We start from the raw sequence: 57,671 nt of genomic DNA on the forward strand, positions 1-57,671 counted from the left end.
GTTTTAGGAGTTCGTTTTTCTGCATCAGTTCCGCAACATTTTGTCCAATTACCTTATCTTCATCCAGGTTCATTAATTTTGCAGCCAGGTGGTTTAAAAATAACACTTCGCCTTTTTCATTTAAACCGATAATAGCATCCTGCATTTGCGCAATAATGGCTTCAATACGCGATTTCTCAGACTTGATTTTTGATAAATTGCTGTTTTCCCATTCGTTTAATTTAACCACCATGCCGTTAAACGAGTCAGCCAGTTCGGTAAATTCATCACCATTTTCAAAATGCAGGCGTTGTTTATAATTCTTCCGGCTGATTTGTTTAATGGCAGCGCTGAATTCGGCCAGTGGATTGGCCACAAAACCCGGAAAGTTGACAATAAAAGTAAACAGGATGATAAAGCTCAGGGTGGCAGCAATCATAATGTACAGGTTTGCCCTCGATGAAGCCTGATTGGCCAGTTCGTTTTTATCGTAAATGGCCTTCATATTTACCTGTTCGATATTTTGAAGGGCTATGCGTAAATCCTTAATGTTATTTTCTTTGATGAATGCAGATTGCGGCTTGTTTAGCATGTTAAATGCCGATTCCAGTTTTTGAAAGGCCGCTTTTTCACCCGGTTCGGTGATATTTTTGCTCTCGTTATTTAAGTTTTCGGTAAATATAGTCTGTTGCTGACTTTTTAACGGAAACTGGTTCTGGTCAATGATATTGCGCATCGCTGCAACATATTTCAGCGATTTGTAGTTGTCTTTAAGAATCACTTTCGATTTATCGGATAGCTCGTTCAGATAGAATAGCGCAATTAACCCGAAGGATAAAACGATTATAAAGAGAAACCCGAATCCGAGGCGGAGTTTGGTTTTAATTTTCATGGTTGTATATTTTTTTCTCCCCTTTTTGTGGTAAAAATAGGTTTTAATTAAATCTTTCCTGATGAACTAATTTACATAACAAAGGTTAAATAAATTAGCGTCACATCAGGTTGTTGCCAAATGTGATGCCAATGAATGATATTGTATTTTAAATTATTGTTTTTGAATTAGATACGATTTTTTGCTGCTTTTTGGTACAAATAAACCTTTTCATTTTGGAAGGGTTTTTCCCATTTTGAAATATTGCTTTTGGAGGTTTAATTAATGTTTTCCTTTAATAAAGGGGGGGCGTAGCGTCTGGCTTCATGCCTGACGCAAGAAGTAGTCTCGTCTTTTTGAAAGCAGATCTTGTAGCGTTTGAATGTTTAAATCACCAAACGTTCCTACGGAACGAAAACGCCAATTTTACAATTGGCTACCCATGAATCGTTCCTACGGAACGACCTTGGGCGTCAGGCTTCACGCCGGACTAATAAAGGTTTTTTTCTTTTTTGGAAAGCAGGTTCGGTGCATTTGGGTTGGAGCATTCCCGCTGTACGCTTTATCCCGATGAATCCCAATGTGAAATCGGGAGGGACCGCTGCCATCGGGTTTATGTGGCGCGGCCAGTAGATATATGAACGTTTAAAATACCAAACGTTCCTACGGAACGAAAACGCCAATTTTGCAATTGGCTACCCATGAATCGTTCCTACGGAACGGCATTGGGCGTCAGGCATTGATAAACACTATTTACCGACTGCTAGTCCATATTCTCAAGAAACGAAAAGTCTGTCTGGCCATTTAGGCAGGGATGCACATAGATATAAATCTGTGTTTATCTGTGCGCATCTGTGGTTAAAATTTTTAACCCATGAATCGTTCCTACGGAACGGCATGCGACCTTTAAAATGCAAAAAAAGTATTTGTTAAAAACTGATAAACTTTTCGATCTGTTCGCTGGTAAATTTTATCGTATCGGGATGGGTAAAATTGCCTTCGGCATCTAGTTCGCTCTTGATATTAGGAATATGAAGGCGCAGTGGTAAAATATTGAGGTGAATGTAGTGGCAAACACCCGTAAAATGATCAACGCCACGGATATTACCATATTTACCCGAAGAAATGCCCACCAAAGCGGCTTTTTTATCATAAAAGCTATCGGGAAAATTACAGGCATCTATCAATACTTTTAAAACGCCGGGGTAACTGCCATTGTATTCGGGCATGATGAATAAAAACTTTTCGGTTTTGTAAATCATATCCTGGATTTCCTGAAAAGCCTCCGATCTTTTGCCGTACATATCAGTATTCAGCACATCAACAGGCAGGTGTTCCAAACTGAACAGATGGGTATCAATACTTTTATCTTTTAACTGCCTTTGGTAATATTTGGCAACTTTTAGCGTATTGCTATTGGGCCTGTTGGTTGCGGCTATAATTGTGATCATGTACAAATTGTTAATAAGATGTGTAAAACCCAAATGCGCTTCTTGCTAAAATTGCCATATAGTTTGTATCTTAGCTGATTGTGAAAAAGGCCGTAAACAAGGCAAAAATAGAACTTTTTAACAATTTTAACGCATAAATAACACAGCCCAAATAAACGTTTAGTAAATTTCGGATACATACGATGAGCAAAATTATTGCATTAGCAAATCAAAAAGGTGGTGTTGGTAAAACAACTTCATCTATAAACCTGGCTGCGAGTTTGGCCGTACTAGAATACAAAACTTTACTGGTAGATGCTGATCCTCAGGCAAATTCGACTTCAGGTATCGGTTTCGATCCCCGGAATATTAAAGATAGTATTTACGAGTGTATCATTAATGATATTGATCCATTACAGGCGATACAAAAAACGGATACACCTAATTTAGATTTACTGCCTGCCCACATTGATCTGGTTGGTGCGGAGATTGAGATGATTAACCTGAACAACCGCGAGTATAAAATGAAAGCGGTTTTGGAGAAAATAAAAGATCAGTACGATTTTATCATTATCGATTGTTCTCCATCACTGGGTTTAATTACCATCAATGCTTTAACCGCTGCCGATTCGGTTATTATCCCGGTACAATGCGAGTATTTCGCTTTAGAAGGTTTAGGTAAGTTATTGAATACCATTAAAATTGTACAGAACCGTTTAAATCCCGATCTGGAAATTGAAGGCATTTTGTTAACCATGTACGATGTTCGTTTACGTTTATCTAACCAGGTGGTAGAAGAAGTGAAAACACACTTTAACGAACTGGTTTTTGATACCATTATACAGCGTAATACCCGTTTAAGTGAAGCACCCAGCTACGGCGTTTCGGTAATTATGCACGATGCCAACTGTAAAGGGGCCATAAACTACCTTAACCTTGCCCGCGAAATTGTAAAGAAAAATGGCCTGTTAAAGGAGGAAGAAAACATTGGAACAGCAACTTTATAAATTATAAATGACATCTTTTCAGCGAAAAACAGGTTTAGGAAGAGGGTTAAGTGCGCTTTTAGATGATAGCGAGTCTTCTCATCCGCCGAAACAGCAGGGTAATGCTGTAAGCGAAACCGAGCAGATTGGCAATATCAGTCACGTAAGTTTAACTGAAGTTGAAACCAATCCATACCAGCCACGTACCGAGTTTGATCAGGTAGCCTTAAATGAGCTGGCCGATTCGATAAAAGTGCAGGGCCTGATCCAGCCGATTACGGTTAGGAAACTGGGAGCCAATAAATACCAGCTGATTTCGGGCGAACGCAGATTCAGGGCTTCGAAACTGGCCGGTTTAACGCAGATTCCTGCTTATATCCGCAGTGCCAACGATCAGCAAATGCTCGAAATGGCATTGATCGAGAACATTCAGCGCGAAAATTTAAATGCCATTGAGGTAGCCTTGAGTTTTCAGCGGATGATTGATGAAGTAGGTTTAAAACAGGAGCAGTTGGGCGAACGGGTAGGTAAAAACCGTACTACCGTTACCAATTACCTACGTTTGTTAAAACTTCCGCCAGCTATACAGGCTTCTATCCGCGACCAAAAAATCAGTATGGGCCATGCAAGGGCTTTGATCAATGTTGATGGTGTAGATAAGCAGTTATACATTCACCAGGAAATTCTTGATAAAAACCTTTCGGTACGTAAAGTAGAAGAAATTGTGCGCAACCTGCAGCATGTTCCGGTACCTGCAAGCGAGAAACAAAAAGAAAGAGCGGTATCTTTCCAATATCAGAAACTACAGGACGATCTGGCCTCTAAATTTGCCACCCGTGTAAAGTTAAAGGTAGCACAGAATGGTAAAGGGGCAATCGAAATCCCTTTTATGAGCGATGACGACCTAAACAGGATTTTAGAGTTATTAGACTGGTAATGCGGAGGACTAAACTTTTAATACTGGTTGCTGCATTTACATTTTTTATTGTAAACCTTGCCTCGGCGCAGGTTAAGGATTCGGTATTAAAAAAAGTCACCGATACCTCGAAAATTAAACTGGATAAGCCTTTAGATACGGCCGCCAAAAAACCTTTAACCAGAAAGGATTCTTTAAAAGCTAAATACGTAAATCCGGGTAAGGTTGCCGGCAGAAAAGCCGTTTTCAGATCGATGCTTATTCCCGGTTGGGGCCAATTGTATAATATCCAGCTATTGAGTGATGGTTATGGAACAAGGGCCGGCAAGAGCCAGGTTTTCCAGAAGTTATACACCGGAGGTAAAATTGCCGCCATTTATGGTGGCGCCACAGCGCTTACCCTATCCCTTATGGATAGCCGAAAAAATTATAAACGCTTTTTGGCGGAGGCACAGTATCGTGAAGCGAATCCGTCGGGCAAAGATGGGGATCCGGGTTTAAAGCAATATACCAACCAGGGGATATTGGATGGAAAAAGTTTATACAAGCGGAATTCGCAGATTGTATATTTTTCTTACGGTTTGCTTTATGCTGCCAACATTATCGATGCGTATGTGGCTGCACGGCTGCATTTTTTCAATATCGACGATAATCTTTCTTTTAAGGTAACACCATCGGTAATCGGTTCAGATACCATGTACGGTTTCAACGCTACACCTGCATTAAAATTCTCCCTTACTTTTTAATGTAACGATTTATAAATGATTTTTCCTGATGAATATGAAATCTTAATCGTTTTATTACCTTTAAAGCATTAAAAGTATTTGTATACAATCAATCAGTAATAAAAAGAAAATAAATATAAAAAAATGAAAATTGCGCTTTTAGGTTATGGCAAAATGGGGCAGATTATTGAAAAATTTGCACTTGAACGCGGTCACGAAATCGTTTTAAAAATCACAATCGATAATCAGGAAGATTTAACCAGGCAAAATTTAAAATCGGCAGATGTCGCCATCGATTTCAGTACACCGGATTCGGTAATGAAAAATATCGATGCCTGTTTCGATGCCAATGTTCCGGTTGTAGTGGGTACCACCGGTTGGTATGGCAAACTGCAGGAAGTTAAAGACGATTGTAATAACAGTAACAATACCTTACTTTATGGGTCTAACTTCAGTATCGGCGTTAATTTATTCTTCAAACTCAACCAGACTTTGGCCAAACTGATGAATAATTACCCGGCTTACGAAGTCCAGGTAGAAGAAATACACCATACCCAAAAGCTTGATGCGCCAAGTGGTACAGCCATTACGCTGGCCGAAGGTATTGTAGATAATCTGGAAAGAAAAAATGAGTGGTTAAATGAGGTGGTTGGAACCGATGTTGAATTGTTTCCGAAAGCCGAACAGTTGCTGATCGAATCGCACAGGATCGAAAACATCCCGGGTACACATACTGTGATTTACAGCAGTGAGGTAGACGAAATTGAAATTAAACACACCGCACACAACAGGGCAGGTTTTGCCTTGGGTGCAGTTGTAGCAGCAGAATGGGTGAAAGATAAAAAAGGATTTTTCAGTATTACTGATATTTTTGAGTAGTGAACAGTTTTCAGTGGGCAGTTAACCGATTAACCCCCTGAGTGGAGTCGAAGGGTAAACAATTAACCAATTAGCAAACAGAAGGGGTAACCGATTAAGTTGATCGCGGACCAAAATTAAGATATATGAATTACAAATTCTGGCAGAGAAAAAAGGATGCCACCAAAAAGAAAAAATCAAAAACCCGCGAGTGGGTAGATGCTATTGTTTTCGCAGTTGTTGCCGCAACCATTATCCGCGTTTTCTTTATAGAGGCGTATACCATTCCATCTGGTTCGATGGAAAGATCGTTGTTGATTGGCGATTTTCTTTTTGTAAGCAAGGTAAACTATGGCGCACGTATCCCGATGACGCCTGTTGCTTTTCCGTTTGCACACCACACCATGCCCTTAACTACTTCTACAAAGGCTTACTGGGATGGCGTACAATGGAAATATCACCGTTTACCGGGTTTATCTAAAATCAAAAGAAATGATGTAGTGGTGTTCAACTTTCCTGAAGGAGATACCGTTGCGGTAGAAAACCAGGCAGAAAGTTATTATGCACTGGAGCGCAGCCTTGGCCGTGAGCAGGTGAGGAGTACCTTTACCATTGTCGACCGTCCGGTTGATAAACGCGAAAACTTTATCAAACGCTGTATTGGTATCCCGGGAGATGTAATTTCGATGAGTAATGGTGTTGCCAATGTGAACGGTAAAAACGAGCCTTTAAAAAACACAGGTATGATGCCTTACCGCATTGTGTTTAAAACCATGGATTTTAACTATGCTGCGCTTGATGAATTTAAGCTAAACCTGGGTACGAATCCGCCAGTTGCAGCAAACACCTATGATGTAGATGCTTCGCCAGAAATTGCAGAAAAGCTAAAAACCTTCGATTTTGTTAAATCGGTTACCTTAAGTCCGGATGCACCAGGGGCGGTACCTGGAGGGGTTTTTCCTAACGATCCGAACAGGGTATGGAACAGGGATAACTTTGGACCAATCAAAATTCCTTCTAAAGGATGGACAGTTAAGATTGACAGTACCACTATGCCACTTTATTACAGGGCTATAAGAACCTACGAAGGAAACAAAGTAGAACAAAAAGCTGGTGTTTGGTATATTAATGATAAAGTAGCTACCACTTACACTTTTAAAATGGACTATTACTGGATGATGGGTGATAACCGCCATAACTCTGCCGATTCGCGCTATTGGGGCTTTGTACCCGAAGACCATATCGTGGGTAAAGCCTTATTTGTTTGGATGAGCTGGGACAGTACGGCCTCTTTCTTACATAAAATAAGATGGAGCAGATTGTTTATGGGGATACATTAATCTGTATAAAAATATTATTTATCCAGGCCTGCGTTTATGCAGGCCTTTTTTTGTGCAAAAAACACCTTTTTAAAAAAATTAAAAAGATTTGCAAAGTTTATATTTATTTTTCATAAGTTTGTTATGTCAGCAGTAGGTAAAAAAAATGTAAAAATCTAACCGTACAACTTTTATCCCTGTAGGCAAAATGGTTTCAGTTTTTCCATGGCCGTATAATCCTCATGCAAAATCCGGATTGATGATCAAATAATACTGGTAAAGTAACTAATCAATTATCTAACCATTACCAAACAAATTATGAAAAAAAATTACTTAACCAGCTTAAGTATCTTGTTGTTATGTATGGCAACAATTTCTGCTTTTGCACAAAAAACCGTTTCTGGTACGGTAAAGGATCCAGATGGTAATCCTATTCCCAGTGTGAGTGTCAGGGAAAAAGGAACACAAAATGGAACTTCAACCAGCCCAGACGGTTCTTTCCGTTTAACGGTAAAAAATGGTGCTATTATTATTCTGCAATCGGTAGGCTTTAAAACTCAGGAAATTTCGTCTGATAGAAACCTTACAACCATTGTATTGTTGGAAGATCAACAGGCACTAAAAGAAGTTGTGGTAACGGGACTTGGGGTTAAACAAGAAAAGAGATCGTTGGGATATTCGGTATCAAGTATTAAAACTGAAGACTTAGCTAACGATGGATCTCCATTAAACAGTTTGAGTGCTCTTTATGGTCAGGCACCAGGTTTACGTTTAAATGCAACTGCATTAGGCCCATCAGGCGGAATGAACGTGAATATCCGTAATACTGTTGCGCTTTTTTCAGGCTCCAATATCAGACCCCTTTTTGTTATCGATGGTGTGCCGATGTTAGATGGTCCAACAGATATTAATAGAAGCACCGGAAATGGACTTAACGATTTGAACATGAATGATGTAGAGTCGTTTGAGGTATTAAAGGGTGCAAAAGCTGCTTTGCTTTATGGTTCGGATGGCGCGAACGGTGTAATTTTAATCACCACTAAATCCGGAAGCAAGAAAAAGGGATTGGGTATTGAGGCTAACTACAGTCGCTCTATTGACAACCCATGGGTGATGCAAAAATTTCAGAACGAATTTGGTTCTGGTTTTCCAGCGGCTTGGAGCAATCCAGGTGTGGTAGATGCCCAGGGCTTTTATTTAAGAAACGGCCAACAGGCATATTATCCCACAAATTACAACTTCGGACCACGGTTAGATGGGCGTGAAATTCTTTGGTATGATAATGTTAAAAGACCATATGTTGCTCAGCCTGATAATATCAAGGCATTATATCAGGATGGTTTTACCGGTAATACCAATGTATCTGTTCAGGGAGGCGGCCCTCAAGGTGGTTTTAGGGTTTCTTATACGAATAACGATTATAAAGGTATTTTTAAGGGATACACTCTTCAGGAAAACAAATTCCTTTTTAACGGTAATATGAATATTACAGATCAGGTTAAATTCAAATTAACAAGTACTTATGTTAATAGTTTTAGTCATAATTCGCCGGCAACCAACCAGGATGCATTTGTAACTTATGGAATTCCGAGACAATTGGATGTTGCAAGGTTAGAGCAGGAGCAGATTGTTGACCCAGAAACTGGCTATTTTTGGTGGTATGTTCAAAACAGGCAGGCTCAGAACCCAACCGGAGGTATCGTGAGAGACGGTCTAGCCAGAAATTATTTCTGGAATCAAACCCAAAATAGCTATAACAATACACGCGATCATTACATTAACTCAGCTACACTTACGGTAAATTTCTTACCCAACCTGTATCTGGAAACACTTGGAGGTTTCGATTTAATTACTAATAGGGGCGAAACAGGCGAAAAGCTCACCCGTCCGCTAACCGATGGAACAGGTGGTTATTATGGTCTTTCAAACTCAAGGGAAGTAAGATATAACGGTCAGTCGTTATTGCACTTCGACAATAAAATCGGTAAAGATTTTCAATTGAACACCTTTGTGGGTGGTATTATCCAACGTTATACATTTGACAATATGTCGAGAAATACTAACGGTGGATTTATTACACGCGATTGGTTCTCATTAAATAACTCTGTAAATAATCAGTTAATTAGCAACTCCTCAAGAAACTCAACCCGGTTGTACGCGGTTGTAGGTTCGGCACAGTTGGCTTATAAAAATTGGCTATATTTTGATGTGCAGGCCCGAAACGACTGGGCATCGCAATTGCCTCCAAAAAACAACTCTTATTTTTATCCAGGTGCAAGTACATCTTTTATTTATACAGATGCCTTTAAATTACCTAAATGGATATCGTACGGAAAGTTTAGGGTTTCTTTGGCTGATGTGGGTAGACCAGGAACCGCTTATTTTGCCAATACTACTTATGGTATAGGTAATTATGGTTCGGTTATTTATTACACACCACCATCTGATCTGCCACCTTTGGATTTAAAAAATGAGCGTAAACGCGAACTGGAGTTTGGTTTAGAAAACAGATTTTTAAACAACAGACTAGGTTTTGAATTTAACGTATTTTTTGCAAAAATGTACGATCAGATTATGCCACTTACCGTTGCGCCATCATCAGGTGTAAACTCGATACGTGTAAATGCAGGTCAGATCAACAATACTGGTTTTGAGTTAAACGTTTATGGAACACCTATTCAAACCGAAAACTTTAAATGGAATGTGGTATTTAATGCATCGCAATCTAAACCAAAAATAATTAAACTGGCAGGTGGAGTTAAACAGCAGGATGTTGGCGGCGGTTCTGGCGCCTTGGTTACGGCAAGAGAAGGAGAGCCTTATGGACAAATTGTGGTTAGCGATTATGTACGTGATGCAAACGGTAATTTAGTTGTGGGGGCTGATGGATTTTATACAACAGATGCAACCAAACCTGTTGTTGTAGGTAATGTAATTCCAAAGGCAGTGGGTGGTTTAAACAACAGTTTAAATTATAAAGGCTTGATCTTGGATTTCAATATCGATTTTTCATTCGGAAGCAAATTGATCTCGCAAACCAATATGTACATGATCGGTAACGGATCGGCAGAAAGTACTGTATTTGGAAGGGATGAGAAAAGTGGTGGCTTACCATATTATATCAATAATAATGGTGATTTTGTTGGCTTACCTAGTCACAGTTCAGGTGTACCTGCTGATTCACGCTATCCATTTATTATGCATAACGGTCTTGTACTTCCAGGTGTTAAGGCCAACGGGCAACCAAATGATGTAATTATTACGGCAGAAGATAAGTATTCATATTACTGGAGAAGTTTTATGGATATTCAACCGGATGTAGTATATAAAAATGATTACATCAAATTAAGGAATGTAAGTATTGCCTATACATTGCCTACCAAGTGGGTGAATAAAATGAAACTTCAACGGATCACCTTATCTGCATTTGCAAATAACCTGGCTTATCTATATAAAACAATGCCTAACGTAGATGCCGAAGCATTAAACGGAACAAATGTTTACTTTGAAAATAACGCTTGGCCAGCTATCAGAAGCTACGGTATGAGCATAAAAGCGGTATTTTAATCAATTATGATCATGAAAAGATATTTTAATTCAATAAATAAAGTTGCTGCTCTTCTGTTTATGGTAGCAATAACAGGAACCTCATGCCAAAAAAGGCTGGAAAAAGATTTCTACAATCCTGATGGTTTTACCGATCCAACCATCGAAGGTTTTTATGCCGGAGCCCAGCAACAACTGGGGATTTTCCGTTATTCTTATGGTGAGTTTTATCATACCTTCAGAGCTTTTAATCCAATGCTAGGCAGTGGTGGTTTTGTTAATGATGGTGTAGCAAACACCTTTGGCTGGGGACATAGTCCGTATGGAGATATTTATGGTAAACTCAGGCCTATTAAATCACTCCAGGATCTGTATGTTACACTTCCCGAAAATCAGAAAACCGAATATCAGGTTTATCTGCAAACAAGTAATGTAATTAAAGATTACCTGTTCGCACAACTTACTGATGCCTGCGATGATGTTCCATATACAGATGCCATGATGGCATCAACAGGTGGATATTTTCCAAAGTTTGATAAGCAACAAACAATTTATTCGAGCCTGCTGGCCGACCTTAAATCAGTATCAGGGTTCCTTAAAACTTATACATTAAGCTCAAGCGCCATTCAGCAGAACTTTAAAAAGTTTGATATTTATTTCGCTGGGGATATCAATATGTGGAGGATATTTACAAATAGTTTGAGGATTAGATTGGCAATGAGGCTTACAAATGTTGATCCAGCTTTCGCGAAATCAGTTATCCAGGAAGTATTGGCAGATGGAGCTTACAGTAAGGATAGGGCATCATCAATTACTTTGGTAGATAAACAACAGGACAGAGCATTCGAATTTTTAATTAACCGTTCGATCCAGGAAACGCGTGATTTATTGTGGGCACCCGAAAATATGTTTAAGGTTTTACGTAAAACCGGACAGCCGGATGATCCACGATTACAAGTACTGTTTCAGCCAGACAAAGATGGTAATTATACCCCGATGCCAACCGAAGCTACTGCTGTTTCGGCTATCCGGTCTAGCATAACATCTACCGATCTGTCAAAAACGTTTCCATCTATGTACAATAGATCTTCTTTTGAACGTAATTTAGGGATGTTGTATATGGTGCTTACCTCAACAGAAGTTCATTTGTTGTTGGCCGAAGCAGGTTTACGTTGGCCAGATTTGGGCATTGATGTTGCCACTGAATATCAAACGGCTATCAGGCAATCGATAGATATTTATTATGAAAATAATGCATTGAATAAAGATGTTACTTATTCTGGTTTTATTGCTGCCTCAATGCCTGCTAAGCCATCAAGTGCTATTATTGATGCATTCATACTGGCGAAAACAGCTGAATTTACAACTGCTAATGATACAGAGAAGAAAGGTTTGATTTTTGATCAAAGGTATGTACACTTTAATATGCTAAAGCCGTACGAATTATGGTCGGATGTAAGAAGGTTGAAAAAGGAATTGGGCGATAGGGTAAATAAAGCACCAAGCAATGTGAAATTAATGGAGCGAACCATTTATCCAAGTAGCGAGGAAGTAAATAACAACGCAAACTTTCTACAGGTAAAAGCAAAAAACAATTATACAACCCCGGTTTGGTGGAGTGGAAGATAACCATAACCAGGACAATTGTAGCTTTTACAAACAATTTTAAATTGTAATTAAAATAAAAGCAAATGGCGAAAGCCATTTGCTTTTATTTTATAGATAAAATTTTGTGCGTGGTTTAGAGGCTAATATTTATTGCTTCCGATTAAATTCAGGATTAATAATCTTTTTAAAAAAAATAAAATAGATTTCCTTTCCTTTACGTTTTTAATAGAATTATAAAAATCATCCCATAATGTCAGCAACAATTAAGAAAGCGCAACGATTACGGGCCGACATCATTAAGTTACTTTACTACAAAAAACAATCATCACTTACTGATTTAAGTCAATATACTAAAAAAAGCCTGCCACTGGTTACCTCAACAGTAAATGGATTGATAGAGGATGGACTAATTATAGAACAAGGCTTGGCTCCGTCTACCGGGGGGCGCAGACCCCTAAACTTTCTTTTAAATCCTGATTATAAAAGATACATTATAGCCGTTGCCATGGATCAGTTAACTACACAGTTAACGATCTACGATTTATCCAATCACCAGGTATTGCCAACCCAGGTTATCGATTTGGATATGACAGAAAATAACAGTGCCGATATGCTGATCTCATTCATAAACGAGTGCATAAAAAAATCAACTATCAGCAAGGTTCAGTTACTTGGTATCGGTATTGGCATGCCTGGTTTTGTAAATGCGGAAAAAGGGATGAATTACTCTTTTATGCCTGTGGAAGATGGTATAAGCTTACAGGATTATTTGTCTAAGAAATTAGGTTTACCAGTTTTTGTAGATAATGATTCCAGTTTAATTGCCCTGGCTGAGTTGAATTTTGGCGAAGCACGGAATTTAGAGGATGTGCTTGTTGTTAATATTGGTTGGGGAACAGGACTAGGAATGATTGTTAATGGTAAATTATACCGTGGCAGTAGTGGTTATGCAGGGGAATTTAGCCATATACCTTTGTCTAACTCAAATACTTTATGCTCTTGTGGTAAACGGGGCTGTTTGGAGGTTGAAACATCTCTCTTAGTGATGGTTCAAAAAGCCGAAGCGGCAGTTAAAAACGGAGAAGAAACCATTTTAAAAACTTTTTTTGAAGATGAAAGTAAAAGCAAGGTCGATCATTTCTTAAATGCCGTAATTAAACGTGATCAGGTTGCTATCACTATCTTATCTGATGCAGCCTTTCAGATTGGAAAAGGTTTGGCTACATTGATCCATATTATGAATCCCGAGCGGATTGTATTAAGCGGACGTGGTGCCAAGGCCGGAAAAATGCTTCTCCCACCAATACAACAAGCTATTAATGAGTTTTGTATTCCCCGGATAGCCGAGCAAACAGAAATTAAATTTTCTACCCTGATTGATAAGGCCGAATTACTCGCTGCAGCAAGTTTAATGGTCGAAAATAGCTTGTTCGATTAATACCAGGATAAAAAATATTCTGATCAGAGCTTATTTTCATTAGATCAGGATCGTTTCATCATGATTAAAAGAAAAACAAATGAAAAACAGCTACTCAAAGTGTTTTACTTTATTGCTATGTATGTCGTTATCAGTGGCGCATGCCCAGCGTAACGACATTTTAAAAGAATCTACCGCATACGAATGGCCTGCTGATGTTGCGGTTAAACAAAAGCTGGAAACCTGGCAGGATAAGAAGTTCGGAATGATTATTCACTGGGGGCTTTACGCCGTTCCGGGTATTATCGAATCATGGTCGATATGTTCAGAAGACTGGATCGAAAGAGATAGCACCATCAAATACGAAGATTACAAAAAATGGTACTGGGGCCAGAGCGAAAAATTTAACCCTACAAAATTCAATCCTGAACAATGGGCAAAAGCCGGTAAAGATGCCGGTATGAAATACCTGGTATTTACCACCAAACACCACGATGGTTTTGCCATGTTCGATACCAAACAATCAGATTTTAGCATCGCTAAAGGTCCATTTTCGACTAATGCCAGAAAAGACGTAGCAAAATATGTGTTTGATGCCTTCAGGAAGGAAAATTTTATGATTGGTGCTTATTTTTCGAAACCCGATTGGCATTCACAATATTATTGGTGGGATAAATATGCTACCGCTAACCGGAATAACAATTACGACATCAGGAAATATCCATGGCGCTGGAATATGTTTAAAAACTACACCCAGAACCAGATTGCTGAACTGATGACCAATTATGGCAGCATCGATATTTTGTGGCTTGATGGTGGCTGGGTACGTCCGTTGGCGAGTGTAAATCAGGAAGTGCTATCGTGGGGAGCACCAATACCGGAATGGAGCCAGGATATTGATATGCCTAAGATTGCAACAATGGCACGAAAGGCACAGCCCGGCTTGATCATGGTTGACAGAACCGTACACGGTCAGTTCGAGAACTACCAGACCCCTGAACAGAAAATACCCGAAAAACAACTGGATTATCCCTGGGAAAGCTGTATGACTTTAGGTGGTGCCTGGGGATTTGTTCCAAATGATCAGTATAAATCTGCAGGCGAAGTGGTACATAAATTAGTCGAAATTGTGGCCAAAGGTGGAAGTTTACTTTTAGGCATCGGCCCTAAAGCAGATGGTACACTGCCTGATGATGTAGTGAACAAATTAGAAGAAATTGGTAAATGGACCAGTAAAAACGGTGTTGCCATTTATGGAACAAGGATAACCAAAAACTATCACGACGGACAAAACTGGTTCACGCAGAGTAAAGATGGAAAGACGATTTATGGCATCAGTTTACTAGGTCAAAATCCGGTTAAAGAAATTGTATGGCAGGGAAGCGTTCCCAAAAAAGGAACTTTGATTACACTTCTAAGCAATAACCAAAAGTTAAAATGGACATTGAAAGATGGGAAAATACATTTCGATCTTCCTGAAACAGACGAGAAAATAGCCCTAACCTTTTCCTTTACGCCAGAAAATAATCCATAATGCCAAAATTAAAAACCTATAGCTGTTTATTGGTGGCACTTTTTTGCTCCTGCAGCCTTTTTGCGCAGGTAAAAAAGGGATTATTGCCCTATAAAAATCCTAAACTGAGCATCGATGTAAGGGTGAAAGATTTGATTTCGCGGATGACGCCCGAAGAAAAATTCTGGCAGTTGTTCATGACTCCAGGTGATGTTACCGAACAGAATAAAGAGCAGTTTAAACAAGGTATTTTTGGTCTTCAGGTAAGCGCAGCTGCGCAGGGCAGTGGCAATGCCCAGCAGATGTTAACCTACAATACTACTGAAGACGGACTTTCGCTGGCCAAAAAAATCAATAAAATTCAAAAGTATTTTGTAACCGAAACTCGCTTAGGCATTCCGATTATTCCATTTGATGAAGCTTTGCATGGTTTAGTGAGGCAGGGCGCAACTGCTTTCCCGCAGTCAATCGGTTTGGCAGCCAGTTTCGATACCACATTGGTAGCTAAAGTAGGTACAGCCATTGCCGCCGAGGCCAGAGCACGCGGTTTAAGGGATCTTTTGGCACCGGTAATCAATATGGCTACCGATGTAAGATGGGGAAGAACAGAAGAAACTTATGGCGAAGATCCTTACTTAACCACTGTAATGGGACACGCTTTTATGAATGCCATCGAAAGGCAGAACATTATCGTTACTCCAAAACATTTTATTGCCAATGTTGGTGATGGCGGTCGCGATAGTTATCCTATAGAAATGGATAAACATTTTTTGGAAGAAATCCATTTTCCGGCTTTTAAAGATGGTGTTAAAAATGTGGGAATCCGTTCATTAATGACTTCTTACAACAGTGTGTTTGGTTCGCCGGCTACTTCAAATAAATGGGTACTCACTACAAAACTGAAAACCGAATGGGGATTTAAAGGTTTCGTTATTTCTGATGCTGGCGCTGTGGGTGGCGCTAATGTTTTACATTTTACAGCTAAAGATTATAAAGATGCCACGGCGCAATCAATCAATGCCGGTTTGGATGTGATTTTCCAGGTTGATTATAACCATTACAAAATTTTTCTGCCTGCATTTTTGGATGGCAGTATCCCGAAATCACGGATTGATGATGCCCTTGCGAGGGTATTGAGAGCAAAATTTGAGTTGGGTTTATTTGAGCATCCTTACGTTGACGAAAGCATTGCCGAAAAGATGCTAAACGATCAGAGCAATCATATTTTAGCTAAAGAAGCTGCTTTAAAATCCTTCGTTCTCCTTAAAAACGACAACAATATCCTTCCCTTAAAACATGCAAAACATATCCTTTTATTGGGCGAGGATGCCGTTGAAGCCAGATTAGGCGGTTATAGCGGTACAGGGAATAAAAAAATAAGTATTCTCGAAGGTTTGAAAAGTGCTGTTCCCGGTGATATTGAAATTAATTATTTAAAAGGAAGCAGTCGCGAGGTTCAGTCTTATGTTCCGGTTGACAGCCAGTTTCTTTCGTCAGGTCAAAAAACCGGATTGACGGCTAATTATTATAAAGGTTTAGATTTAAGCGGACAGCCAGTTAAAAAAGAACAGGATAAGGCCATTAATTTCAGCTGGACATTATATCCGCCTGATGAAAAACTTCAGTTGGATGATTATTCGGTGCGCTGGGAAGGTAATCTTAAAGTACCTCAAAATAGCGACCTTAATATCGGATTGGAAGGAAACGACGGTTACCGATTATATCTCGACAATCAATTGCTTATTGATAATTGGGACAAGAAATCTTTCAGCACGAAAACAGTTCCGTTTCACTTTGAGAAAAACAAGGAATATGCCATTAAAGTAGAATTTTTCGAGTCTAAAGGCAATGGCAGGATCAAACTTATCTGGGATCATAACATCAAGCCGTCAACAGAAATAGCCGATGCGGTAAAAGCAGCGAAAAATAACGATGTGGTAGTTTATGTCGCAGGGATAAAAGAAGGCGAATTTCTGGACAGGGCAATGCTAAATTTACCAGGCAATCAGGAAATATTGCTGGATGAACTCGCCAAAACCGGCAAACCCATCGTGGTATTGTTAACAGGAGGTAGCGCCATCAACATGCAGCCCTGGTTAAGTAAGGTAAATGCTGTTTTAAATATATGGTATCCGGGCGAAGCCGGTGGCAGTGCCGTTGCAGATGTTTTATTGGGTAACGCAAATCCATCAGGAAAACTCCCCATTACCTACCCGATAAACGAGGCGCAATTGCCGTTGGTATATAACCATAAACCTACCGGTAGGGGCGACGATTACAATAATTTAAGTGGCGAACCGCTTTTTCCTTTCGGCTATGGATTAAGTTATACCAGCTTTACCTACTCCAATTTAAAATTCAGCAAAAAAAGCATTGCTAAAAATGAAACGGCTACCGTAAGTTTCGAACTTAAAAATGCAGGAAATTATGATGGGGAAGAAATAGTGCAGTTATATATGCGGCCGTTGTTGAGCAAACTGGCACAGCCTGTCCTTTCGCTAAGAGCGTTTCAACGGGTGCATTTAAAAGCGGGGGAGACGAAAACTGTTTCTTTTAAACTGGGTAAAACAGAACTTCAAACACTTGACATTAATAATGCTTGGGACGTTGCTCCCGGCGAGTATCGCATTATGATCGGTTCATCTAGCAAGGCGCTTTATTTAAAAGATAATTTAATGGTAAAACCTTAAAAATACCCCCTATGGTTGGGTATAAACCATAATCGAGTAATAGTTGCCGCAGATTCTGGTTAAATCTGCGGCTTTTTTGTTTCGTCATTTCGAGTTTGAATTCATTGTATAAAAATCAATATAATTGACAGAACCGCTTAAGAAGACCATTATTCAGGTTATCGTCATCTCGAGCGGAGTGCAACGTAGCCGAGAGATCTATCGAAGCAGATCTCTCCATTTCGCTACGCTTCAGTCGAGATGACGAATTTAATTGAGGTTAAAATGCAAAATTGGTGGTGGAATTACACTTTGCTCTATGCCCTCTGCTCTTTACATTTAACCAATTAACCCCTGAACGTAGTCGAAGGGTAAACAATTAACCAATTATGTAAAATGTAAAACGGATGATGGAATTACACTTGTAGTCCATAATTAACCGATTAACCTATTTAAACAGGTAACCAAAATAAAAAACAACTCCAAACCCTATCCCCTGATCATAGTTTAAAGCCCTGCCATCATCCATTTTCCATCCCCCATTTTCCATTATCTGTTACTTCCTTATTTTCAAATATTTAGCTTTATAAACTATTTGTCTGGTAATCTGTAAAATACGGAATATTAACCGTACCTTTGCGGCTCAATTAAAAAATAAAAAGACGAATGACAAACCCATTTCAATTATTGGGGATAAGTGATGACGTCGTTAATGCCGTAAAGGACCTTGGATTCGAAAATCCAACGCCGATTCAGGAGCAAAGTATTCCTGTACTGTTAGAAGGCACTAATGATTTTGTTGGTTTGGCCCAAACAGGAACAGGAAAAACAGCCGCATTTGGTTTGCCGCTGTTAGAACTAATCGATTTTAAAGTTAACAAACCACAGGCATTGATTTTATGCCCTACCCGTGAGTTATGCTTACAAATCGCTAACGACCTTAAAAACTTTTCTAAAAACATTGCTAATGCCCACGTAGTTGCCGTTTACGGTGGTGCGAACATTATGCAACAACTACGCGAAATCCGTCAGGGAATTCAGATCGTAGTGGCCACGCCCGGCCGTATGTTGGATATCATTGGCCGTAAGGCGATTGATTTTTCAAACGTTAAATATGTTGTGCTTGATGAAGCTGACGAGATGTTGAACATGGGTTTCCAGGACGACATCAACGACATTTTATCAACTACTCCTGATGACAAAAAAACCTGGTTATTCTCGGCTACCATGCCTTCAGAAGTTCGCCGTATAGCTAAAAACTATATGGATAACCCTGTAGAATTAACCATGGGCACAAAAAATACAGGTAACGTAAACATCGAACACGAATATTATATCGTTCGTGCCCGTGATAAATACGCTGCCCTAAAACGTATTGTAGATTTCAACCCTGAAATTTTTGCCGTAGTATTCTGTAAAACCAAATTGGATACACAGGATGTTGCCGAGCATTTAATTAAAGATGGCTACAATGCTGATGCTTTACACGGCGATTTATCGCAACAACAACGTGATAAGGTAATGCAACGTTTCCGTGAGCGTAACATGCAGTTGTTAATTGCTACTGATGTTGCTGCACGTGGTATCGATGTAAACAACGTAACACACGTAATCAACTATTCTTTACCCGATGAGATCGAAAGTTATACCCACCGTTCTGGCCGTACCGGCCGTGCTGGTAAAACCGGTATTTCTATCTGTATCATCAACTCTAAAGAATTAGGTAAAATCCGTCAGTTAGAACGTATCATTGGTAAACAATTTACCAAAGCCGAACTACCTACAGGATTTGATGTTTGCGAAAAACAATTATTCTCTCTGGTACATAAAGTACACAATGTAGAAGTGAATAACGAACAGATCGATCAGTATATTCCTCGTATCATGGATGAATTTGCTGATTTAACCAAAGAAGATGTAATCAAACGTTTTGCTTCATTAGAGTTTAACCGTTTCCTTGATTACTATTCTAAAGCACCTGATTTAAATGCTGCAGTTGGCGACGACCGTGGTGCAGACAGGGGCGAAAGAGGTGCACGCGGACGTGGTAGCGAAGGTTACACCCGTTTGTTCATCAACTTAGGTTCTGTAGATGAATTTACACGCGGCGATATGTTATCTTTTATCTGTAACAATGGTAAAATTGGTGGCAAAAGCGTGGGTAAAATCGATTTAAAAGGTGTTTTCTCTTTCTTTGAAGTAGAAGATGCTGTTGCCGACAAAGTTTTTGAAGGCTTTAAATCAGTTGAATTCAACGGTCGTCAGGTACGTATCGAGAAAAGCGGCGACGGTGGTCGTGGTGAAGGCGCTGGCGAAAGACGCGGTGGCGGAGAAAGACGTAGCGGTGGTTTCGGCGGTGAACGCAGAGGCGGCGGTGGCGGTGGTTACCGTGGCGGCGACAGAAAATCTGGTGGTAGCGGAAGACGTGAAGGTGGAAACAGTGGTGGTGGTTTCAGAGATTTCTCTGGACGTAGCCGTGATGACAAAGGTGGTAACACCGGAGGACGCAGAGAGGGTGGAAACCGTGAAGGTGGAAGCGGCGAGCGCCGTAAAAAATGGTAAATCACTAAACCAAATATTTTTACAAGCCGTCCCGATTATTCGGGGCGGCTTTTTTGTTTAAGAGGTATTATTTATGGAAATAATTTATTTGCCGCGAAAAGTCGTCATTGTTAGTGGAGCTTTCCCCGTATCGTCCTCTCGAGCGAAGTGCAACGTAGTCGAGAGATTTATCTCGAGGCAGATCTCTCCATTACACTGCGTTTCAGTCGAGATGACGCCGCCTTATTGATATTCGTGGCGTGGATATTACTATCCGACACAAAATCAAAAAATATTATCATTAACAGTAGGTGAAATATTATATTTAACGTTTATATATACTAAACAATATCATGCGTTATTTAAGATTCCTAACCATATTATTTCCATTCTTAATAAGCAATCCACTTTCTGCCCAACAAGCAGCCTCCAACCAAAAAATGCAATGGTTTGCCGATGCCAAACTGGGTATTTTTATTCACTGGGGTATTTATTCGGTTAATGGTATTTCCGAATCGTGGTCGTTTTTTAACAATTACATTAATCACGATGCTTACATGAAACAGCTTAATGGTTTTACCGCTGCAAAATATAAACCTGCAGAATGGGTAAACCTGATTAAAGAAAGTGGTGCTAAATACGCAGTAATCACCACCAAACACCATGATGGTGTAGCCCTTTGGGACAGTAAAGCTCCTTTAGCCACCACAACCTTAAAAAATAGTGCAGCTAAAAAAGATTTGATCACGCCGTTCGTGACTGAACTCAAAAAGTCTGGATTAAAGACAGGTTTGTACTTTTCTTTACCCGATTGGAGTTATCCGGATTATGATGTTTTTACCCGTGACAGAAAACGTTACGATTATAAAAAGGATCAGGCCCGTTTTAAAAAATTCCAGAACTATTTTCAGGGGCAGTTAAACGAACTTTCTGCTCAATACAATCCTGACCTTGTGTGGTTTGATGGCGATTGGGAACACAGTGGAGAAGAATGGCAGGCCAAAAATATATTGGAGAACCTGAGGAAGGTAAACAAAAACGTCATCATCAATTCGCGTTTAAACGGTCACGGCGATTACGATACCCCTGAGCAGGGTGTACCTGTAGTAAAACCGAATTCGCCCGAATGGGAACTCTGTTATACCATGAACGATTCGTGGGGTTACCAGCCTTACGATAATCACTATAAATCGTCGAACATGATCATCCGTACCCTGGTTGATTGTATCAGTATGGGAGGGAATTTATTATTGGATATCGGTCCAAAAGCAGATGGAACCATAGCGCCCGAACAGGTACAGATTTTAAAAGATCTGGGCCGTTGGACCAAAAAACATAGCGAAGCGATTTATGGCACGCTAGCAGGTATTTCTCCAAAACATTTCAACGGAAAAACTACGCTATCCAAAGACAGAAAAACCTTATTCCTCTATCTGGATTATAAAACTGATGAAGGTATTGTATTAAAAGGTATAAAACCAAGGGTAAAGAATATGCAGCTTGTTGGCGGCAGTCAGGTAAAATTCGCCAACATTAATGCTTCAGATTATATATTCAATATCCCTTCAACTGATTTTGATCAGGATGTAACCGTGGTAAAGGTAAATTTAGAGGATCCAATTGATCTTATTGAAACCGAAAATGAAGCCATTTCATTAAAAGATTTATTAACGGAGAATAAAAAATTGGATCTAACTTCTTATAAGCTAAAGCAATTGGCCAATAGTTTAGATAAAGGCTCCAACATTTTTAACGACACTAATTTAGTAGCTGATGGAATGGATTTCAACGCTAATATTAAACCTTTGGATCAAACTGTGAACAATTGGGTAATCAAAAATGCTGAAGCACTATCCAAAACAACAGGAGGAATTCCTGCGGGGCATTACCAGGGTAATACAGTTCTTTCTGCCGATAAACAAACGCTTTATTTATTTGTAGAAGGTAAACCGACCGGCCCAATCGCCATTAAAGGTTTAAAAAACAACATCAGCAGGATCAGGGTGGTTGGCGAAGGGACCATGCTGCAGCACGAAATTTATAACAAACTCTATTGGAGCAAGATACCCGGTATCGTGTACATTCCGGTGCCCGAGGATAAACTGGATCCTGAATTGACAGTAATTGCGGTGCTTTTAGACAGCCCGATTGAGTTATACCGCGAAAAAGTAGGTGCGATTGAGAGTAACCTCTAATTATTTAACAATTGTAAAATAGTAACGCAACTTTATAATTATCCTTAAATTGCATTACTTTCGCACATCATGCAGGCAAAATATATCTCATATCAGGAAACCGGGTCTTTTTCAAAACTGGTTTTGGATTATATTAATAACGAAGAACAGCTCAAGGCGTTTTACAGTTACCGCCCTGATATGGAGGGTTTAGCCAAAGCCATTGAAGAAAGGAATTTTCTCGGCAATCGTGCTACTTTAGTAAAAGTACTGCAAGATCAATACCAACATCTTCAACCTAATAAATCGGTTACCAAAAATATTGAGCTTTTAAGTCTTGATAACACTTTTACCGTAACAACAGGTCACCAGTTAAACCTTTTTACCGGTCCGCTTTATTTTATTTACAAAATTGTAACCACCATTAACCTCGCCATTGAGTTGAAAATGGCACATCCCGACAAAAACTTTGTTCCGGTGTATTGGATGGCTACAGAGGATCACGATTTTGACGAAATTAACCATGTAAGTGTTGATGAAAAAAACATCAGCTGGATACAGCAAACCAATGGTGCAACCGGAAGATTGAGTACCAAAACTGTTGAAGCTGCCGTAACTGCCTATAAAGGTTATCTCGGTATTTCGAAAAACGGAAAAAGGATTGCCAAATTGGTAGAACAGGCTTATTTACAGCATGATAACTTAGCCGATGCTACTCGCTTTTTGGTGAATAACCTGTTCGAAAAATATGGTTTGGTGATTGTAAATGCCGATGATGCCCAATTAAAAAAGCAATTTGCCAATATCATTACCGAAGATATCATAAAGCACAACAGTGCCAAAAACATCGATAACAGTTCTAAAAATCTCGAAGATCTGGGCTATAAAACCCAGGTGAACGGTCGTGATATTAACTTTTTCTATCTGATCGATAACCTGCGTGAACGCTTGATTTTCGAAAAAGGTAAATATGTGGTAAACCATACCGATATCAGTTTTACTGAATCAGAGCTGAGGACAGAAATTGATTCACATCCCGAACGGTTCAGTCCGAATGTGGTAATGAGACCCATGTACCAGGAAGTGATTTTACCAAACATTGCCTACATCGGCGGTGGGGCAGAAGTAGCGTATTGGATGCAGTTAAAAGACAATTTCGATTTTTATAATGTCGATTTTCCGGTACTTTTACTACGTAACTCTGCGATACTGATTGATAAACGCAGCGCGCAGAATTTATACAACCTGGGTTTCTCACTAGAAGATATTTTCTTACCTGTTGAGGAGTTAAAAAACATCTGGGTAAAGCGTAATACAACTGTCCAACTAAGTTTAGCCGACGAAACAAGGGCCATTAACAGTATTTTCGATCAGATTAAGTTAAATGCCTATAAGATTGATAAAACGCTTTCTGTTTCAACTGATACCGCGAAACAGAAAACCAATCATTTACTGGCCAATCTTGAAAAAAAACTGTTCCGTGCAGAAAAACGAAAACATGAAACGGCACTTGTACAAATTGATAATGTAAAGAAAAGACTTTTCCCCAATGGAACCTTGCAGGAAAGGATATTGAACATTGCGCCGATGTATGTGAATTACGGCGAAGATTTTCTTTCTTCCTGTATCGAAAATTTCGAACCATTAGGCGGCGATTTTACGGTTTTATTGCCTTAATATTAGTCCAGAGTCAATCTTGATACCTGATACTTCATACTTGCTACCTGATACTTGCTACCTGATACTTGCTACTCAATACTTGCTTCTCAATACTTGCTACTAACACCCCCTGCTAACATGAACTCCATCACCTTTACCGAAACCAATCTCCGGACCTTCACCTACAACGTTTTTAAAAAAATGGGCTGCTCTGATGAACACGCTGAGCTGGCAACCGATGTTTTGATCCGTTCGGATTTACGTGGTATCGATTCGCACGGTGTGGCCCGTTTAAGTGGTTATGTGCGCTTGTGGGAAAAGAAAAGGATCAATGCTACACCTAACATTAAAATTGTGCACGAAACCCCAACTACTGCAACTGTAGATGGCGATGCTGGTTTAGGTTTGGTGGTTGCGCCATTTGCGATGAAAATTGCCATAGAAAAAGCCGAAAAGTATGGCAGTGGCTGGGTATCAGTTAAAAACTCCAATCACTTTGGGATTGCTGGTTACCATGCTTTAATGGCGGTAGAAAAAGATATGATCGGTATCAGCATGACGAATGCAAGCCCGCTGGTTGCCCCAACTTATGCCAACGAACGTTTATTGGGTACAAACCCGATGTGTTATGCATTCCCTGCCGGCAAATATCCGCCGGTAATTGTTGATATGGCTACTGCTGCTGCGGCAAACGGTAAGCTCGAAATTGCACAACGCGCCAATAAAAGTATTCCTGATGGATGGGTTCAGGATAAAAATGGTGAAAACTCCACCGACCCAAACGAGCTGAAAAACGGTGGTTCATTATTACCGCTGGGCAGTGATAAAGATCATGGAAGCCATAAAGGTTATGGGCTAAGCGCTACGGTTGATATTTTATCGGCTGTGCTTTCTGGTGCCAATTACGGTCCCTGGGTGCCACCTTTCGTCGCATTTTTAGAACCTTCTGCAAACCCGGTTGGCGAAGGATTAGGCCACTTTTTAGGCGCGATGCGGGTTGATGGTTTCAGGCCGGCTACCGAATTCAAAGATCATTTAGATAATTGGGTAGAGCGCTTTAAAAGTGCAAAAACAATCGATCCCGATAAAAAAGTGATCATTCCCGGCGAACCTGAACACGAATTTGAACAGGAAAGAAAAATAAGCGGCATCCCATTGATCGATGTGGTGGTAAAAGACCTGAATGAACTTGCTGTGAAGTTAGGGATAGCAGAGCTGAAATAGGCTTATGTTAACCGGTTAATTGTTTAAATCGGTTAACTGGAAAAGACTTTATAAAAAGCATCGTCATCTCGACCGGAACGCGACCTGTACCGATTCTTCATCGGTAGTGGAGCGGAGAGATCTATCTCGAGACAGATTTCTCGACTACGTTACACTCTGCTCGAAATGACGATAACTGAAAAGATATATTCGCTACTACCTCAATCTCTCAGCCGAACGGATCAATCTTTCATCTTTATTGATGCCGAAAATGGCCAAAACAATAAATAAGATAGCAAGTGCTGGTAAATAAGCGCCAATGCCAAAACTGGCACCTTCAATGCCACCAGGTAGTTTTTTTGCATAAATACTGCACCAAAACGCAAATCCACCGATTAATACAATAGAAAGGATGGCAAAACGTTTCTGGAAAGCTCTTTTTCTGTAGGTAAAAATATTGATGAAGCAAAGGATAGCAATAGCAATATTAGTGATCAATAATGGTAAAAAGGATTGTATTTTAAATGGCGAACCGGCTTTTCCCTCAATAATCTGAAATAAACCACTGGAATATACTTCAGATTGAGTGCCAGCTATTTCCTTGCTTGCAATGGGTAAAAACAACATTAAAACCAGGGTTAATGCCGCCAAAAAAAACCAGATCGATTGTATTCTTTGTATCATGTTAATTTAATATTTAAGGCAAACTTAACTGTTTTTGGTAAAAGAATAAAGGATAAAAAAGTTGATGACATAGCTCAAATAGTTTAGGTACAGTTTTAGGAAATATAAAGAGCCTTTTTAAGGTGATTCAGCATTTAAGAAATGAAAACGCCCGGCGTCAGGCGCTTTGCGCTTTGGTCGTCAAATTGTATTTTTGCATCGCTTTGAGTAAAAAAAGGTATTTCATCCAGTTGGCTTATGATGGCAGTTTGTACCATGGCTGGCAAATTCAACCCAATGCAATCACCGTTCAGGAATTGCTGGATAAAGCTATGTCTGTTTTTTTTCGTCAGCCGATAGAAACGCTGGGCTGTGGCAGAACAGATGCAGGCGTACATGCAACTGATTTTTATGCCCATTTTGATGTTGAAAACGTTGAGGAAGCAAAGGTTTTAAATGCCATTGCCGGTATTAACGCCATGTTGCCCTATCAAATTGCAGCCAAACGCATCATTCCGGTACATGATGAAGCCCATGCCCGTTTTGATGCCACTGCACGTGCCTATAAATATTATGTGCACTTCGAAAAAGATCCTTTTAAAGTTAACCGCTCATGGTTGCTTAAAGATAAACTAGATGTAGAGGCGATGAACCAGGCAGCAGCGCTTTTGTTAAATTATACCGATTTCTCCTGTTTCAGCAAATCAAATACCCAAACCTTTACCAATAACTGCAAGGTTACAAAAGCTGTTTTTGAAGCGCAGGGAGACGGATTGGTTTTCACCATAGGTGCCGACCGCTTTTTAAGGAATATGGTACGGGCAATTATGGGTACATTGGTGCAGATTGGCAAAAAAGAAATAAATTTAGACGATTTTAAAGCAATAATAGAAAGTAAAAACCGCAGTAAAGCCGGACAATCAGTACCTGCATGCGGTTTGTATTTAGTGAAGATTGAGTATCCATACTTGGGTTAACTGTATAAACTGGTTAATCGGTTAATTGCAACCTTAACAATTTAAACAATTACCAGTCATCCCAAGCGGCAGTTAACCAATTTAGACGATTAAACAGTTAACCATAACATGGCAGTTACAGGCGACGTATACAACACAGGATTACTGAAACGTATTTTTAAATATGTAAAGCCTTACCGTGCCGTTTTTGTGTGGTCGGTGGTTTTAACTATCCTGTTGGCGGCTATTTCTCCTGTTCGTCCGTTTTTGATAAAATATACCCTCGATCATTATATTCTGACCGGAAATTACCCTGGTTTGGTAAACATGACGATGTTGATGATCTTTATGCTGATCTTGCAAACGCTGATCCAGTATAACCACACACTTTTAACCAATACATTGGGGCAGTCGGTTATCCGCGACTTAAGGATCAATGTTTTTAACCACATTACTCAACTTCGGTTAAAATTTTTCGATAAAACACCCATCGGACAATTAATTACCCGTACCGTTTCCGATCTCGAAACCATTGCCGATATCTTTTCAGAGGGTTTAATTTCCATGATAGGCGATAGTTTGCAGGTTGTGGTAATTGTGGGGGTGATGCTCTATACCGATTGGGAATTGAGTTTAGTGGTGCTTTTGCCTATTCCGCTGTTGATTATGGCTACCCGTAAATTCCAGAAAGCCATAAAAGTGGCTTTTCAGGAAATCAGGAATGAAGTATCCAACCTCAATACTTTTTTACAGGAACACATTACAGGCGTTTCTATTGTGCAGTATTTTGCGAGGGAAAAACAGGAATACAGAAAGTTTTATGCCATTAACAAACGCTACCGTGATGCCAATATCCGTTCGAACTGGTATTATTCTATATTTTTTCCTGTAGTAGAACTTATTTCGGCCATGTCGCTGGGCTTATTGGTCTGGTATGGCGCAAAAAGTATCCTTTCCAAACCTTTGGATGTAACTCCGGGTACCATTACACAGTTTATCATTTACCTGGGCATGGTTTTTACACCAATCCGTCAGCTGGCCGATAAATTTAATACTTTACAAATGGGCATGGTGGGTGCCGAAAGGGTATTTAAAGTTTTGGATACTGATGAAACCACGCCGAATGAGGGAACACAGAAACCTGCAAAACTGGAAGGAAACATCAAATTTGAAAATGTTTGGTTTGCCTATAATGATGAAAATTACGTGTTGAAGGATTTATCTTTTGAGGTAAAATCGGGGCAAACTGTGGCCTTGGTTGGCGCAACAGGAGCGGGTAAATCATCAACCATTAATATTCTTAACCGTTTTTACGAAGTTAAAAAAGGAGAAATTACCGTTGATGGCATCCATATTGAAGATTTTGACCTGAATTACCTCAGAAGTAACATTGCAACCGTACTTCAGGATGTTTTTCTATTTTCAGATACGATTTTAAATAACATTACCCTTAATAATCCTGAAATTACCATTGAAGAAGTGATAAACGCGGCCAAAAAGGTTGGTGCACACGAGTTTATCGAACGTTTACCAGGTGGTTATCAATATAATGTGATGGAAAGAGGGGCAACACTTTCGGCCGGTCAGGCGCAGCTGATTTCCTTTATTCGTGCACTGGTGCATAATCCCGCCATTTTGGTCCTTGATGAAGCTACTTCATCGGTTGATACCGAAACTGAATTACTGATCCAGAAAGCCATCGATAATTTAATGGAAGGCCGTACCTCAATCGTAATCGCCCACCGTTTATCAACCATCCAGAAAGCCGATCAGATTATTGTACTTGATAAGGGCGAGATTAAAGAAAAGGGTACACACCAGCAATTATTAAAACTAAACGGTTACTACAAAAAACTTTACGATCTGCAGTTCTCTTCCAAAGGAATTGCTAAAGTGTAACAATTGCAATCCATTTCCTGAAATTAATTTGACCCGGCAGTTCATTATGGCTATTTTGCATGGAATCAACCATATCCCTGCCTGATGAATTTAAAATCTACCTTTAAAAACTGCTTGTTTTTAACATTGGCCCTGTTGCTTTCAGTAGCGCTGCGTGCCCAGGTTGCCAAACTGCCTACCAAATGGACAGCACCTGCGGCGACGGCCAAAATACCTTTTCCTGATTACCCGCGGCCACAGCTCCAGCGCAAAAACTGGCTCAACCTGAATGGGAACTGGGAATATAAGGGTGGCAAAAATGCACCATCGGCCTTAGAACGAACGCAGGCGATTGATTTTACGGGCAAGAATGAAAAAATACTTGTGCCTTACTGCCCCGAATCTTTTCTTTCTGGTATTGAGCGTAAGCAGGAAATCAATATGTGGTACAAAAGAACGTTCGAAGTTCCTGCAGATTGGAAAGGCAAAAAAGTTATCGCACATTTTGATGGTGTAGATCATAACGCAACAATATTTGTTAACGGTAAGCTTGCTGGTCGCCATTCTGGTGCTTACGATGCTTTTGGTTTTGATATTACTACTTTTTTAAAAGCGGGCTCCAATATATTGGTTGTAGCAGCCTACGATCCCAACGATGGAAAAGCCCCTTCCGGGAAAAATGGTCCGCGGGGTGATTATACTTTCAGTTCAGGTATTTGGCAGAGCGTATGGCTGGAGCCCGTTGGCAGCACTTATATCGAGCAGATCCGCATTACACCTGATGTAACAAACAATCGCCTCATTCTTACTGCTAAAGCAGCTAATGGGCAGATTGAGGCAACTGCACTCGAGGGGAACAAAACTGTTTCGCAGGTAACGGGTGCAGCAGGTAGCCAGTTATTTCTCCCGATAAACCAACCAAAACTATGGTCGCCGGGTGATCCTTTTCTATATGACCTAAAAATCGTGCTCAAAGATAAAAACGGAAAGATAACAGATGAGGTCATGAGTTACTTTGGGATGCGCGATATTAAGCTGGGTAAAGTAAATGGTGTGGTAAGGCCACTCCTGAACGGAAAGTTCGAAATGCAGGTGGGTTTACTCGACCAGGGTTACTGGCCAGACGGAATTTTAACCGCACCAACTGAAGAAGCACTAAAATCTGATCTTGAATTTACAAAGAATGCAGGTTTTAACCTCATCCGGAAGCACATGAAAACCGAATCGAAGCGGTTTTATTACTGGGCTGATAAAATGGAAATTCTGGTTTGGCAGGATATGCCTGCTATGTGGTATCAGAATGAAGATACACTGAAAAACCGCAGCGTTTTCAGAAAAGAGCTTAAAGCCGTGATGGACGATCTTCACAACTCGCCGTCAATTGTCAGTTGGGTGCCCTTTAACGAAAACTGGGGTGCATTTGATGTTAAGGAAATCACGGCATGGGTAAAAAAGTACGATCCATCCAGATTGGTTAATGGTAACTCCGGGTTTAATAATAATCCTGGCTATCAGAAACCATTGGGCGACCCCGGGAATGGTGATTTTGTAGATACACATATTTATATTGGTCCGAACGGGGCCTCTAAACCTGATGAAAGGCGAGCCGCTTCACTTGGCGAATATGGCGGTATCGGGCTTTTTGTAAGGGGGCACATGTGGCCTGTTGAAAATAATGCTTATGGATACGAGCCTACCGTTAATGCGCTTACTGATCGCTATGTGCTGCTGATGCAGCAGGTTGAACAGCTGATGCTTTATAAAGGACTCAGTACAGCGGTTTATACCCAAACTACGGATGTTGAACATGAAATAAATGGTTTACTCACCTACGATCGTGAAGTGGAAAAAATGGATATCAAACGTGTAAGGGAAATTAACAGGGCAATTATCGAATCGGGCAGGACCCTGGGTTCAGCCGAAAACAAATGATAACCGGAAAAATGTTTCCGAATTCATTGTAGAAGCATGAACTCTTGTATGAAAGCATTTACGTAATTCCTTAAAAATGATTATGTTTGAGTTCGCAACCAGCCTAATCATTTGAATATCGAGAGAAATAGTGAGCACGACCATGCCCTTTTTGACTTACTAAAGCAAGGAGATGAGGCTGCGTTTGGCAAAATTTATAATCTCTATTGGGTAGAACTTTACAATGCTGCCTACAAACGCCTGCCCGAAAAAGAGAAATGCCAGGATATCATCCAGAATATTTTTACCGACCTCTGGAACAGAAAAGCTGAACTCGATATAGAAAAGCCATTGGCTTATCTGCACACTGCGGTACGTTTTCAGGTATTAAAGCATATTGCCCGAAACCCTAAGAATAGTTTTTTTGCCGAATCTTTCGAAAACGAATTGATTTCACCATTACAGGCTGATGGGATCTTGCTCGAGAGAGAAGTTGCCGAATTAATCGAATTATTTATCAAAGCCCTTCCCGAAAAGCGCAGGAAAATATTTGTTTTGCATTATTTTGAAGGTTTATCTTCTGCACAGATTGCCGTTGAACTCGATATTTCCCAAAAAACAGTTCAAAATCAGTTAACAACTGCCACTCAGGCCCTGCGTTTAAGGTTAACGCATCTCTTTTTAGTGGTTTCTGTGGTAATTTCAGCGGTTTCAAAATAAGTTTATTCTTCTTTTTAATTTTATTTAAAATATTTTCAGATTCTTTTGGGATATTTTCTGCTTTCTGGTACATCTATATAAAAGCCAGCAAAAATGACCCCTTTTAATCATCAAAAAGAACTGCAAAAAATCATCCAGCGTTATGTGGCTGGTACAGCAACAGCAGAAGAAATCCTTTTTGTAGAAAAATATTACCAGTATCTGGATAAAAATGCCAATGTTCTCGACGGGCAAAATGCAGATGAACTGAAGGAAATGGCAGAAGCCAATTTTATGGCCATCAAGTCTAAAATTGATTTGCCTCAAAGAAAAAAGATTGTTCCGCTTTATAAATATATTTCGGCAGCAGCGGTACTGCTGCTCATGTCGGGCATCGCCTTTGTTTTTCTGAATAAATCAAAGCCTGTTATTAAAAGTGAAATTGCGGTAAACAAAAAACTGGATGTGCTACCCGGAACAGATAAAGCCATTTTAACGCTCGCCGATGGATCGAAAGTGGTGCTGGATGAACATACTTCAACAGATATCAGCGATAAAGATGGTTTAAAAATCTCAAGAACGGAAGATGGGCAATTGGTGTACACCATTCTTGATCAGGGCGATTTAAAAACAAAGTCGACTGTTTCATACAATACCATTCAAACACCGAAAGGCGGGCAGTACCAGGTCATTCTGCCTGATGGAACGAAAGTTTGGCTAAATGCCGCTTCCTCTTTAAAATATCCCGAAGTATTTACAGGTAACGAACGCAGGGTAGAGCTTACCGGCGAGGCTTATTTTGAAGTGGCTAAGAATAAAGCAAAACCTTTCCATGTTAAAAACCATAACCAGGACGTAGAGGTGTTGGGCACACATTTCAACATCAATAGCTATATGGACGATAATACCATTAAAACCACATTGTTGGAAGGAAGTGTGCGGGTAAGCAATGGCAAATCAGTAAGGATATTGAAACCGGGTGAACAATCTGTCGCTGATGGAAATGGCATCATCAGGTTGGCTGCAGAAGTTGACACAGACGATGAAACGGCCTGGAAAAACGGTCTTTTCCAGTTTAACAATGCCAACCTGAAAAGCATTTTAAGTCAGTTGGAAAGATGGTACGATATCAATATCGATTATAGCTCGGTTCCGGATAAAAAATATAATGGTATGGTTCCGCGGAAGGCCAAACTATCTGAAGTATTAAAAATGTTGGAAAAAACCGGGAATATCAGGTTCGAAATTGTAGAAGGAAGAAATTTAAAAGTATTACCGGAAAAATAAGGGCCTATGGTAAAAACAGATCAATAATTTAAAAACGCTCACAAACCAACAACTAATCAATTCACACCTAAACCAGACTGAATGTATGAACTTTTACACTCAAGGTAATCAATCCGATGCCCCAAAGGCTGCGGGCTGTATTACAAACTATTTTAACCAACCATTTATTAGGACTATGAAACTTTTTATTATTCTAATGACGGTTTTATGCGTGCAGGTAAGTGCTTCGGCATTTTCACAAAACATTAGCATAAACCAAAAAAACGTACCACTTGTGCGTGTTTTAAAAGAAATTAAGCGCCAGAGCGGATATTTCTTCCTGTATGATGCTGATTTAATCGAAAAACAATCGAAACCGGTAACTATCGACCTTAAAAATGCAGAAATTAAGGATGTACTCACGCAGGTACTGAAATCGCAGCCTTTTAGCTGGGAAATAAAGGAAAATACCATTTTAATTATGCCATTTTCCAAAAACAACAATGCAAAAGCCATTGATGTAAGCGGGAAAATCGTTGATGAAAATGGTAATCCAATGCCAGGGGCAACGGTAAAGGTTAAAGGCCAATCGGCTGTTGCGGTTACTGATAACAACGGAAATTTTATCCTAAAAAATGTAGACGAAAACGCCGTTTTGGTTGTTTCTTATATTGGTTATGCTGACCGCGAAATATTGGCCAAAAGCCAGTTGGGTACTTTAAAATTAAGTCCTTCGGCAGGTAATTTGAGCGATATTGTGGTAACCGGCTATACCAATTATACCAAAACACAATCTGCAAATGCCACATCGTTGGTTACGGCCGATAAAATAAACGATGTACCAGGTTTAACTGTTGATCAGATTTTACAGGGTCGCGTTCCGGGCATGAGTGTAATCTCTACTTCTGGTCAGCCGGGGCAGAGCGCCGCTGTCGTAATTCGTGGTATCGGTAGTGTAAACGGATCTTCAACGCCACTTTTTGTACTGGATGGCGTACCGATTGAAGCCGGTTATTTCCAGACGATCAATCCTGAAGATATCGAATCGGCAACGGTTTTAAAAGATGCATCTGCTAAAGCTTTATATGGCTCTAGGGGGTCAAACGGGGTAATCGTACTCACCACCAAAAAAGGTAAAGCGGGTAAAATTGCGGTAAATTATACCTCTCAATATGGTTTCTCAAACCTTAGCCGGCCAAATTTTGAGATGATGAATACTGCTCAACGTTTGCAGTTTGAAGAAGAAATTGGTGCAAGTTTTGGCCGTACTTTAGGTCCGGGCTGGACTTACTCTCCAAAAAACCCGGCATATGCTGCCGGAACAGCTGCATCGCGTAGCCGTGCCGATTTTATTTTAGACAGTTTAAAACAGATCAATACCGATTGGAGGGACATTTTCTTCCAGAGGGGCAAATTTCAGGAGCATCAGGTAAGCATTAGCGGAGGAAATGAAAACCTGCGTTTTTACAATTCACTAAATTACTATAGCCAGGAAGGAGTTGCCAAACGTACCGGTTTAGACCGTTATTCGTTAAGGAGTAACGTTGATTTTAAAGATGACAAATTTAGTGGTAGTGTGAATTTATCTTTAGGCTACTCAGAATCGAGTTTTACCGAAGGTGAGGGATCAACAGGTGCAGGTACAGCCATGGCTGCCGTTTATTATGCGCTGCCTTACGAAAAGCCTTATGCATCTGATGGTACTTTGGTACATCCGGGCAACAAATCATCGTATTTTATCCTCGATCAGCGCGAAGGTAGTCAGGCTTTAGAACGTTTGCTCAACTCTTCTGATAAAACCGATCAGTTAAAATCGATTATCAGTACTTCCTTTGCTTATCAGATTTTGCCTGAATTAAAAATTACCACCCGTGCAGGTATCGACTACCGCCAATCAACCGATCAGCAGTTTATAAACCCCGATTCTTATTACGGATCGAGAAGTGTGGCCAATACCTTGGGTGGTAAAGGAAGGCTGACTGATGCAAGCAGGAGAAATTTTAATATTATTTCGACTACAGGTTTAACCTATGCGAAAAAGTTTAACGAAGTACACGATTTTGAAGCATCAGCTTTTTACGAGTATGTGTACAACAATTATAATTCTTTCGGTTTTAGCGCTTATGGGATTGATGGCCGTTTGCCAGAAACACCTGCAGGCGTTACCAACAGTGCAACCTATTTGCCAAGCACAACCGGAGGTAAAACAAAAAGTGCACTGGCATCGATTATGGGTGTAGCCAGATATACATACGATAGTAAATATACCATATCGGGAAGTTACCGTTATGATGGATCAACAAAGGTAGCTCCCGAGAACAAATGGCACGGCTTTTATTCAATCGGTGCAAACTGGAATGTAAAAGGCGAAGACTTTTTAAAATCTTCTCAATTGATTTCCGATTTAAGGGTCCGTGGAAGTTACGGTATTACCGCCAGTCCATTTGGTGGCGATTTCCTTTACCTGCCTACCTATGCTGTTAGTTCTTCTTATGGTAACGCTCCGGCGATAAAACCTACAACACCGGGTAATGCACAATTTGATTGGGAATATGTAAAGGAATTTAACACCGGCTTCGATTTGGCGATGTTTAGTAACAGATTACGCGTTACCGTAGATTATTACAATAGAAAAACAACCAACATGTTTATTAATCAACCGCTTTCTGCAACCTCGGGTTTTAGCGAATTAAACCTAAGTGCAGGGGTGATGCGTAACAGAGGGGTTGAATTTGAAGTGAGTGGCGATGTAATCAGAAGCAAAGATTTTACCTGGTCGTTAGGTGTTAATGCAGGTTACAACAAAAACAAAATTCTCCATGTTACCGACTTAGTTGATTCGTATCCTGACGGTGATACCCGTATTTTAAAGGTTGGTTTGCCTTATGGCACGTATTATGCACCAGATTGGGCGGGGGTAAACCCACAAACAGGAGAAGCGCAATATTATAACCTTGATGGATCGGTTACTGCCACTTATAATGTAAATACCCAGAGCACAACCAATTCGGGTAGTCTTTATCCAACGTTTACCGGTGGTTTTAATACTTCATTAAGTTATAAAGGCATTACGGCTTCCGCATTGTTCGCTTTCGTATCAAACGTGATGCGCTGGAACAACGAAGATTTTTATAACGAAAATCAGCGTTATGCAACCAGTAACCAAACAGTGAGGATGTTGGAAAACAGGTGGCAAACCCCTGGCGATACCGGAGATGATGCCATTCTGCAAAAATTTGATGTACCAAGAAACTTTACCTCTAAGGATATTCAGGATGCATCTTTCTTAAGGCTAAGAAATTTAACAATTGGCTATTCACTGCCTAAAAACATACTCGAAAAAACCAAAATCATTAAAGGTGTTAAAATCTTTGTTCAGGGACAGAATTTATTCACCTGGACCAAATGGAGAGGTTTAGATCCTGAAAATAATGCCGTTTATGGCCGTTTCCAGTATCCAAATACCAGAACTTATACTGCAGGTCTTAATGTTAACTTTTAATATTTACAGCAATGATCAATAAGATATTTCAACAATACACACTTATATTTTCGCTACTCATCCTAACTGCATCTTGTACCAAACTGGATTTAGTTCCAACCGATACCATTTCGCCCGATAAGGCATTCAGGAATATCAGCGATATCAATTTAGGTTTGTTGGGGGGCTATGCCCTGGTAGATGGATCAACCATGACTGTGGTTTCTACTGTTTCGGACGAGGCTACTTATCCAACCGAAAATACGGTAGGGAACAGCGATGCCTTCAGGTGGATTTATACAGCTGCAAATGGCTCGGTAACATCAAATTATGCTACCTACTATACCGCAATCGACCGTATAAATAGAACCTTGGCAGGCTTAGATGCTTTAACACTAACTGGTGCAGATGCAACCTTGGGTGCCCGCTACCGTGGAGAATTATTGGCCTTACGTGCTTACTTCCATTTCGAACTTTTACGCAATTATGCCTCTTCGTACCAAACAGGTGCTTTAGGTGTGCCTTATATGAAGATTTCGACTATTTCTTATCCTGCAAGAGATAATTTCGAAACCGTGGTAGCCAATGCAAAAGCTGATTTAGTAGCTGCCAAAGCATTAATTCCAACTACTTTTACCGATAAAACACGGATTACAAAAGCTGCCGTTTCGGCCATTCAGGCCAGACTGGCACTTTATGAGAAAAACTGGAGCGAAGCCATTACCTATGCCAATGAAGCCATTGCAGCATATCCTTTGGCCACCAAGGCACAGTTTCCTGGAATCTGGACGGATGCAAATGACAATGAAGTAATCTGGAAAGCAAAACGTATAGGAACAAATGATTCGCGCATTGGCGAATTTTATTTCCGCCAAACCGGTGAGATTGTGCTGTATGCACCAGCTTTTAAATTGATCAATACCTTTGATAAAGTTAATGATTTACGATACCCTGCATACATTAAGTTCGATGCCACGCGTACCGGTACCAAATCGCAATACCTGGTAAAGAAATATGCCGGATCTACTGCGGTTCCTGGCTTGGCAGATATTAAACTGTTCCGTACAGGCGAAATGTACCTGATTAAAGCAGAGGCCGAAGCCGAATCAACTGGTGATGCCGCTGGCGATTTAAATGCTTTGCGTGCTGCCCGTATTAATGGCTATACCGATGCTGCTTTTGCCGATAAGGCAACTTTAATTACCGCAATTTTGGATGAAAGATATAAAGAACTGGCTTTTGAAGGTCACCGTTTCTTCGATCTGAAAAGGAGGAATTTACCTGTAGAACGACTTGCTGCTGATGCTGTAAACGCATCAGGTGCAGTAACGCTTCCGGTAACACGGGCACAGTATGCTTTTCCGCTTCCAGCTTTAGAAATCTCGGTAAATAAAAATACCGTTCAAAATCCGGGTTACTAATTAAAAACATATCCCGGTAAATGCAATGTATTTGCCGGGATGATCAATTATAGATATGAAACATTCATTTTTCATTCTGTTTATGGCCTTATGTATTTCCGTAATGGGCTGTAGCAAATCAGCCGATAATCCGGGATCACCAACTGGTGGAGGTGGTGGCGGTACACCTGCTGTAAAGCGGAGGCCAGCCTCGATCGGGATTGTTGGCGATAGCGCCAATGTAACCAAAATGGTTAATGGTGGTATGGTTTTAATGGGCGGTGGTACCGACGTAGATGCCGCTTTTAAATGGATGATCGAAAGAAGCGGAGGTGGCGATGTAGTGGTATTGCGTGCAACCGGAACCGATGCTTATAATCCCTATATCAATGGTTTAGGCAGCGTTAACTCTGTTGAAACCCTTTTGATCAATTCTAAAGAACTGGCCAATAACGATACCGTCGCCAACATTATCCGTAATGCCGAAATGGTTTTTATTGCCGGAGGAGATCAGTCTGATTATATGAAATACTGGAAAGGTACCAAAACCGAGCAGGCCTTAAATTACCTGTTAAATGATAAAAAAGCGCCGGTTGGCGGCACCAGTGCAGGTTGTGCCATTCTGGGTGGTTTTTATTACAGTGGCGAAACCGGCGGCGTAACCTCGGCGCAGGCACTGGCAAATCCTTACGATACCAACATTACCTTGTATAACAACGATTTTTTAAGAGCACCTTATCTGCAGAATGTGATTACCGATCAGCATTATTTAACACGTGATCGCGACGGAAGATCAGTAGTATTTTTGGGTAGGATTAATAAAGATTGGAAAACACCTGCAAAATGCATTGCTTCTGACGAAAGAACGGCTGTTTGCATTGATAAAGACGGAAAAGCAAAGGTTTTTGGTGATTATTCTGCCACCAGACCATATAGTTATGCTTATTTTATCGTTTCGGATGCGGCAAAACAGCCAGAACAGTTCGAAGCTTATAAAAAAGTAAACTGGAACAATGGCGAACAGGCCGTATCGGTTTATGAAATTCCGGCTTCAGTTAATGGTGGCGGAAACTTTAATGTTGCTAACTTTAAAGCAAATGAAGCCACCGGCGGAAAATGGTATTGGTGGTGGATCGATAATGGTGTTTTAAACAAAAAAGATCAATAAAATAATATGAAAGCATTAAAATTAATAGTGGTACTGCTTATTTCGGTATTTACCTTAAATGTTGCCGCACAACAGAAAAAATATGTAATGGTGATCCACGGCGGTGCAGGTACCATATTGAAAAAAAACATGACGCCTGAAAAAGAAGCCGCGTATGTAGCCGCTTTAACAAAAGCTTTACAGGCAGGTTATGCCGAAATTAAAGCAGGAAAGTCGAGTCTGGATGCCGTTGAAGCAACGATTCATATTTTAGAGAACGATCCGCATTTTAATGCCGGTAAAGGTGCTGTTTTTACACACGATGGCAGAAATGAGCTTGATGCGGCTATTATGGACGGAAAAACCTTAATGGCAGGTGCTGTTGCAGGCGTTACTACCGTTAAAAACCCGATTTCGGCTGCAAGGGCTGTGATGGAAAAATCGGAACACGTAATGATGTTTGGCGATGGAGCAGACAAATTTGCAAAAGAAGCCGGATTGGAAATCGTAGATCCTAAATATTTCTGGACAAAAGAACGCTGGGATGGTTTGCAGGAAGCCCTTAAAGAAGATTCTACAAAAGCTGTATTAGATCACGGCAGCAAAAAATCAGGATTGCTTGGCATTAAAAACCACGATTATAAATTCGGTACCGTTGGCTGTGTGGCTCTGGATAAAGCAGGTAACCTGGCTGCCGGTACATCAACAGGTGGTATGACGAACAAAAAATATGGCAGGGTGGGCGATTCGCCGATCATTGGATCAGGAACTTATTGTAATAACGAAACTGCAGGTATTTCGTGCACAGGCTGGGGCGAATTTTACATCCGTAATGTAGTAGCCAAAACCATTTCCGATTTAATGGAATATAAAGGCATTTCGGTAACCGAAGCTTCGAAAATTGTATTGGATAAAGTGGGCAAAATGGGTGGTGATGGTGGTTTAATTGCTTTAGATAAAAAAGGTAATGTTGCTATGCCGTTTAATACCGAAGGCATGTACCGTGGCACCATAACCGCCGATGGCAAAATTGAGGTAAACATTTATAAATAATGAAGAAACTATTTTTTATAGTATGGCTTGTCAGTCTTTCCGTATTGGCAAGCGCTCAGGGAAACCCAAAAGGTAATCTGTATATTATCGGTGGTGGCGACCGCTCGGATGCTTTGATGAAAGAAATGCTGAATACCGCCTCATTAAAAGCCAGCGATTATATTATTGTATTGCCAATGGCCAGCGAGGTACCCGATGTTGGTTTCGGAACCATTTCTGCACAATTAAAAAAACTGGATAACAGAACAATCAGGAATTTTAACTTTAGCAAACATGATGTAAACGATCAAAAATGGATCGATTCTCTTGCGGGAGCTAAACTGATCTATATTTTAGGTGGCGACCAAAACCGTTTTATGAAATCGGTACTCAATACCCCGGTTTATACTGCTATCCATAAGGCCTATCAAAATGGCGCTACCATTGCCGGAACAAGCGCCGGCGCTGCGGTAATGAGTAAGTATATGATTACCGGTAAACAGCTTTTGGATACGGTTTATAAAGAAACGTTTAACAAATTATGGGATAAAAATATTGAATTTGCAGAAGGAATGGGTTTGCTGCAAAACACCATCATCGATCAGCACTTTTTAAAACGTAACCGGTATAACCGTTTAATTTCTGCTTTGGCAGCCCACCCCGATCTGGTTTGTGTTGGTATTGATGAAAGTACTGCAATCATTGTGCACGGCAATAAAGCTACCGTTGCCGGCGAAAGCCAGGTAATCCGTTTGGCTAACCCGAAAAATCTTAAAAAAACAGATAAAGGCCTGCTGAAATTTAAACAAGCAGACTTTGGGATTTTTACAGCAGGTGATGTAATTGATATTAAACCTTAAATGTACATCCCTTTTAAGGCATTGTGCTAGCTTGCTTTGAAAGATAAACGGATTTTACCGAAGTACGCCCGTCAATCCCAAGTGCTGGGGGATCAAAAAAACAGTTGCAAAACAGAACAATTGGCATTAACAAACCTAAACGCAGTGGTTTTGTGCAGTTTAGCAAAGACTTTAACGATCTCTAACACTTACTGCACAAAACAAAGTGCCGCTGTTTTTTTGATGTGAGATGGATTTGTGTGGAAGCACATTGCTGGATTGACGAAGCGCTTTGGGTACTTTGGCGCTCCAAAGTACCATGCCCCGTGGCATAGGAGCGAAAGAAAAAAAGCCTATCTGGAGAAATCTGGATAGGCTTTTGCTTTTCCACGATATTTTAAATCCATTATTTAAACGGAAAGAAAAATTACCCTATCTTTCATTTTTCCTAAGCATAAATGAAAAAGATTTTTTCCAATTTAACATTTCAGGTTTTAGTTGCCATTACCATAGGTATTATCGTTGGGGCATATTTTCCGGGTTTTGCGCCAACCGCCAAACTGATCAGTCAGGGTTTTATTAACCTCATCAGCATGTTAATTGCGCCCATTATATTTTTTACCATTGTTTTGGGTATTGCGCACATGGGCGATATGAAAAAAGTAGGCAGAGTAGGAGGAAAGGCCTTATTATATTTCGAAATTGTAAGTACCGTTGCCATTGCCATCGGTTTGCTCGTGGCGAATATCTTAAAACCGGGAGTCGAAATGGTGGCCAAAGCTGGCGATGCTACAAAAATTGCCGGTTATGCCGAACAGGCCAAGGATATGAACTGGGCCGAATTTTTTCTACATATCATTCCACACAATGTAATGGCTGCTTTTGCAGAAGGGAATATCCTGCAGATTTTACTTTTTGCCATTCTTTTTGGTTATGGCCTCAATAAACTGGGCGGCGACGGAACAAGTGTTTTAAATGCCTTTGATAAAATATCGAAAGTGCTTTTCAAAATTATGAAGGTAATTATGCGGCTGGCGCCAATCGGGGCTTTCGGTGGAATGGCATTTAGCATCGGTACACATGGGTTGCAAAGTATTGTGGGCATGGCAAAATTGATGGGATCGGTATATTTAACTTGCATTCTTTTCATTTTTATTGTGCTCAATGGAATCTGCAGATATTACAAGTTCAGTTTATGGGCTTACCTCAAATACATCCGTCAGGAAATTTTAATCGTATTAGGTACTTCATCTTCCGAATCGGCTTTACCCAGTATGATGCAGAAAATGGAAGCAATTGGTTGCGATAAATCGGTTGTAGGTTTGGTGATCCCAACGGGTTATTCATTCAACCTCGATGGTACTGCAATTTACCTGGCCATGTCGGTCATATTTTTATGCCAGGTTTTTAACGTCGATTTATCCCTCGGGCAGCAGATTACAGTTTTAGGCGTACTTATGGTAACCTCTAAAGGTGCCGCAGGCGTAACGGGAAGCGGTTTCATAGTGCTCGTATCCACCTTAACCGCTTTAAAAATTATGCCGATAGAACATATTTCGATATTAATTGGGGTTGACCGTTTTATGAGTGAGGCAAGGGCTATCACCAACGTAATTGGCAACGGTATAGCCACAATCGTAATTGCCAAAAGTGAAAACCAGTTTGATGAAGAGAAGTATTTGAAAGCCATTCAGGCGGAAAAGGAGTAGTTAGTTTTGAGTTTTCCACTCCACTCGTCACCCTGTCCCGAAATTTCGGGTTCAGGGTATTAATAACCAGAAAGATGCTGAAATAAATTCAGCATGACGAACACCTTAAAAGCCTTCTACCATCAACCTTCACGCCTTCAACCTTTTTTCCGTATCTTTGCATCAGAAACATGCACACAGCTTGTTTAATTAATCCATAGCACAGTGGCTCAAGAAGAACAAAATAACCGCAAAGAAAAGAGCGAGTTACACCCACGCAACAAACACCGTTCGCGTTACAATTTCAAACAACTTACCGCAACCTCTAAAGAATTAAAACGTTTCGTATTTAAAAACGAGCATAACGACGATTCTATTGATTTTGCAGATCAGAACGCTGTGAAAGCACTTAACAGGGCTTTGTTGAAATATTTTTACGATATCCAGCAATGGGATATCCCTCAGGATTTTCTTTGTCCGCCTATTCCCGGCAGGGCCGATTATATCCACTATGTTGCAGATTTATTAGGATCGAGCAATAAAGGCAAAAATCCAAAAGGAGCCAAAATTAATGTACTCGATATCGGTGTTGGTGCCAACTGTATTTACCCGATTATCGGTCACCAGGAGTACGGCTGGAACTTTGTAGGTTCAGAAATTGATCCACTTTCGGTTGAATCGGCAAAACGCATCATCGAAGCCAATAAACCATTACAAGGCGCTATAGAAATCCGTCAGCAATCTTCAAAAATGGGAATTTTTAGGGGTATTGTGGGCAGAACAGAACGTTTTGATGCTGTAGTTTGTAATCCACCATTTCATTCTTCGTTAAAAGAGGCTGAGCAGGGTACCCGTCAGAAATGGCGTAACCTTGGTGGAAACGAAAAAGAAGTAAAACACGTATTAAACTTTGGAGGTAACAAGGCTGAACTTTGGTGTCCGGGTGGCGAACGTGCTTTCGTAGAACAGATGATTATCCAGAGTGCACAGATTAAAAACCAGGTTTTATGGTTCAGTTCACTGGTTTCTAAAAGCGCAAACCTGAAAAGTATCTATAACGCTTTGGTTAAAGCAAATGCTTTTGAAGTACGTACTGTTATCATGAGCCAGGGACAAAAAATAAGCCGTTTCGTAGCCTGGACTTTTCAGGATGAAAAAGCGCAGGACGAATGGGTAAAAGGATGGAAGGCTTAGGTTTGGAGTCCTGAGTCTGTAGTCCTGAGTCTTTAGTCGACGGCTCTCAAGGTACTGTCATTTTGAGTGGAGCGAAGCCGAGAATCTGTCTCGAGGTAGATTTCTCCGTTCCGTTCGAGATGATGGTTTTTTATAGGACGCTCTCTTTGAAAATTAGAATTTGCTATTTGATCATTGTAATTGGTGATTAAAAATCATCATTTCTTTTTGCGTTAGTCGGGATTTGCAATCCCGATTCCAGAGCTAAGGATTTCCAATCCTTTTGAGTAGATTACAAATCCAAAGATAAACATTGCCTGACCAATCTTAATCCGTTCTCGCTCCAAAAATATATCCGGCTAAGGCCGTTACCACCATTGCAACTGTTCCCCAGAAACAGATTCTGATTACAGCTTTAATCACGTTCGAACCGCCCGCCTTTGCCGCAATTGCACCCGATAAAGCTAAAAATACTATGGCAAAACCATATTGATAAAAAACCATCGATTTTATCGGGGCAAAAAAAGCAACCAGAAAAGGTAAAATACCCCCGCTGATAAAAGATGCACCAGATGCAAAAGCTGCCTGGAGAGGTTTTGGCTGTGTAATTTCATTAATGCCCAGTTCTTCCCGTGCATGTGCAGCTAAAGCATCTTTCCGGGTAAGCTGTACCGCTACCTGCATGGCCAGATCTTTATCCAGGCCCTGGGCCACATATATTTTAGCGAGCTCTTTCAGCTCTACCTCGGGCATGGTTTGGAGCTCAATTTTTTCACGTGCCAGGTCTGCTTTTTCAATGTCGGCCTGTGAGCTTACCGAAACATATTCGCCTGCAGCCATAGATAATGAGCCAGCTACTAAACCGGCCAAAGCTGCCAATACTATAGGACTTCTCGTATCGCTCGCAGCAGCAATACCAATTACCAAACTGGTTGTAGAAATAATACCATCGTTAGCACCAAGTACAGCGGCCCTTAGCCAGCCTGTTCTATTGGTATAATGCTTTTCTAGTTCCATTTTGGTTATGTATTCTCTATCTTTTGTTAGTATGGGCAGAGTCGGAGATTTTTATCCTCCTAATATCATCATTTCTTTTCATAAACAATCATAATCACCAGATCATTGCCTGCATCTGGTGCAATACCATGCGAGCTGCCCGGGCGGGTTAAAATCGCATCACCAGGTTTAACGGCGAATGTTTTTCCATTCATTTGCATGGTTCCGTTTCCACTGATCACATAGTAAATTTCATCTTCTTTTTGCAAGTGATAACCGATTGATGAGCCTGGTTTCAAAATCCGTTTCCTAAAGGCTGTTTTCAGGTTTTTAGCGTTGGCGAAAAAATTAAAACCAATCGTTTTACCTCCCCCATTGTGTGTTCCACCCTCTTCTTTGGCTACTTCAACATCGTTTTGAAGCATGTATTTACTCGTGTCCGAGCTTTGAGCACTGGCCTTTACAGAAATAAAAGCACTTGCAATAATGGTTGCTATTAATAAATTTTTTTTCATCGTGATGGTTCATTTAACTTTTATTAGTCTTTAGTCTGTCCGTTTTGGTCTTAGTAATTTAATGTTGCATCTCGATACTCTAGTCTTAATACTCCAATCTCGATACTCTAATCTTGATACTCCAGTCTTACATCTTGCTACTCCAATCTCGATACTCCAGTCTTGATACTCCAATCTTACATCTTGATACTCCAGTCTTGATACTCCAATCCTTTCCACACTAAAGTAACAAATCCTTACATTTTCGTGAAAAAAGGCGCTAAATAATATGCTTTTGGGTTTGACTTTACACTCAATAATATTAGCTTTGCACAAAAAAATATTGATACATGAGCGTTTTAGTAAATAAAGATTCTAAGGTTATCGTTCAGGGTTTTACCGGAAACGAAGGAACTTACCACGCTGAGCAGATGCTGGCCTATGGTACAAACGTAGTAGGTGGTGTAACGCCTGGCAAAGGTGGGCAATTGCATTTAGAAAAGCCTGTTTTTAACACTGTTAAAGATGCTGTTGATCAAACAGGTGCAAATGTATCTATCATTTTTGTGCCACCTGCTTTTGCTGCTGATGCAATTATGGAAGCTGCAGAAGGTGGTATTAAAGTTATTGTTTGTATTACCGAAGGTATCCCTACAAAGGATATGATTCAGGTTAAAGAATATATTGCTGATCGTGATGTTACGCTTATCGGCCCTAACTGCCCTGGTGTAATTACTGCTGATGAAGCTAAAATTGGTATCATGCCAGGTTTTATCTTCAAAAAAGGTCATGTAGGTGTAGTTTCTAAATCAGGAACTTTAACTTATGAGGCTGTTGATCAGGTAGTTAAAGCTGGCTTGGGTATTACTACTGCTATCGGTATCGGTGGCGACCCGATTATCGGAACACCTACTGTAGAAGCGGTTAAATTATTAATGAACGACCCTGAAACCCACGGTATCATCATGATTGGTGAAATTGGTGGTGGCATGGAAGCTGAAGCAGCGCGCTGGATCAAAGAACACGGTACTAAACCTGTTGTTGGTTTCATCGCTGGTCAAACTGCGCCTCCGGGACGTAGAATGGGCCACGCTGGTGCTATTGTTGGTGGTGCTGATGATACCGCTGCTGCTAAAATGAAAATCATGCGCGAGTGTGGTATCCGTGTAGTAGAAAGCCCTGCTGAAATCGGTGCTGCAATGGCAGAAGAATTAGCAAAATAAGATTTTTAAAATCTCTTTATAGAAAAGCGTTTCGATTAAGTTCGAAGCGCTTTTTTTTGTGGTCTGCTTTTTAATCGCAAGACGCAAAGAATCCAAAGATTTTGTTTTGGCCTACGCTGATTAACCACAAAGACACAAAGGCACAAAGGTTTGTTTTTGATTACTTTCAAAGATTTCCTAGTCGTATTTTTCACCATAGCCGTCACCCTGAATTTATTTCAGGGTCTATTATGCCGAGGCAATGGGTTAAAACCATCCCGCGTTGTTTCTCTCTCCTCTGGATGAGGAACAGCACAAAGTCAGATGCCCATAGTCGTCACCCTGAATTTATTTCAGGGTCTATTATGCCGAGGCAATGGGTTAAAACCACTCCACATTGTTTCCCTCTCCTCCAGGAGAGGGATAGCAAAAAAGAACAAAAACCGCAACCTTTNCTCCACATTGTTTCCCTCTCCTCCAGGAGAGGGATAGCAAAAAAGAACAAAAACCGCAACCTTTGTCAGGGTGAGGTAAAACCCCTAAACCAGCGAACCAAAACCTAATCTAAACCGTATATTGATATATGAAAACGATGTTAAATAAACTATTTTTGATTTCTGCTGTTGTTTTAATTACAGGGCTTTCCGCCTGCGCTCAAAAGCAGGATAAAGAAGCTGCAAAACAACCGAAGGAAACAGAACAAATCATACCAAAGAAGAAAATGAACTGGAATCCATTAACACCCGAAGAAGAAAGAGTAATTGTAAATAAAGGTACCGAATATCCGGGTACAGGTAAATACGAACATACAACAGATAAGGGTACTTATACCTGCAAACGTTGTAATGCTGCACTATACCGTTCCGAAAGTAAGTTTGATGCACATTGCGGATGGCCTGCTTTCGACGACGAAATCAAAGGTGCGGTAAAACGTATTCCTGATGCCGATGGATCGCGTACAGAAATTGTTTGCGCCAACTGTGGCGCGCATCTTGGTCACGTATTTTTAGGCGAAGGATTTACCAATAAAGACACCCGTCATTGTGTAAATTCAATCTCTATGAATTTCGTGCCGGATCAAAAATAAGGTGGGTATAGTAGGGTTAGGTAGAGGCGTACGGCGGAAAGCTGTACGCCTTTTTTAATTCACAAAATTGAGCTGTTTTTCCACAAATTATTGATTATAAACTAAATGCTTATATTTGCAGGCTCGATAAAGAAAATTTAGCCTATGAAGTATCTTCTGTTATTAAGTTTTTGTTTTCTGTTTCTGCAGGTCAAAGCACAAAATCCCGATCAGTCAAATGAGCCGGATAGTATCAAAAAAACAGTTCTCGCTACTTATTATCACAGAAAATTCGAAGGCCGCCGCACCACCAGCGGCGCCAAATACCGGGCAAAAAAACTCACTGCAGCCCACCGCTCTTTACCAATGGGCACCCTGGTTACCGTAACTAATCCCGACAACGGAAAATCGGTTGTGGTAAAGGTGAACGACCGGGGTCCGTATTCCAAAAAACTCGCTATTGATTTATCAGAACGTGCCGCAAAACAGATTGGTATTTTCCGTAAAGGAATAGCTAAAGTTAACCTGAGTTACACCGTCGAGTAGTACTCCTTTTGGCTCTATTTCAGGCCTGTTACACCCCTAAAATTTAAGTTATTAACACTCATTTTTGTTTGTTAAACCCTTGAAAAGAAACGATTAGCTTTTTTTTCGCTCGAAAATGATATTTGGCTGATCGTTTTTACCCAGCAAACGGGCCGGGTGTTAACAACTTTGGTACACTAAAAAGGGCCACCGTATATATATTTGTTATAACAAAGTTCTTTAACTTCTTGCGACTGGAAACAAATATAAAAGCTTAATTTTTAGTAGTTTATACATACAACATCCCGATTGTAATTTTAAATTTTCCTAACTAAAAATTCAGTTGTTCGTCAGGCAAAAGGGTTAGCACTTTCACAACAGGTTTTGATAAAAGACATTACAATCATCATATAAAATTGATGGATGCGTGTCTTCGTCGGCTCTGTTAAAAAAAATAGAATTAAAAATATCAGCGTATGGAACAGGAATTATTACTACAAGAAAACAAAGACAGATTTGTGCTTTTGCCGATTAAGTACCCGGCAATCTGGGAAATGTATAAAAAGACCGAAGCTAGTTTTTGGACGGCAGAAGAAATCGATCTTTCTGACGACCAGAAGCACTGGGATAATTTAAATGATGGCGAAAGACATTTTATTTCGCACATCCTTGCTTTCTTTTCTGCTAGTGATGGTATTGTGAACGAAAACCTTGCCGTAAACTTCATGAGTGAGGTGCAGTTGCCTGAGGCACGTTGTTTTTATGGTTTCCAGATTATGATGGAAAACATCCATGCCGAAACCTACGCTTTATTAATCGATACTTATATTAAAGATCCTGAAGAAAAAGACCGTTTGTTCCACGCTATCGATACTGTACCTGCAGTAAAAAGAAAAGCAGAATGGGCTTTACGCTGGATCGAAAACGGAACTTTTGCAGAGCGTTTAGTGGCATTTGCTGCGGTTGAAGGTATTTTCTTCAGCGGAAGTTTCTGTTCTATCTTCTGGTTAAAGAAACGCGGTTTAATGCCGGGATTAACCTTCAGTAACGAGCTGATTTCGAGGGATGAAGGCTCACACTGCGAATTTGCCTGCCTGTTATACAGCATGTTAAGCAATAAATTAAGCGAAGAACAGGTACATTCAATCATCAGCGATGCTGTAGAAATCGAAAAAGAATTTATTACCGATGCATTACCGGTTGCTTTAATTGGTATGAATGCAAAATTAATGAGCCAGTATATCGAATTCGTGGCCGACAGGTGGTTACAGGAACTGGGTTACAAAAAAATATACAATGCAACCAATCCATTCGATTTTATGGAAATGATTTCATTACAGGGTAAAACCAATTTCTTCGAAAAACGTGTTGGCGATTATCAAAAAAGCGGTGTATTAACCTCTGCAGATAATAACAAACAGGCGTTCTCTTTAGATGAAGACTTTTAAGGTAGAAAGATAAGAGGTAGAGGGCAGAAGGTTTAATCTAGTTACTTGCTACTCAAGTCTTGATACTCATTAAATAAATAACAAAAACTACAAAAGTGATGATTAAGTCTTGATACTTGATACTCACGACTTAATATAAAACTTAAATCTCATAAAATATGTTCGTACTAAAAAGAGATGGCCGCAAAGAAGCGGTGCAATTTGACAAAATCACAGCCCGTATTCAGAAGTTGTGCTATAGTTTAAATTCAGACCTTGTAGACCCGATTGATGTGGCCAAGAAGGTAATCGAAGGTTTATATGATGGGGTAACTACATCAGAGCTGGATAACCTTGCGGCAGAAACGGCGGCATCGTTAACAACCAAGCACCCTGATTATGCTTTGCTTGCATCGCGTATCGCGGTTTCCAACCTGCATAAAAACACCACTAAATCATTCTCGGGTACGATGAAAATGTTGTACGAATATTTCGACCCGAAAGCGCAGAAAGCAGCTCCGCTTATCGCTGATGATGTTTATGAGATCATAGAAAAAAATAAGGATATTTTAGATAGCTCTATCATTTACGACCGCGATTTCGGTTTCGATTATTTCGGTTTTAAAACTTTAGAAAAATCTTACCTTTTAAAAGTTAACGGTCAGATTGTAGAGCGTCCGCAACATTTGTTTATGCGTGTTTCGGTTGGTATCCACAAAGAAGATATCGAAAGTGCAATCAAAACCTATAACTTAATGAGCGAGCGTTGGTTTACACATGCTACACCAACATTGTTCAACGCAGCTACACCAAAACCTCAAATGTCTTCATGTTTCCTGTTAACCATGCAGGATGACAGCATCGAGGGTATTTACGATACTTTAAAGCAAACGGCTAAAATTTCGCAGAGTGCAGGCGGTATTGGTTTAAGTATCCACAACATTCGCGCAACAGGTTCTTACATTGGTGGTACAAATGGTACAAGTAACGGTATTATCCCGATGTTACGCGTATTTAACGATACTGCCCGTTACGTAGATCAGGGTGGAGGTAAACGTAAAGGTGCCTTTGCCATTTATTTAGAACCTTGGCATGCCGATGTTTTCGAATTCTTAGATCTTCGTAAAAACCACGGTAAAGAAGAAATGCGTGCACGCGATTTGTTCTATGCCCTTTGGATTAACGATTTGTTTATGCAACGCGTTAAAGATAATGGCGACTGGACCTTATTCTGCCCGCATGAAGCACCAGGTTTGGCCGATTGTTTCGGTAAAGAATTTGAAGAACTTTATACCAAATACGAAGCTGAAGGCCGTGGACGTAGAACCGTTAAAGCTCAGGAACTTTGGTTTGCCATCTTAGATTCGCAAATCGAAACCGGTACACCTTATATGTTGTTTAAAGATGCAGCAAACAGCAAATCTAACCAGCAGAACTTAGGCACCATTAAAAGCTCTAACCTGTGTACCGAAATTATTGAGTATACCTCTAAAGATGAAGTTGCCGTTTGTAATTTAGCTTCGCTGGCATTGCCACGTTTCGTAATCAACGGTGCTTTCGATCACCAGAAATTATATGATGTAACTTATCAGGCTACTTTAAACCTGAACAAGATCATCGATCATAACTATTACCCTGTTCAGGAAGCTGAAAACTCAAACATGCGTCACCGTCCGGTTGGTTTAGGTGTGCAGGGTTTGGCTGATGCCTTTATTTTATTGCGTTTACCTTTCGAAAGTGATGAGGCTAAACGTTTAAATAAAGACATTTTCGAAACGATTTATTTTGCTTCGATGACAGCTTCTCACGATTTAGCTGTGAAACATGGTCCTTACCAAACTTTTAAAGGTTCTCCTTTATCTAAAGGTAAATTCCAGTTCGATTTATGGAATGTTACACCAGATAGTGGCCGTTGGGACTGGAATGCATTACGCAAAAAAGTGGTTAAAGATGGTGTATATAACTCTTTATTGGTTGCACCTATGCCAACTGCATCTACTTCGCAGATTTTGGGTAATAACGAATGTTTCGAGCCATATACCTCTAACATTTACACCCGCCGTGTATTAAGTGGAGAGTTTGTAGTGGTAAACAAACACTTATTGAAAGATTTAGTGGCCCTTGGTTTATGGAACAACGATATGAAAAACCAGATCATATTGGCTAACGGTTCAATCCAAGCTATTGATGCGATTCCTGATTATATCAAAGAATTGTACAAAACTGTTTGGGAGATCAAGATGCGTAACATCATCGATATGGCTGCCGATCGTGGTGCCTATATCTGCCAGTCGCAATCATTAAACCTGTTTGTAAATGCACCGAACACTTCAAAATTAACTTCAATGCACTTTTATGCATGGGAAAAAGGTTTGAAAACCGGTATGTATTACCTACGTACCCAGGCAGCTTCTCAGGCCGTTAAATTTACGGTAGAGAATCAGGGCGGTAAAGCCATCGAAGCAGTTATCCCTGCTGAAATGACACAAGATCAGGTTGCAGAAGAAATCGTTGACGGACCAGTTTGTTCAATGGAAGAAGGTTGCATTAGCTGTTCTGGTTAAGCTTAAAGATTAAAGGAGAAAGACCAAAGCGAAAAGCCTGCATCATCTCGTCATTGCGAGCCACGAAGCAATCTTAAAGCAATAGTTGTTCTTCTCATCATAAAGCAATAAAATAGATAAGGTTTTGGGCAAACGCTCAAAACCTTATTTTTTGTTTATATTTTTGTATAGTTCAGTCGTTCATCAGTCATTTGTTTGTTGGTTCTGCAAGATGCCTAAGTGATTTAACTAATGACTAATGAACGAATGACCAGTGAACCATTGAATGAATGAACAGCACTTTAAAACATAGCAAACACGAAATCATTCCCTGCGAAAGATGCGGAACGGCTATTGAGTGCAAGGCAAATTCTTATACCAAGTGTCAATGTAGCGTAGTGCAGCTGAGCATTAACGAAGTACAGTACATTTCCGAACTCTACGATGGTTGCCTGTGCGCCAAATGCCTGTTTGAGCTACAGCAGGAATATAGAGATGAAATTGGGGCTTAATCTTTGTATTTTCGTGCCTTTGTGGTAAAATCATCTGAAAAGCAGGTTCCTGTACCTTTCCGTTGGTTCCAGTCCCGCTTTCCCTTCTGCCCGATAAAAAAATCGGGGGCATCCGTCCAATCGGGTTTATTATATGCAGGTACCGTGCTTTTTTGAAAGGTTTTTAGTTCTGCCAAAATCTAAATATTGTCTCCCAATCAGGTCAATTCCATAGGTCTAAAAAAGGACAACTTTTGCCTATTAACTGTTAATTATACAATTAAAATTTCTGCAGATCTTGGTCAAGATTCAAAAGGCCATTTTTCGGCGTTTATAAGCGTTCAGGTAAATAAAACCTAAAAATGTCATCTGCAGTTCGTATTCCTTAAATCGTTTAGCTTAGCACTTGTTTTAGGTCTTAAAACCGATAAAAAATAGTTTAAAAATAAGTGTTAAATCTGGTAACAATGCATACAATTTGATGTCAATGTAGTGCTTGATAAATGGTTTATCAAGTTAAAAAACAGAAAAATACAAAACGTTATGGAAGCGCTCATTTCTAATTACTGGTGGGTTTTAGTGGCACTGTTGTGCGTAGTTTTATACAAATATATTTTACGTTTCTTATTCGGGATGGTGATCGTACCCGAAGACAGGATCGGTTTGATTACCAAAAAATTCGTGCTCTTCGGTTCAGCAAAAGAACTGCCCGACGGAAGGATCATCGCCATCCGGGGAGAAGCTGGTTTCCAGGGAAAAACCTTGGCGCCGGGATTGTATTTCGGAATGTGGTTTTGGCAGTATAGTGTAACCATGGAACAGTTTACCATTATTCCGGAAGGAAAAATAGGGCTCATTATGGCCAAAGACGGATCAGAAATCCCAACGGGAAATATCCTCGGACAAAAGGTAGAATCTGATAACTTTCAGGATGCGGTGAAGTTTCTCGAAAACGGCGGTCAGCGGGGAAGGCAAACGGCTTACATTACATCCGGTTCATACCGTATCAATACCATGCTCTTTCAGGTGTCGGTAACTGATATGATCCGCATTCAGGAAAGCATGGTGGGCATTGTAACCACATTGGATGGTTTACCAATCGAAGCCAACCAGATTGCCGGTAAAATGGTTGAGGGGCACAACAATTTCCAGGATTTTGATGCTTTTATCAAACTGGGCGGTAACCGTGGTCTGCAACCGCAGGTAATTCTGGCAGGTTCTTACAACCTCAACCCCTGGGCAGTTCAGCTGGAAGAAATCCCGATGATGGAAATTGCCATTGGTTATGTGGGAGTGGTGATTTCGTTTATCGGTCAGGAAGGGAGCGATTTAACCGGAGCAGACTTTAAACACGGTAATATTGTGGGCAAAGGATCTAAAGGTGTTTGGTTAGAACCACTTGGACCGGGTAAATATCCGATTAACAAGTATATTATGAAGGTAGAACTGGTGCCTACAACCAACCTGGTGCTCAACTGGGCATCGGCAAGGAGTGAGGCACACAACCTGGATAAAAACTTATCTACCATTACCGTACGTTCGAGAGATGGTTTCCCGTTTAACCTGGATGTGGCGCAGATTATCCACGTGCCTACAACAGAAGCCCCAAAAGTAATTGCCCGTTTTGGTAATATGGTCAATCTCGTTTCGCAGGTTTTAGAACCAACAATCGGTAACTATTTCCGTAACTCGGCACAGGGCAGTGATGTAATTGCTTTTTTGAGTACCCGTAAAGAACGTCAGGAATCGGCTAAAGAACACATCCGTAAAGTGCTTGATGAGTATAATGTGAACGCAGTTGACACGCTGATCGGTGACATTGTTCCGCCAGAGTCGTTAATGAAAACCTTAACTGACCGTAAAATCGCGGAGGAACAGAAAATCACCTACGATACGCAGAAACAGGCGCAGGAAACGCGTCAGGGGATGGAGAAAGAAACGGCCATTGCCGATATGCAAAAGGATATTGTAAAGGCGCAACAGAGTGTAGAGATTGCCGAACGTACCGCAAGTGCAACGGTGAAAAAATCGGAAGGTGATGCTGCAGGTGTAAAACTGGCGGTAGGAGCAGAGGCCGAAGCCACAAAAATGAGGGCCCATGCCGAAGCAGAAGCAACCAAAGCAAGGGCACAGGCGGATTCGGAAGCGATTAAACTGCGTGCATCAGCGGAGGCAGAACAGATTTCGTTAACCGGTAGTGCCGAAGCAGGTAAAATTTTGGCTGTAGGTAAATCAACTGCTGAGGCTTACGAACTTGCAGTTAAAGCTTTGGGTGGCGAAAACTTTACCCGTTATAAAATCACCGAAGAACTATCAAAAGGCAATGTAAAACTGATCCCTGATGTGCTTATTGGTGGCAATGGCGGTAATCACGGCGGCTCAGCAATGGACGGCTTACTTGGGCTTAAATTAATGGAATTAATGGATCCCGAAAAACGTAAAGAAGTGGTTGCCGTTGCAGAAATTGTAGAAACAAAACCAAAACCTAAAAAGGATAATATTAATCCATAATAGATTTTAATTAATTGTAAGGCCTCAGCGTAAGTTGGGGCTTTTTGTTTTGCTGTTGTTTATTCTTAACCCGCATTATCGTCATTTCGAGCGGAGTGCAACGAAGCCGAGAAATCTGTCTCGAGATAGATCTCTCCGCTCCACTGCGTTTCGGTCGAGATGACGACCCTTTTTGTCTTTATACCTTAAACCTTTTTAGTAACTTTGCAGCCAAATTTAGAATGATAGAATTTTGAATGATAGAATTTTGAATGATTGATTTTTGAATGACTGAGTTTTGAATGATTGAATAGCTACAAGTTAAGCACTCTTTCATTTAAACATGCTCTCATTTAAACATTCTCTCATTTAAACATTCTATCATTCAATCATTCCCTCATTCTCTCATTTCAAAAATATGAAGAAAGTTAATGTTGGCCTGGTGCAGATGAGCTGTACTAAAGATAAGCAGGAAAATTTAGATAAAGCGATTGCGAAAATAAGAGAAGCAGCAGCAAAAGGTGCACAGATTGTATGTTTGCAGGAGCTTTTTACTTCGCTGTATTTCTGCGATGTTGAAGATTATGATAATTTTGATCTGGCAGAAGCTATTCCAGGTCCATCAACTGATGCATTGCAGGTTGTAGCCAAAGAATTGGGTGTGGTAATTATAGCTTCCCTTTTCGAAAAACGTGCTGAAGGTTTGTATCACAATACAACTGCAGTTTTAGATGCCGATGGTTCATATTTGGGTAAATACCGCAAAATGCATATTCCTGATGACCCCGCTTTTTACGAAAAATTCTATTTCACGCCAGGCGATTTGGGTTACAAAGTTTTCCAGACTAAGTTCGCAAAAATCGGCATTTTAATTTGTTGGGATCAATGGTATCCTGAAGCTTCACGCATCACGGCTTTAATGGGGGCTGACATTCTCTTCTATCCAACTGCAATAGGCTGGGCAACCGATCAGGATGAGGAAACCAACCAGGATCAATATAATGCGTGGCAAACCATTCAGCGCTCACATGCAGTGGCAAATGGAGTGCCTGTGGTAAGTGTAAACCGTGTAGGTTTTGAGCAGGATGGTGCCATGAAATTCTGGGGAGGTAGTTTTGCTACCAACGGACAGGGCAAAATACTTTATTTAGGCTCGCACGATCAGGAAGAAACCGAAGTGGTTGAACTGGATTTATCAGAATCTGATTTCTTCCGTAAGCACTGGCCTTTTTTAAGGGACAGAAGGATCGATTCTTATCAGCCGATTACAAAAAGATATATTGACGGCGATTAAAAAAAGGTCAGATGTCAGATGTCCGAAGACGGAAGTCAAAGGGCATACCTACAGGGCGAATAAGATTTAGATGATTTGGATTTAAGTAAGAAAATCTCAAAGGTTTGGATTGAACATTAAGAAGTTGTAATTTGTATAGTCTATTTCTAAGAAATTATAACTTCAGATATCGGACATCTGACTTTCGGACTTTATTATGGCATTCAAATTTGAAAAACTTAAAGTTTGGCAAAAGGCTTTAGACTTAGCCGATGAGATCGATAAAATGACAAAAACTTTTCCTAAGGATGAAGTTTATGTTTTAACGTCGCAAGCGAAACGTGCTGCCGATTCAATATCAATGAATATTGCTGAAGGAAGTACAGGCCAAAGTAATCCTGAATTTAAAAGATTTTTAGGTTATGCTTTAAGGTCAAATATTGAAGTTGTGAATTGTTTACATCTTGCGATAAGAAGAAATTATATAACAGAAGAAATTTTTCAGAAACACTATAAATCGTGCGAGGAGATTTTGGTTATGATTTCAGCTTTAATCAAATCGCTGAATTGATTCAAAGGTCAGAAGACTGAAGTCAGATGATATTAGGACTATAGTTAAAACACTAAATCATCTGACACCCGACTTTCAGACTTTAAATAACACACTAAATCATCCGACTTCGGACACCCGACTTTCGGACTTTAAATAACACACTAACCTTCCGACTTCGGACCTCCGACTTCGGACTTAAAAATTATGTCAAACTTTCCTCCAAGAAAAGATTTAAATATCAATCAGTTCGATTACTCGCCAAAGCAGCAAGGTTATGCTTTTCCTGCCGAATGGGCTAAACATGAGGCAACCTGGTTAAGCTGGCCGCATAAGGAGGCATCATGGCCGGGTAAAATCGAGACTATTTATGAGCCTTATTGCCAGTTTATAAAAGCGGTAACCGAAGGTGAAAAAGTACGCATTAATGTGAAAGATGAGGAAATGAAAGCTTTTGCCATTGCTGAATTAACAAAAGTTAATGCCGATTTAAGTCAGGTTGAGTTTTATTTCAACCAAACCAACGATGCCTGGTGCCGCGACCATGGTCCAGCATTTGTACTTAAAGGGAACGAAAAAGCAGTGGTAGATTGGGGCTACAATGCATGGGGTGGTAAATATCCTCCATTCGACCTTGATGATGTAGTGCCGACAAAAATTGCCAAACATTTCGATCTGCCTTTATTTGCACCTGATATTGTAATGGAAGGTGGTTCGGTAGAATTTAATGGTGCCGGAACAGTTTTAACCACTACAGCTTGTTTGTTGAACGAAAACCGTAATCCGCATTTAACAAAAGAACAAATTGAGCAATATTTGCTGGAGTATTACGGACAGGATCAGGTTTTATGGTTGGGCGATGGTATTGTTGGCGATGATACAGATGGCCATATTGATGATATTACCCGTTTCGTAAATGAAGATACCGTTTTAACCGTTGTAGAAAGTAATCCTCTGGATGAAAACTATGCGCTGTTACAGGAAAACCTCGAAGCGTTGAAAGCAATGAAACTGAAGGACGGCAGAGCATTAAACATTATTGAATTGACAATGCCATCACCGGTAAT

42 protein-coding genes (2 of these 42 cut by a window edge) are annotated in these 57,671 nt (G+C 40.3%); 36 read left to right on the forward strand and 6 right to left on the reverse strand.

Annotated elements, in window-relative coordinates:
* Together DRW42_RS21780 and DRW42_RS21790 are read right to left on the reverse strand one after the other, a co-directional pair.
* Nucleotides 1-871, reverse strand: partial view of a HAMP domain-containing sensor histidine kinase gene (locus DRW42_RS21780; protein ID WP_113950955.1) — the 5' end (the start) only. 881 nt of this gene lie to the left of the window's left edge; only the first 871 of its 1,752 coding nucleotides appear in the window; it begins with the start codon at nucleotides 869-871; its stop codon lies off the left edge, out of view.
* Between the two features lie 908 nt (nucleotides 872-1,779).
* A complete protein-coding gene (locus tag DRW42_RS21790) occupies nucleotides 1,780-2,301 on the reverse strand; it encodes an NADPH-dependent FMN reductase (protein WP_113950962.1) in 522 nt (173 codons plus the stop codon).
* A 182-nt stretch (nucleotides 2,302-2,483) separates the two neighbouring features.
* Here DRW42_RS21790 and DRW42_RS21795 point away from each other — a divergent pair, with 182 nt between their 5' ends.
* The 14 genes from DRW42_RS21795 to DRW42_RS21860 all read left to right on the forward strand — a co-directional run bounded on the left by DRW42_RS21795 (nucleotide 2,484) and on the right by DRW42_RS21860 (nucleotide 25,435).
* Nucleotides 2,484-3,287, forward strand: a complete 804-nt coding sequence (locus DRW42_RS21795; protein ID WP_113950964.1) for a ParA family protein — start codon at nucleotides 2,484-2,486, stop codon at nucleotides 3,285-3,287.
* Between the two features lie 7 nt (nucleotides 3,288-3,294).
* Complete coding sequence (locus DRW42_RS21800; RefSeq protein WP_113950966.1) at nucleotides 3,295-4,203, forward strand: ParB/RepB/Spo0J family partition protein; 909 nt, start codon at nucleotides 3,295-3,297, stop codon at nucleotides 4,201-4,203.
* Complete coding sequence (locus DRW42_RS21805; protein WP_113950967.1) at nucleotides 4,203-4,928, forward strand: DUF5683 domain-containing protein; 726 nt, start codon at nucleotides 4,203-4,205, stop codon at nucleotides 4,926-4,928. The genes DRW42_RS21800 and DRW42_RS21805 overlap by 1 nt, the downstream gene beginning before the upstream one ends.
* 123 nt (nucleotides 4,929-5,051) lie before the next feature.
* A complete protein-coding gene (gene dapB, locus DRW42_RS21810; protein WP_113950968.1) occupies nucleotides 5,052-5,786 on the forward strand; it encodes a 4-hydroxy-tetrahydrodipicolinate reductase in 735 nt (244 codons plus the stop codon).
* Nucleotides 5,787-5,911: 125 nt separating this feature from the next.
* Nucleotides 5,912-7,105, forward strand: coding sequence for a signal peptidase I (gene lepB / locus DRW42_RS21815; protein ID WP_113950969.1), 1,194 nt, complete (start codon nucleotides 5,912-5,914; stop codon nucleotides 7,103-7,105).
* Between the two features lie 297 nt (nucleotides 7,106-7,402).
* A complete protein-coding gene (locus DRW42_RS21820; protein WP_113950971.1) occupies nucleotides 7,403-10,651 on the forward strand; it encodes a SusC/RagA family TonB-linked outer membrane protein in 3,249 nt (1,082 codons plus the stop codon).
* A gap of 12 nt (nucleotides 10,652-10,663) precedes the next feature.
* On the forward strand, nucleotides 10,664-12,259 hold the full coding sequence (locus DRW42_RS21825) for a SusD/RagB family nutrient-binding outer membrane lipoprotein (RefSeq protein WP_158544380.1): 1,596 nt from the start codon (nucleotides 10,664-10,666) through the stop codon (nucleotides 12,257-12,259).
* A 229-nt stretch (nucleotides 12,260-12,488) separates the two neighbouring features.
* Nucleotides 12,489-13,676, forward strand: coding sequence for an ROK family protein (locus tag DRW42_RS21830; protein ID WP_113950975.1), 1,188 nt, complete (start codon nucleotides 12,489-12,491; stop codon nucleotides 13,674-13,676).
* A gap of 79 nt (nucleotides 13,677-13,755) precedes the next feature.
* Complete coding sequence (locus DRW42_RS21835; protein WP_113950977.1) at nucleotides 13,756-15,189, forward strand: alpha-L-fucosidase; 1,434 nt, start codon at nucleotides 13,756-13,758, stop codon at nucleotides 15,187-15,189.
* Complete coding sequence (locus DRW42_RS21840) at nucleotides 15,189-17,858, forward strand: glycoside hydrolase family 3 N-terminal domain-containing protein (protein ID WP_113950978.1); 2,670 nt, start codon at nucleotides 15,189-15,191, stop codon at nucleotides 17,856-17,858. The genes DRW42_RS21835 and DRW42_RS21840 overlap by 1 nt, the downstream gene beginning before the upstream one ends.
* Nucleotides 17,859-18,503: 645 nt before the next feature.
* Nucleotides 18,504-20,399 carry a DEAD/DEAH box helicase gene (locus DRW42_RS21845; RefSeq protein ID WP_113950979.1) on the forward strand — a complete coding sequence of 632 codons (1,896 nt, stop codon included), beginning with the start codon at nucleotides 18,504-18,506 and terminating at the stop codon, nucleotides 20,397-20,399.
* Nucleotides 20,400-20,731: 332 nt separating this feature from the next.
* Nucleotides 20,732-22,573: an alpha-L-fucosidase gene (locus DRW42_RS21850; RefSeq protein WP_113950980.1), complete on the forward strand. Its 1,842-nt coding sequence runs from the start codon at nucleotides 20,732-20,734 to the stop codon at nucleotides 22,571-22,573.
* A 69-nt stretch (nucleotides 22,574-22,642) separates the two neighbouring features.
* Nucleotides 22,643-24,229, forward strand: a complete 1,587-nt coding sequence (bshC, locus tag DRW42_RS21855; protein WP_113950981.1) for a bacillithiol biosynthesis cysteine-adding enzyme BshC — start codon at nucleotides 22,643-22,645, stop codon at nucleotides 24,227-24,229.
* Between the two features lie 120 nt (nucleotides 24,230-24,349).
* Nucleotides 24,350-25,435, forward strand: a complete 1,086-nt coding sequence (locus tag DRW42_RS21860) for an Ldh family oxidoreductase (protein WP_113950983.1) — start codon at nucleotides 24,350-24,352, stop codon at nucleotides 25,433-25,435.
* A 195-nt stretch (nucleotides 25,436-25,630) separates the two neighbouring features.
* Here the strand turns inward: DRW42_RS21860 and DRW42_RS21865 are convergent, their stop codons facing one another.
* On the reverse strand, nucleotides 25,631-26,098 hold the full coding sequence (locus DRW42_RS21865; RefSeq protein WP_113950984.1) for a DUF4293 domain-containing protein: 468 nt from the start codon (nucleotides 26,096-26,098) through the stop codon (nucleotides 25,631-25,633).
* Between the two features lie 203 nt (nucleotides 26,099-26,301).
* On the opposite strand from DRW42_RS21865, the gene truA reads away from it, so the two are divergent.
* The 12 genes from truA to rlmF all read left to right on the forward strand — a co-directional run bounded on the left by truA (nucleotide 26,302) and on the right by rlmF (nucleotide 43,568).
* Nucleotides 26,302-27,054 (forward strand): tRNA pseudouridine(38-40) synthase TruA, encoded by a 753-nt coding sequence (gene truA / locus DRW42_RS21870; protein WP_113950986.1) that lies wholly within the window; start codon nucleotides 26,302-26,304, stop codon nucleotides 27,052-27,054.
* A gap of 108 nt (nucleotides 27,055-27,162) precedes the next feature.
* Complete coding sequence (locus DRW42_RS21875; protein ID WP_113950988.1) at nucleotides 27,163-28,932, forward strand: ABC transporter ATP-binding protein; 1,770 nt, start codon at nucleotides 27,163-27,165, stop codon at nucleotides 28,930-28,932.
* A gap of 84 nt (nucleotides 28,933-29,016) precedes the next feature.
* On the forward strand, nucleotides 29,017-30,843 hold the full coding sequence (locus tag DRW42_RS21880) for a glycoside hydrolase family 2 protein (protein WP_113950989.1): 1,827 nt from the start codon (nucleotides 29,017-29,019) through the stop codon (nucleotides 30,841-30,843).
* A gap of 111 nt (nucleotides 30,844-30,954) precedes the next feature.
* Entirely contained in the window at nucleotides 30,955-31,542 is a 588-nt protein-coding gene (locus DRW42_RS21885; RefSeq protein WP_113950991.1) for an RNA polymerase sigma factor, read from the forward strand.
* 93 nt (nucleotides 31,543-31,635) lie between these two features.
* On the forward strand, nucleotides 31,636-32,808 hold the full coding sequence (locus DRW42_RS21890) for a FecR family protein (protein ID WP_113950993.1): 1,173 nt from the start codon (nucleotides 31,636-31,638) through the stop codon (nucleotides 32,806-32,808).
* 175 nt (nucleotides 32,809-32,983) lie between these two features.
* On the forward strand, nucleotides 32,984-36,289 hold the full coding sequence (locus DRW42_RS21895; RefSeq protein ID WP_167437824.1) for a TonB-dependent receptor: 3,306 nt from the start codon (nucleotides 32,984-32,986) through the stop codon (nucleotides 36,287-36,289).
* An 11-nt stretch (nucleotides 36,290-36,300) separates the two neighbouring features.
* A complete protein-coding gene (locus DRW42_RS21900) occupies nucleotides 36,301-37,689 on the forward strand; it encodes a RagB/SusD family nutrient uptake outer membrane protein (protein ID WP_113950997.1) in 1,389 nt (462 codons plus the stop codon).
* Nucleotides 37,690-37,744: 55 nt separating this feature from the next.
* On the forward strand, nucleotides 37,745-38,836 hold the full coding sequence (locus tag DRW42_RS21905) for a cyanophycinase (protein ID WP_113951000.1): 1,092 nt from the start codon (nucleotides 37,745-37,747) through the stop codon (nucleotides 38,834-38,836).
* Between the two features lie 6 nt (nucleotides 38,837-38,842).
* Nucleotides 38,843-39,868: an isoaspartyl peptidase/L-asparaginase family protein gene (locus DRW42_RS21910; RefSeq protein WP_113951004.1), complete on the forward strand. Its 1,026-nt coding sequence runs from the start codon at nucleotides 38,843-38,845 to the stop codon at nucleotides 39,866-39,868.
* Entirely contained in the window at nucleotides 39,868-40,707 is an 840-nt protein-coding gene (locus DRW42_RS21915; protein ID WP_113951006.1) for a cyanophycinase, read from the forward strand. Before DRW42_RS21910 ends, DRW42_RS21915 begins: the two co-directional genes overlap by 1 nt.
* Nucleotides 40,708-41,144: 437 nt before the next feature.
* A complete protein-coding gene (gene dctA, locus DRW42_RS21920; protein WP_113951009.1) occupies nucleotides 41,145-42,395 on the forward strand; it encodes a C4-dicarboxylate transporter DctA in 1,251 nt (416 codons plus the stop codon).
* 204 nt (nucleotides 42,396-42,599) lie between these two features.
* The gene (rlmF, locus tag DRW42_RS21925; protein ID WP_113951015.1) at nucleotides 42,600-43,568 is read left to right on the forward strand and encodes a 23S rRNA (adenine(1618)-N(6))-methyltransferase RlmF; all 969 of its coding nucleotides are present in this window, start codon (nucleotides 42,600-42,602) and stop codon (nucleotides 43,566-43,568) included.
* 306 nt (nucleotides 43,569-43,874) lie between these two features.
* On the opposite strand, the gene DRW42_RS21930 is transcribed toward rlmF, so the two are convergent.
* Together DRW42_RS21930 and DRW42_RS21935 are read right to left on the reverse strand one after the other, a co-directional pair.
* Nucleotides 43,875-44,564 (reverse strand): VIT1/CCC1 transporter family protein, encoded by a 690-nt coding sequence (locus tag DRW42_RS21930; RefSeq protein ID WP_113951016.1) that lies wholly within the window; start codon nucleotides 44,562-44,564, stop codon nucleotides 43,875-43,877.
* Nucleotides 44,565-44,632: 68 nt separating this feature from the next.
* Nucleotides 44,633-45,058, reverse strand: coding sequence for a cupin domain-containing protein (locus DRW42_RS21935; protein ID WP_113951017.1), 426 nt, complete (start codon nucleotides 45,056-45,058; stop codon nucleotides 44,633-44,635).
* Nucleotides 45,059-45,387: 329 nt separating this feature from the next.
* On the opposite strand from DRW42_RS21935, the gene sucD reads away from it, so the two are divergent.
* The 6 genes from sucD to DRW42_RS21965 all read left to right on the forward strand — a co-directional run bounded on the left by sucD (nucleotide 45,388) and on the right by DRW42_RS21965 (nucleotide 52,312).
* Nucleotides 45,388-46,260 (forward strand): succinate--CoA ligase subunit alpha, encoded by an 873-nt coding sequence (gene sucD / locus DRW42_RS21940; protein ID WP_090501663.1) that lies wholly within the window; start codon nucleotides 45,388-45,390, stop codon nucleotides 46,258-46,260.
* A gap of 562 nt (nucleotides 46,261-46,822) precedes the next feature.
* Nucleotides 46,823-47,326, forward strand: a complete 504-nt coding sequence (locus tag DRW42_RS21945) for a methionine-R-sulfoxide reductase (RefSeq protein WP_113951018.1) — start codon at nucleotides 46,823-46,825, stop codon at nucleotides 47,324-47,326.
* Between the two features lie 144 nt (nucleotides 47,327-47,470).
* Nucleotides 47,471-47,851 carry a septal ring lytic transglycosylase RlpA family protein gene (locus DRW42_RS21950; RefSeq protein WP_113951019.1) on the forward strand — a complete coding sequence of 127 codons (381 nt, stop codon included), beginning with the start codon at nucleotides 47,471-47,473 and terminating at the stop codon, nucleotides 47,849-47,851.
* Between the two features lie 455 nt (nucleotides 47,852-48,306).
* Nucleotides 48,307-49,278, forward strand: coding sequence for a ribonucleoside-diphosphate reductase small subunit (locus DRW42_RS21955; protein ID WP_113951020.1), 972 nt, complete (start codon nucleotides 48,307-48,309; stop codon nucleotides 49,276-49,278).
* A 158-nt stretch (nucleotides 49,279-49,436) separates the two neighbouring features.
* Nucleotides 49,437-51,821, forward strand: a complete 2,385-nt coding sequence (locus DRW42_RS21960) for a ribonucleoside-diphosphate reductase subunit alpha (protein ID WP_113951021.1) — start codon at nucleotides 49,437-49,439, stop codon at nucleotides 51,819-51,821.
* 269 nt (nucleotides 51,822-52,090) lie between these two features.
* Entirely contained in the window at nucleotides 52,091-52,312 is a 222-nt protein-coding gene (locus tag DRW42_RS21965) for a cysteine-rich CWC family protein (RefSeq protein ID WP_113951022.1), read from the forward strand.
* Here DRW42_RS21965 and DRW42_RS21970 read toward each other — a convergent pair.
* Nucleotides 52,309-52,488: a hypothetical protein gene (locus tag DRW42_RS21970; RefSeq protein ID WP_113951023.1), complete on the reverse strand. Its 180-nt coding sequence runs from the start codon at nucleotides 52,486-52,488 to the stop codon at nucleotides 52,309-52,311. The genes DRW42_RS21965 and DRW42_RS21970 overlap by 4 nt on opposite strands.
* A gap of 346 nt (nucleotides 52,489-52,834) precedes the next feature.
* On the opposite strand from DRW42_RS21970, the gene DRW42_RS21975 reads away from it, so the two are divergent.
* The 4 genes from DRW42_RS21975 to DRW42_RS21990 all read left to right on the forward strand — a co-directional run.
* Nucleotides 52,835-54,802: an SPFH domain-containing protein gene (locus DRW42_RS21975; protein ID WP_113951024.1), complete on the forward strand. Its 1,968-nt coding sequence runs from the start codon at nucleotides 52,835-52,837 to the stop codon at nucleotides 54,800-54,802.
* A gap of 397 nt (nucleotides 54,803-55,199) precedes the next feature.
* Nucleotides 55,200-56,075, forward strand: coding sequence for a carbon-nitrogen hydrolase (locus tag DRW42_RS21980; RefSeq protein WP_113951025.1), 876 nt, complete (start codon nucleotides 55,200-55,202; stop codon nucleotides 56,073-56,075).
* A 196-nt stretch (nucleotides 56,076-56,271) separates the two neighbouring features.
* On the forward strand, nucleotides 56,272-56,625 hold the full coding sequence (locus tag DRW42_RS21985) for a four helix bundle protein (RefSeq protein WP_113951026.1): 354 nt from the start codon (nucleotides 56,272-56,274) through the stop codon (nucleotides 56,623-56,625).
* 186 nt (nucleotides 56,626-56,811) lie between these two features.
* Nucleotides 56,812-57,671 carry the 5' portion of an agmatine deiminase family protein gene (locus DRW42_RS21990; protein ID WP_113951027.1) on the forward strand. It continues 217 nt past the right edge of the window, so 860 of the gene's 1,077 nt are visible here — the first part of the coding sequence; it begins with the start codon at nucleotides 56,812-56,814; the stop codon falls past the right edge of the window.

Origin of the sequence: Pedobacter miscanthi (genome assembly GCF_003315595.1) — a bacterium.
Classification (GTDB): domain Bacteria; phylum Bacteroidota; class Bacteroidia; order Sphingobacteriales; family Sphingobacteriaceae; genus Pedobacter; species Pedobacter miscanthi.

Bases quoted from the DNA above. Each gene is read 5' to 3' on its own strand.
- DRW42_RS21875 (WP_113950988.1), top strand. From the start codon at position 27,163: ATGGCAGTTACAGGCGACGTATACAACACAGGATTACTGAAACGTATT.
- DRW42_RS21840 (WP_113950978.1), top strand. From the start codon at position 15,189: ATGCCAAAATTAAAAACCTATAGCTGTTTATTGGTGGCACTTTTTTGC.
- DRW42_RS21960 (WP_113951021.1), top strand. From the start codon at position 49,437: ATGTTCGTACTAAAAAGAGATGGCCGCAAAGAAGCGGTGCAATTTGAC.
- DRW42_RS21845 (WP_113950979.1), top strand. From the start codon at position 18,504: ATGACAAACCCATTTCAATTATTGGGGATAAGTGATGACGTCGTTAAT.
- DRW42_RS21975 (WP_113951024.1), top strand. From the start codon at position 52,835: ATGGAAGCGCTCATTTCTAATTACTGGTGGGTTTTAGTGGCACTGTTG.
- DRW42_RS21910 (WP_113951004.1), top strand. From the start codon at position 38,843: ATGAAAGCATTAAAATTAATAGTGGTACTGCTTATTTCGGTATTTACC.
- DRW42_RS21895 (WP_167437824.1), top strand. From the start codon at position 32,984: ATGAAACTTTTTATTATTCTAATGACGGTTTTATGCGTGCAGGTAAGT.
- DRW42_RS21795 (WP_113950964.1), top strand. From the start codon at position 2,484: ATGAGCAAAATTATTGCATTAGCAAATCAAAAAGGTGGTGTTGGTAAA.
- dapB (WP_113950968.1), top strand. From the start codon at position 5,052: ATGAAAATTGCGCTTTTAGGTTATGGCAAAATGGGGCAGATTATTGAA.
- DRW42_RS21930 (WP_113951016.1), bottom strand. From the start codon at position 44,564: ATGGAACTAGAAAAGCATTATACCAATAGAACAGGCTGGCTAAGGGCC.
- DRW42_RS21980 (WP_113951025.1), top strand. From the start codon at position 55,200: ATGAAGAAAGTTAATGTTGGCCTGGTGCAGATGAGCTGTACTAAAGAT.
- dctA (WP_113951009.1), top strand. From the start codon at position 41,145: ATGAAAAAGATTTTTTCCAATTTAACATTTCAGGTTTTAGTTGCCATT.
- DRW42_RS21820 (WP_113950971.1), top strand. From the start codon at position 7,403: ATGAAAAAAAATTACTTAACCAGCTTAAGTATCTTGTTGTTATGTATG.
- DRW42_RS21830 (WP_113950975.1), top strand. From the start codon at position 12,489: ATGTCAGCAACAATTAAGAAAGCGCAACGATTACGGGCCGACATCATT.
- DRW42_RS21935 (WP_113951017.1), bottom strand. From the start codon at position 45,058: ATGAAAAAAAATTTATTAATAGCAACCATTATTGCAAGTGCTTTTATT.
- DRW42_RS21805 (WP_113950967.1), top strand. From the start codon at position 4,203: ATGCGGAGGACTAAACTTTTAATACTGGTTGCTGCATTTACATTTTTT.
- DRW42_RS21985 (WP_113951026.1), top strand. From the start codon at position 56,272: ATGGCATTCAAATTTGAAAAACTTAAAGTTTGGCAAAAGGCTTTAGAC.
- DRW42_RS21850 (WP_113950980.1), top strand. From the start codon at position 20,732: ATGCGTTATTTAAGATTCCTAACCATATTATTTCCATTCTTAATAAGC.
- DRW42_RS21915 (WP_113951006.1), top strand. From the start codon at position 39,868: ATGAAGAAACTATTTTTTATAGTATGGCTTGTCAGTCTTTCCGTATTG.
- DRW42_RS21950 (WP_113951019.1), top strand. From the start codon at position 47,471: ATGAAGTATCTTCTGTTATTAAGTTTTTGTTTTCTGTTTCTGCAGGTC.
- DRW42_RS21835 (WP_113950977.1), top strand. From the start codon at position 13,756: ATGAAAAACAGCTACTCAAAGTGTTTTACTTTATTGCTATGTATGTCG.
- DRW42_RS21880 (WP_113950989.1), top strand. From the start codon at position 29,017: ATGAATTTAAAATCTACCTTTAAAAACTGCTTGTTTTTAACATTGGCC.
- sucD (WP_090501663.1), top strand. From the start codon at position 45,388: ATGAGCGTTTTAGTAAATAAAGATTCTAAGGTTATCGTTCAGGGTTTT.
- DRW42_RS21800 (WP_113950966.1), top strand. From the start codon at position 3,295: ATGACATCTTTTCAGCGAAAAACAGGTTTAGGAAGAGGGTTAAGTGCG.
- DRW42_RS21900 (WP_113950997.1), top strand. From the start codon at position 36,301: ATGATCAATAAGATATTTCAACAATACACACTTATATTTTCGCTACTC.
- DRW42_RS21945 (WP_113951018.1), top strand. From the start codon at position 46,823: ATGAAAACGATGTTAAATAAACTATTTTTGATTTCTGCTGTTGTTTTA.
- DRW42_RS21865 (WP_113950984.1), bottom strand. From the start codon at position 26,098: ATGATACAAAGAATACAATCGATCTGGTTTTTTTTGGCGGCATTAACC.
- DRW42_RS21860 (WP_113950983.1), top strand. From the start codon at position 24,350: ATGAACTCCATCACCTTTACCGAAACCAATCTCCGGACCTTCACCTAC.
- DRW42_RS21905 (WP_113951000.1), top strand. From the start codon at position 37,745: ATGAAACATTCATTTTTCATTCTGTTTATGGCCTTATGTATTTCCGTA.
- DRW42_RS21825 (WP_158544380.1), top strand. From the start codon at position 10,664: ATGAAAAGATATTTTAATTCAATAAATAAAGTTGCTGCTCTTCTGTTT.
- lepB (WP_113950969.1), top strand. From the start codon at position 5,912: ATGAATTACAAATTCTGGCAGAGAAAAAAGGATGCCACCAAAAAGAAA.
- DRW42_RS21955 (WP_113951020.1), top strand. From the start codon at position 48,307: ATGGAACAGGAATTATTACTACAAGAAAACAAAGACAGATTTGTGCTT.
- DRW42_RS21890 (WP_113950993.1), top strand. From the start codon at position 31,636: ATGACCCCTTTTAATCATCAAAAAGAACTGCAAAAAATCATCCAGCGT.
- DRW42_RS21965 (WP_113951022.1), top strand. From the start codon at position 52,091: ATGAACAGCACTTTAAAACATAGCAAACACGAAATCATTCCCTGCGAA.
- bshC (WP_113950981.1), top strand. From the start codon at position 22,643: ATGCAGGCAAAATATATCTCATATCAGGAAACCGGGTCTTTTTCAAAA.
- DRW42_RS21790 (WP_113950962.1), bottom strand. From the start codon at position 2,301: ATGATCACAATTATAGCCGCAACCAACAGGCCCAATAGCAATACGCTA.